The sequence below is a fragment of the Pseudomonas sp. ICBG1301 genome (assembly GCF_016918385.1).
Taxonomy (GTDB): domain Bacteria; phylum Pseudomonadota; class Gammaproteobacteria; order Pseudomonadales; family Pseudomonadaceae; genus Aquipseudomonas; species Aquipseudomonas palleroniana.
The window spans coordinates 402,077-456,768 of sequence record NZ_JAEKGB010000006.1 but is presented as its reverse complement, the minus strand read 5'-3'; the positions used below and the strand labels follow the sequence as shown (position 1 = coordinate 456,768).

Genomic DNA, 54,692 nt, shown 5'->3' with positions numbered 1-54,692 from the left:
CGCCGCAGCCGAGCCGGAGCTGGAGCCGCCCACGTCCGCGTCCGCACCATGCGGGTTGCGGGTTTGGCCGCCGCGGCTGCTGTAACCATCGGGGCCGCCACGGAAACCCGCCATTTCAGTCAGGTTGGTGGTCCCCAGAATCACCGCGCCCTGCTCGATCAGGCGCTGAACGATGGGTGCGCTCTTGCTGACGGGAGCCCCGACGAGTCCCCATGCCCCTGCACTGGCTTGCATGCCTTCAACTTCCACGGTGTCCTTGACCAGGATGGGAATGCCATGCAACGGCCCCCGCACCTTGCCGCTGGCGCGTTCGCGGTCCAGCTCGCGGGCCGCTTCCAGGGCCTTGGGGTTTAGCTCAATCACCGAGTTCAACGCAGGGTCCAGCGTGCGGATACGCGCTTGCAGGTAACCGACCAAATCTGCCGCAGTGAACGCCCCGAGCCTGCCCATTTGCTCGCCCAGTTGCTGAACCGTGGCGTACTCCGTTCCGGGCGGAACAGGGTTCGACGCCGTCTTGGACTTTTGCGCGGCTACAAACGGCGCAGCGTGACTGACAAACACATTCAGACCATGGCCAATTCCAAACATGAATCACCTCCAGGGAAGGGTAAGAAATAACAACGAACCAACGTTGATCCGTACGTCAGTCTAAAAACATCCCTCCTTCCCAGCAGCGAGACCCAGCCCGTTCACAGCGTGGGATTACTCAACATCAGCGGTAGTTTGCGCCCTGCCCGCCGCGAGGCAAGCGACCTTATTTTTGTAGCCCTGCACCAATGCCATCAGCGAATCCCGTGCCCGGCGCGAGCCGTAGAAGTACAGCGTGCCCCCACCTTCGAGTGGTGCCTCCAGGCGTGGATAGCCGCTCCCGCAAGCACCATGAAAGGCCGCGCTGCTGCCATCAGACACCAGGGCATCAAGACGATATGCCAACGTGAGGTCGTCGATTTCATTACGGGTATGCGCGCAAAACCTGGCCGTGTCATCCATGCGTTGTGCGGCCACCGGCACCAACTGCACAGCGGCCTGACGCAGGGTTTCCAGTGCACACAGGAAGGCGACACTGTGCTCAATCGGTTCGTGATCACTACTAAGGACATAGCGGTCGGCAAAGCCCACACGCCACCCCGCCAGTGATTGCGCGGTGGCGAACGAGCTGTTGTTCCGCACCAGCGGCACCGCCACCATCACCGGCGTCTCGGGCTCGACGCCACTCAAGGCGATCAGCGATAACGAAGGGTCACGTACGGGTTTGATGGAAAATCCCGGCGCGCTGTATCCGGGGATGAGCACACCGATTGGCGCATGGGGGTGGGAGTCGATATCGAAAGCAATACCGCGGGGGCTCGCACTGTCGGCAGGAGCGTTGGACGCTGTAGCGGGCGGTGCACAGGGTTCTGCGAACGCTGGCAACAGTTGCCCAGGCCGGCAAGGCGAAGCCTGCGGCCAGATTTTCCTACACTTGTCTTCCATCAGAATTACCCCCGAAGCATGATGTTTCGGGGATCATCGCACCCTCTTCCTGCCGCTGTCGCAGCGCTGAAACACGCTGAAAAATCCTTTTTCGGTTACCTCGGTGTTCAGCTCACGAGCGGCTCTTGCGTGCCTTGGGTTTCCACGTCCAGCCACCATGCATGCCCACGCTCCGGCTGGTTCAGATTGAACATCTGTCCCATCGCCGGCGTGGTGATCGACACACTGCGCTCCCACGCCAGGGCCATGATGCGATCGAAGGGCTCGTGCCACGCATGGAATGCCAGGTCAAAGGTGCCATTGTGGATGGGCAGCAGCCAACGGCCCTTGAGGTCGATATGCGCTTGCAGGGTTTGCTCCGGCTGCATGTGCACGTGGGGCCAGTCGACGTTGTAGGCGCCGGTTTCCATCAGCGTCAGGTCGAACGGACCGTACTGCTCGCCGATACGTTTGAAACCGTCGAAATAGCCGGTATCGCCGCTGAAAAAGATCCGCCGCGGGCCATCGATCATCACCCAGGAACACCACAGCGTCTGGTTGGCATCGAACAGGCCGCGCCCGGAAAAATGTTGCGCAGGGGTAGCGACAAAACGTATGCCCTCCACCTCGGTGCCCTGCCACCAATCCAACTGACGCACTTTGCTGGTGTCGACGCCCCATTTGATCAGGATGTCCCCCACGCCCAATGGCGCGAGAAAGTATCGCGTCTTGTCGGCCAGTTGCACGACCGCCTTGCGGTCAAGGTGATCGTAGTGATTGTGGGAAAGAATCACCGCCTCCAATGGCGGCAGCTCTTCGAGACTGATAGGTGGCTGGTGGAACCGCTTGGGGCCGGCCCAACTGAACGGTGAGGCGCGCTCGGCAAACACCGGGTCGGTTAGCCAGAACTTACCGCGCATTTTCAGCAGCACGGTGGAGTGCCCCAGGCGGAACACGCTGTGGTCCGGCGCGGCCAACAATTGCTCGCGGGTCAGCGGTTGCACCGGGATCGCGCCTACCGGGCGCGTGCTGCGCGGTTTGTTGAACAGCATGTTCCAGAAAATACGCAACGTCTTGCCAAAACCGCCGTGCTGTACCGGGGCCTCGTTGCTGAAGTGTCCCTGGTCCTGCTCGGCAGGTTTGAGCGCTGCCGGCGCCGGGTCGAGTCGGGTTGAGAGGGTGGCCATTGCAGAGTGACTCCTGGGGGTCCGCGCATAAATTACACTGCGCGGCAAACTTACACTGCACAGTGTAGTTTCTACATTGCAACAAATCTCGGAGCAAGTAAACTACCCAGTGTAATTTTCCTTTCAGAGCCGAATGCCATCCATGACTGCGACTGCACCTCAACGCCTCACTGACCGCAAACGCGACGCTATCGTAGCGGCGGCCATCGCCGAGTTCCGGGCAAATGGGTTCGAGGTCACCAGCATGGACAAGATCGCCGCCACCGCCGGTGTTTCCAAGCGTACGGTGTACAACCATTTCCCCAGCAAGGAAGAGTTGTTCGCAGAGATCCTCCACCAGCTCTGGGCCAGCACCGCCGCGCAACTGGATGTGATCTACACCAGCGACCGCCCGCTGCGCGAGCAATTGCGCGGGCTGCTGGAAGCGAAGATGAAGATGATGTCGGACACCAACTTTCTAGACCTGGCCCGCGTTGCCATCGCCGCCACCATCCATTCACCGGAACGTGCGCAAGACATGGTCAACCGTCTGAGCCAGCGTGAAGAAGGCTTTACCCAGTGGGTGCGAGCAGCGCGGGACGATGGCCGCCTGTCTTGCACCGACCCGGCCTTTGCCGCCCACCAGATCCAGAGCCTGCTCAAGGCCTTTGCCTTCTGGCCGCAGATCACCCTGGGCCAACCCACCCTCGACATCGCCGCCCAGGCCAATGTTATCGAGTCGGCAATCGACTTGTTCCTGGCGGGCTACGAAATACCTTCGGCCCACCTGCGCTGATACTTGCCCTGGAACGACACTTAAGGTCGCTTTTAATGTATTCGTACGCTTCTCGGCACAAATGGCCTGGAAGGACACTAATTATTCCCACACGAATCACTGACAATATTCACATCCCTAATCCGATCAGCGGTTTAAACCGCTGACACTTGCTGCCGTATCTGCAAAAACAGAGCTGACCCAAGACCTATGGAAAACAAACGAGGCAAAGGGCTTTCATTTGCCAGGCGTATCTACAAGCCAAGGATTATCGGCCTGGGTATCGGCAGCATCAGCGTGATCGGAGCGTTGTACCCCTTGTCGATGCCCGGCTGGGTGTGGGCCTTGCTGTTGTTCAACGGGTATGCCTGGGCACATGTGGCCTACCTGCTTTCTACCCGCTCGCCTTTCCCCTATCAGGCCGAGCAACGCAACATGCTCTATGACTCCCTGTTTGGTGGCTTCTGGGCCGCGGCCATCCAATTCACGCCGCTGGCAACCGTGACCATTCTGTCGATGATGACCATGAACAACGTCGCAGCGGGCGGCAAGCGATTGTTCCTGCGCGGGCTGGTGGCACAAGCAGGGGGTATCGGCATCGCGTGGTGGTGCTTTGGGATCACATTCAATCCCAATGTCAGCCCCGTCCAGGTCTACACCTGCCTGCCGATGCTGACGCTCTACCCGATGGCCATCGGCATGGTCTGCTATCAACTGGCAATCAAGCTGTCGGAGCACAAACGCACCCTCAGCGCCCTTAGCCGTATCGACAGCCTGACCGGCCTGCTCAACCACGGCTCGTGGAAAGACTTGCTGAACCTCAAGTTCCATAAGTGCCAGCAGCAACAAGGCCAGGCCACCATCGCATTGATCGATATCGACCACTTCAAGCAGATCAATGACACTCACGGCCATATCGTCGGCGATACCGTGCTGCGCCAACTGAGCCAATTATTGCGCCAGCACCTGCGGGAAAACGACTTCGCAGGGCGTTACGGCGGCGATGAATTCTGTGTGATTCTGCCGAAGATGCCCCTGCAGGAAGCGGTGCTCGTCATGGAACGCATGCGCGAAACCTTCAGTAACTATCGCAACCCGCAGATCCCCGAGTTGCGCATCAGCCTGAGCATCGGCCTGGCGGACTTCCAACCTGTTTTCAGTGATGCCGTCATGTGGCTCAACGCCGCCGACCGTGCCCTTTATGTGGCCAAGAAAACCGGACGCAACCGGGTCAAGGTCAGTGAATACGCGGTCGCCTGTTCCGCCTGAGTTGTCCTACAACTTCCCGTCTGAATCCTCTGTCGCAGCGCCAAAGCAATAGCATAATGCCGCCATTGGTCGGCTGCCCAATAATGGTCCTGCTCCAGGGGCGAACTTCTTGGCAAGCTGAGCACTCTGAATCCGCTGTTCCACTCCCGCTGTCAGCACAAGGAAGCTGACAATGAGCACGTCAACCGTGAGGCCCCGCGCCCTACGGGGTCAGGCGCATATACATGGATGCCTTCTCCTACGCATGCTTGCCCGAGCCCCCGACATGCTATTCAACGCCCATAAAAAAACCATCAGTACCCTGCAGCACACCAATGCCCAGCAAGCCAGCCTGCTGGACGCCATCGAGCGCTCCATGGCGGTGATCGAATTCGACCTGCAAGGTCGCGTGCTGCGGGCCAACGACAACTTCCTCAAGACCATGAATTACCGTGCAGAGCAGATCCTGGGCCAGCCCCATCGGATGTTTTGCACCCCGGCGTTCGCCCGCAGCGCCGAGTACAACCAGTTGTGGACGCACCTGCGTAATGGCCAATTCCAGTCCGGCACCTTTGAGCGGGTCGCCGGCGATGGGCAGTCGGTGTGGCTGGAGGCCAGCTATAACCCGGTACGCGATGAGTCCGGCAGCGTGATCAAAGTGGTGAAGTACGCCATGGACGTCACCCCGCGCCTGCAGGCCGAAAGCGAAGCCAATGCCAAGCTGCAAGCCATCGACCGTGCCATGGCGATGATCGAGTTCAACCTCGACGGCACCATCATTACCGCCAATGCGAACTTCCTGCAGCGCATGGGCTACACCCTGGCGCAGATCCAGGGCAAGCATCACCGCCTGTTCTGTAAACCGGAGTTGGCCAACAGCCCGGAATACAGTGCGTTCTGGAACCGTCTGAACCAGGGCGAACTGTTCAACGGCCAGTTCGAGCGCATCGATAAACACGGCCAGACCCTGTGGCTGGAGGCCAACTACAACCCGGTGTACGACGCCAGCGGACGCCTGTGCAAAGTGGTCAAGTTCGCCTCGGACGTGACCGCCCGGGTACTGCAACATGCCGCCGATGCGCAAAGCGCTGCACAGGCTTACCACCTGTCCCTGAACACACAGGACATGGCGGAAAAAGGCGCTGAAGTGATTCAGAAAACCGCCACGGGCATGCGTGAAATTGCCGTGGACATTGATGCCTCTTCGCAACTGATCGCCAAGCTCGGCGAGCGTTCGCAGCAGATCACCGCCATCGTCAATACTATTCGTGGCATTGCCGACCAGACCAACCTGCTGGCCCTCAACGCCGCCATCGAGGCCGCACGGGCCGGCGAGCAAGGCCGTGGTTTTGCCGTGGTGGCCGATGAAGTGCGGCAATTGGCGGCACGCACCAGCGGCTCGACGACGGAGATCTCCAGCATGATTGCGATGATCCAGGAAGAAACCCGCCAAGCCATCGACAGCATGGGCACGACCCGTGACCGCGCAGCCCAAGGCGTGGAGTTGGCCAACCAGGCCGGCACGGTAATCCTGCAGATTCGCGAAGGCACCGGCGAGGCGGTGCAGGCGGTCAGTGCGTTTGCCAATGAGCGGGGCCACAGCTGACTCGTTCTTCATGTGCCTGGCCGGGGGCTCGGTTTATAGTGCTGACTGTGTTCACGCCAAGGATTCGCCCCCGCCATGACCCCAGACAAACCAGAAGCCGCGCCGGTCGACCACCTGCGCTTTCACCGAGGCCACGCTCACCTCGCGCCGACCTTCGGCAACGATACCTTTGCCCTCAAGGCGGAAGCCTTTGCACGTTTCTTTGGCACGCCGACCTTCCTCGGCGCGCAAACCGCAATCGTGGTGTTGTGGGTCGCGCTGAACATGAGCGGCGTCACGCACTTCGACGTGTACCCGTTTATCCTGCTCAACCTGGCCTTCAGCCTGCAGTCAGCCTACGCCGCACCGCTGATCCTGCTGGCCCAGACACGCCAGGCGGCGCGAGACAAAGCCCAGTCCGACGCCGATGCGCAACACCGCGAAGCCCTGGCCATCGCCAATACCGAGCGCCAGGCCCAGGCCGCGCAGACCACCAGGCAGCTGCTGGAACTACTGGAGCAAAACACCCGGCTGACGGAAATGACCAAGCAACTGACCGAGCGTATCGAAACCCTGACGTGCGAAATGCATGAGCAGTTTGTGCGAAAAACCTAACGCCGCGGCCAGCGTACATGCCGTCCCAGCTCATCGAACAACGTCACCACCGAGCGCAGCGCCCGACAATCCGGGCGCGTCAGCAGCCATAGCGCGGTGTCACGCCCCTCCAATGCAGGGCTCAGGGGTTGCAGGCCATCGCCCAACAGAAAGTCCGGCAGCGCTGCAACGCCCAATCCCGTGCGCACCAGTTCGGTCACCGACAACATACTGTTGCAGCGGTAGCTGGGGCGTACGCCCGGCAAATACTCGCGGCGCCAGGTCACCGTGGGGTGATCCGGCAGAAAATCATCCGGTGCGATCCAGGCCAGGTCGGCCAACTCACGCCCCGCGTGCCGGCGCGCATACTCGGCGCTGGCACACACCTGATAGCGGACGGTGCCCAGGCAGCGCCCCACCAGATGCTCCGGCGGCGTCCTGGTCAGGCGTAGGGCGATATCCGCATCACGCCGACTGAGGTTGGCGAAATCATTGGAGGTGCTCAACTCCAGGGTCAGCGCCGGGTATTCGGGCATGAACTGCGCCAGGGCCGGCAACAGCAAGCCTTGCAACACCGAATCGGTACAGGTCAGGCGCACCGTGCCGCTGATCACTTCACCGCCCTGCTCCACACCGATACGCGCCGCCTCCAGGGCCTGCTCGGCACGTTCGGCCTGTTGCGCAAGATGGCTTGCCAGGCTGGTAGGCAAATAACCGCTGCGGCTTTTTTCAAACAATGTCTGGCCCAAGGCGGCTTCCAACCGGCGCACGGCTCGGAACACCGTGGACACATCCACCCGCAGCAATGTCGCCGCCCGCGCCAGAGTGCCACCGCGTACCAGCGCGAGAATCAGTGACAGGTCGGGATAGTCGATTGAATAGTGCGTCGCTGCATTGAGCATGTGGGCAAACGCCAATATTGATTGCGTGAACGCCAATCTATAGTGCGCCCCAGAACACCACAAGCCATAGGCCGTACCCGATGAAACCCAGCGCTCTGAACCTCGCCCTGATCGGCGACTACAACCCCGACGTGATTGCCCACCAGGCCATTCCGATCGCCTTGCAACAAGCGGCCGACACCTTGAAACTCAAGATTGACGTGCAGTGGCTGGATACCGACACCCTCACACCACACACAGCCCTGCACCGCTTCGATGGCTTCTGGTGCGTGCCCGCCAGCCCCTATCGCGACGCCGACGGCGCACTGCGGGCGATTCGATTTGCCCGCGAGCAAAAGCGCCCTTTCCTCGGCACTTGCGGCGGTTTTCAACACGCCGTGCTGGAATATGCGCGCCATGTGCTGGGCTGGACGGATGCCGAACATGGCGAACTGGCGCCCGATGCCAAGCGCGCCGTGATCGCCCCCCTGAGCTGCGCCCTGGTAGAGGCGACCGACAGCGTGCACCTGACGCCTTACACCCGCATTACCGAGGCCTACGGCGCCCTGGATATCGATGAAGGCTATCGCTGCCGCTATGGCATCAACCCCGAGTTCGCCAACGCGCTGCTTGAAGGCGACCTGATTGCCAGCGGCCATGACTCGAGAGGCGATCTGCGCGCTGTGGAGCTGCTGGACCATCCGTTTTTCGTCGCCACCCTGTTCCAGCCGGAGCGGGTAGCCCTCAAAGGCACCCCACCGCCACTGGCGATAGCGTTGCTGCAAGCTTGCCAAGGAGTGTCGCGATGATTGCCACTACCCCGTCCCCACCCTACTACGCGGTTATTTTCAGCTCCCTGCGCACCGAGGGTGATCAGGGCTACGGCCAGGCCGCTGCACGCATGCTGGAACTGGCACGTGAACAACCCGGGTTCCTCGGCGTGGAATCGGCACGCGAAGACGGCCTGGGCATCACCGTGTCCTACTGGAGCAGCGAGGCGGCCATCCTGGCCTGGAAGCAGCAGGCGGAACATTGTGCGGTGCGCGAACAAGGCCGCGCCACCTGGTACTCGGCGTTTCAAACGCGGGTGTGCAAGGTGGAGCGGGCCTACGGTTTTGTGCGCAATTAACTGACCAGACTGCGCAAGGCACTGATCGGCGGGATTTCCACCCGTCGCATATACACACGCAACGGCTCGGTGATGTTGAGGCGATCATCGATATTTTGATCCAGCAGCAACTGAATGCGCTCGCGGGACAAGGTCATGGTGTGGTCGACCGCGGGCAGCCAGACAAATTCGGCCGTCGGGATGATGCCGTCATCGGCTACGTCCATGCCAAAGGCATCTTCGCTGAAACGCACGATGTACTGGCCACTTTTGCGGTTGAGGCCGACAAAACCGTGGAGTTGGTCGGCGGCCTGGCAGATAAGCTCGGAGGTGATGCGCATGGTAAACCTCACTGAAAAGTCCCACTGGGACTGGAAAGATGGTTTACACGCGTGGCACAAAAATTCGTGCCCTCTGACGGGGCAGCTTGGGGCAAGAGTACTGCAAGACTGCACAAAAAAACCCAAAAATCGGCCCGTGCGCACGTTAATGTCGGTTTGGTGATAGCGCCATTCGCAATCAATTGTTAAAAAGGACGCCTTCTCAAAGTTACCTCCACGAAAGGACTTCGCATATGCCTGTCACGTTTTCCAACGGCCCGGTGCCCACCACTATCGGCAGTGCCTTGATGCTCGCACTGATGCTCGGCCTTGGCCCCGCACAGGCAGCCGAACCGATCAGCCCGGCTGAATTGGCGACAAGTGAAGGCATTCCGTACCCGGCGGTCATCGCCCACCGTGGCGCTTCCTACGACGCTCCTGAGTCCACCGCTGCCGCCTACAAGGTGGCACGCGATTTGGGCGCCGACTACCTGGAAATGGACCTGCAGCGCAGCAAGGACGGTGTCCTGTTCGCCTTGCACGACAACAACCTGCAACGCACCACCGACGTAGCCAGCAAATTCCCGGAACGCAAAGATGCCCCGGCCAACGAATTCACCTGGGCCGAACTGCGTACCCTGGATGCCGGCAGCTGGTTCAACGCCGCCTACCCGGACCGCGCCCGTCCAGGGTTCGTGGGCCTGAAAATCCAGAGCCTGGACGACATCATCAAGATCGCCGAAGGCAACCCCCAGCACAAACCCGGCCTGTACATCGAGACCAAGGAGCCCAAGCAGTTCCCGGGCATCGAAGCCGACCTGAAAAACAAGCTGCTGGATAAAGGCTGGTTGAGCTCCGCCGGCTCCAAGCTGGGCAAGAGCAACACCGGCGTCGGCCAGGGTAAAGGCCGCGTGGTGTTGCAGACGTTTGAAAAAGACAGCTTGAAAGAGCTGCAAAAAGAAATGCCCAACACCCCGAAAATCCTGCTGCTGTGGGTCGGTCCCGGCAGCATCGAGCCAAAATCCACGCAGACATTCGCCGAGTCCGGCGAGCCGACCAAGGCCGCCTACTACGCCAAGCAAGAGCCGAAAGACGCCGCCGAGTTCGAAAAATGGGTCGACGACGCCAAGAGCCTCGGCGCCATCGGCACCGGCCCTTCGGCCGAGCTGACCCACCATGGCGACCAGAGCTACACCGACCTGGTCAAGCCTGAAATGAACAAGCTGACCCACGACAAGGGCCTGCTGGTGCATGTCTACACCGTGGACGAACCGGTGGACTTCAAGAAAGTCATGGACGCCGGGGTTGATGGCATCTTCACCAACCGCGCCGCTGAACTGTTGAAGTTCTACAATCGCTTCCCGTCGTCGAACGTAAAGCAGTTGCTGGCCGATCACGGTTATTAAAAAGCCATGTGCATGGCGGATTGAACGAACGGCGCAATGGCTTGAACTAATTAAGGGTGAATTAAGTTGCACTGGATAACCTGAGCCCACTTAAACAGCTCACCCGAAAAAGGAAACACACGATGAAAAGTCTGACCGCCCTGTTCGCCGCCGCCGCCCTGACCCTGACTGCCGGCCTGGCCCAAGCCGATGTGCGCCCGGACCAGATTCCCAGCCTGCTCAAATCCGGCGACGTGATGGCGTTCGAGAAACTCAACGCCGCTGCCCTGGCCAAACACCCTGGCGCGACCATCACCGATACCGAGCTGGACCACAAAAACGGTGTGCTGGTGTATGAGGTGGATATCACCGATACCACCGGCAAGAAGTTTGAAGTCAAGCTCGATGCCAAGACCGGCACCGTGCTGGAAGACAAGCAAGACACCTGAGTCGAGCTAATAAAAACCGCGTCACCTACGGGTGACGCGGTTTTTTTATGGGCGTTTAAACGCCCGAGGCAAAACCTGTTTGCTACCCTGGCATGAAGTTACACCGACAGCAACGGATCGTAGCGTCACATTTTATGGCCCGGGCGCACCGCCTGGCGCCCTCGGGATAGAGACTGCAGCATGGAGCAAAGGATCGCCGACGTCGCGATGATCGGCCGAATCAGTGCCGTACCCGCGATGCTCAAAGTCATCTGCGACACGGCCGGCCTGCGTTTTGCCGCCGTCGCCCGGGTGACCGACGACAACTGGACCGCGTGCGCGGTGCTCGATCAACTGAACTACGGCATCGGCGTGGGCGGCGAGTTGGACCTGACCACCACGATCTGCTACGACATTCACCGTTCACATGATTGCGTCGTGATCGACAAGGCCAGCGAAGATCCGATCTACCGCAACCACCACACCCCACGTATCTACGTGTTTGAAAGCTATATTGCCGTGCCGGTATTCCGTACCGACGGCAGTTTCTTCGGCACGATCTGCGCACTCGACCCCAAGCCCGCGTCCCTGCGTGACAGCCCCCTCCAATCGATCATGGAGGGCTTTGCCCGGGTGCTCTCGTTGCAAATCGAAGCCGAAGAAAACCGGCCACGAACTGAAACCGACTCGCAGGAAGAACGCGGCACCGCCGAGCTGCGCGAGCAACTCATCGGCGCACTGGGGCACGACCTGCGCAATCCGCTGTTTGCCGTCAACTTCGGTGCCGAGCGGCTGCTGGACAAACACCCCAACCCGACGACCGACTCACTGGTGCGCCATATCCTCGCCAACGCGCAACGTGCGTCACAGCGGGTCGAAGATGTATTGGACTTCACCCGTAGCCGAATGGGCAGTGGCATTGCCCTGCGCCTCACCGACTGCGTGGATTTGCAGGAGGCTCTAGGCCAGGTGGTGGCCGAGGTGCAAAGCGCACACCCGCAACGGCTGATTCACGCCGACATCGGCGAACTGCACGGCGTGTACGGCGACCGCGAGCGCCTGGCGCAACTGCTCTGCAACCTGCTCGTCAACGCCCTCCATCACGGCAACCGGACCAGCCCGGTGTACGTCACGGCGAAGATCGAGCACGATCATTTGATAGTGGCGGTGAAAAACGCCGGTCAGATCAGTGAGCAAGCATTGCCGCGCCTGTTTCAGCCTTTCTCACGCCCGCTTCCCGGTACGTCCCAGACCGGTCTGGGCCTGGGGTTGTATATCGTCCAGCAGATTGCCGACGCCCATGGCGGTGAGCTGAACGTGACCACCCATGCACAGCACGGCACCCAATTCAGCTTCCACTTGCCCCTGCCCTGATCACAAAACTGTCAAATATCCTTGCAATGATTCGCCCACGCGAACCTGTGAAACGTCCTACAGGCGCTTTCTCTGCGAGCCTCCATGAACCACAGCATCGACCACGGCCATCAGGATTCCGATCTGTTTGGCCTGCTTTACGGTTTTCGTTTTCGACCCGGCGAAAAAGGCGAGCAGATCGATTCGGCCACCGCGCTTAAGGCCTTGCAGGAACCGTCCGATCCAGAGGAGTTCCTGTGGTTGCACTTGAACCTGGCCCACGCGGCCTGCCAGCGTTGGATGCAGGCGCATCTGGCATTGCCCGAGGAGTTTTTCGAGGCGCTGCACGAAGGCTCGCGCTCCACGCGTATCGAGCACGTCGACTCGGCGTTGCTGGCGGTGGTCAACGACGTGGTGTTCAACTTCAGCAGCATGGTTTCATCGGATATTTCCACGCTGTGGGTCTGCGCCCGCAGCCGTTTGCTGGTGAGCGCGCGCCTGCAACCGTTGCACTCGGTGGACAAACTGCGCTCGTCGGTCAAGGCCGGTGAACACTTCCGCTCCCCTCTGGAGTTGCTTGTGCATTTATTGCGCGATCAAGGCGAAGTGCTGACACAGATCGTGCGCAAGACCAGCCTCAGCGTCGACCAGATCGAAGACCAGTTGCTGTCCTCGCGCTTGTCCACCAACCGTGCCGAGCTGGGGGCCGCGCGCCGCGTGCTGGTGCGACTGCAACGCCTGCTGGCCTTGGAGCCGGGGTCGCTGCTGCGCCTGCTCAATCGCCCGCCGCAATGGCTGCAAAAGGAAGACGTGAAGGAGTTGCGTAAATCCACCGAGGAGTTCGCGCTGATCATCAACGACCTTACGGCCCTGGGTGAACGCATCAAGCTGTTGCAGGAAGAGATCGCGGCCAACCTCAACGAACAAAGCAACCGCACGCTGTTTACCCTCACTGTGGTGACGGTGCTGGCGCTGCCGATCAACATCATTGCCGGCTTTTTTGGCATGAACGTGGGCGGCGTGCCGCTCTCCACCGACCCGGAGGGGTTCTGGATCCTGGTGGCACTGGTGGCGACGTTTACCCTGATTGCCGGGCGCTGGGCGTTCAGAAAACGCAAAGACTATTGAGTGTGGGAAGGAGCAAGCCCTAATGCCAGTCAGTTAAGCGATAGAGCGGAAGACGGATAACGTGTGGCGAGGGAGCTTGCTCCCGCTGGACTGCGTAGCAGGCCCATTTTGGGGGCCGCTTCGCGGCCCATCGGGAGCAAGCCCCCTCCCACAATGACCGCGTTAAGCCTTAACTGACTGGCATTAGGGCTTGCTCCCTCCCACAGGATCAGGCGGTGTTTTGGGATCAGCGGTACGCTCAATGGCCGAAACACTGATTTGCGGCAGCATCTCTGTAACATTCAGCAATGATCATGAACGGCATCCTCCTCACACTGGATGCTCCGGCATGGCCACCCCTTCCCTGACTGCCTCCACCACCGCGTCACGCACAGACCCCAAACCCAGGCTGGACAAGAAACCTGGCCTGTTCACGGTGATCATTTTCTTCGCGGTACTGGCCATGGGCCTGTTGTTCACCGCCTACAGCCTGATGCACGACATGCATGAACTGGGCACGGTGGTCACCACCTGGACGCCCTTCCTGCTGCTGGGTGTGGCGTTGTTGATCGCCCTGGGCTTCGAGTTCGTCAACGGCTTTCACGACACCGCCAACGCCGTCGCCACGGTGATCTACACCAATTCACTGCCGCCGCATTTTGCGGTGGTCTGGTCGGGCTTCTTCAACTTCCTCGGCGTGCTGCTCTCCAGCGGTGCGGTGGCGTTCGGCATCATTGCGTTATTGCCGGTCGAGTTGATTTTGCAGGTCGGTTCGTCGGCCGGCTTCGCGATGATCTTCGCCCTGCTGATCGCGGCGATCCTGTGGAACCTCGGCACCTGGTGGCTGGGGTTGCCGGCGTCGTCCTCCCATACCTTGATCGGTTCGATCATCGGCGTCGGCGTGGCCAATGCCCTGATGCACGGGCGTGACGGCACCAGCGGTGTGGATTGGAGCCAGGCGATCAAGATCGGTTACGCATTATTGTTGTCGCCGCTGATCGGCTTCGCTTTTGCCGCGATGCTGCTCCTGGCCCTGCGCGCCTTTGTGAAAAACCGCTCGCTGTACAAGGCACCGAAGGGCGACACACCACCGCCTTGGTGGATTCGCGGCATGCTGATCGCCACCTGCACCGGGGTGTCCTTCGCCCACGGTTCCAACGACGGCCAGAAGGGCATGGGCTTGATCATGCTGATCCTGGTGGGCACGCTGCCGATGGCCTACGCGCTGAACCGCACCATGCCCGCCGAACAATCGCTGCAGTTCGCGGCGGTGGCCGAGGTGACCCAGGTGGCACTGGTGAAAAGTGCGCCGCAGGTCTTGCCGGGTGATCCACGCCCGATCCTTTCGACCTACGTACGCACCAAGGAAGCCACGCCGGAGCTGGTACCCGCCCTCGCCGCCCTCGCCGGCCAGATCGGCGACGAAGTTAAAGGCTACGGCTCCCTGGCCAAAGTGCCTGCCGAAGCCGTCGGCAACGTGCGTAACGACATGTACCTGACCAGCGAAACCATTCGCTTGATGGACAAAGGCAAGGTCGGCAATTTCGACGCCGATACCCAGAACAAACTGAAGTTGTTCAAAGAGCAGATCGACAACTCCACGCGCTTTATTCCACTGTGGGTGAAGATCGCCGTGGCCATCGCCCTGGGGTTGGGCACCATGGTCGGTTGGAAGCGCATTGTGGTGACGGTGGGCGAGAAGATCGGCAAGACCCACCTGACGTACGCCCAAGGCGCCTCGGCCGAAATGGTCGCGATGCTGACCATCGGCGCGGCGGATATGTACGGTTTGCCGGTGTCGACCACCCATGTGCTGTCCTCCGGTGTGGCCGGGACCATGGTGGCCAATGGCGGTGGGTTGCAGATGCGGACCATCCGTAATCTGGTGATGGCGTGGGTGCTGACGTTGCCGGCGGCAATCCTGCTGTCGGGCAGCCTCTACTGGCTGTTCACCCAACTGTTCTGACCACCCCAACCCCGACATGACAGAGGACTAAATGTGGGAGGGGGCTTGCTCCCGATGGCAGTGGATCAGTCACTCAATCATTGACTGACCCACCGCTATCGGGAGCAAGCCCCCTCCCACCAAGCCCCCTCCCACATAGTCCTCCGTGTTCTTCAGGTATTGAACAACCCACCCATTATTTTCAGGCGCTTTTTATAGACCCGCCGCGCCTCCAACGCCTCCTCCAAAGTCACCGCGATAAACCCCGCGCGCTGGTTCGGCTGCATCTGCCCGATCAGATCCAGGTCGGCGCTGATCACCGTGCCGATCATCGCGTAGCCGCCACCCGATACCGCATCCCGATGCAGCACAATCGGCTCCAGCCCGGCCGGCACCTGGATCGAGCCAATCGGGTAGCAACTGTCGACGATATTGGACGGATCCGACCCGGCACCAAACGGTTGCTCCCTGGGTTGAAAGCTCAACGCACTACCGCCCTTGAATCGGTAGCCGATACGGTCCGCCTCGGACCCGACTGTCCAGGGTTCGGCAAAAAAGCTGCTTTTCGCCGCGTCGGCCAGCCGCTCGTAATACAACCCCGGCACCACCCGTAACGTCACATCACCGCCGACCGACCGCCGCAGGGCCATCGGCAGACTATTGCCCGCCCGCCCCCGCCCACTGGCCTCGCCGATCGGCAGTTCATCGCCTTCCTGCAAACGTCGCCCGGCAAACCCACCGAGCCCGCCAAGGGTGTAGGTCGAGCGGCTGCCGAGCACCAGCGGCACATCAATGCCCCCGGCCACGGCCAGATAAGTACGTGCGCCCGCCTTGGGAAACTCAAAGCGCAACACCTGCCCGGCACGGACCTGGAACGCAGTGTCCTGATGCACCACTTCGCCATCCAGGCGCGGCGACATCAGCGCGCCGCTGAGCGCCACCAGCGCATCCTGTTGAAACTCAAGCTGCGGGCCGATCAACGTGCACTCCAGGCCCGCCGCACCGATCGGGTTGCCCACCAGGTGGTTGGCCGCACTCAACGCATACTGGTCCAGCGCACCCGACGGGGGGATGCCCAAGTGGTAATAACCTTCACGCCCCAGGTCCTGCACCGAGGTAGCCAGGCCGGGTTTGAGCACCTTGATCATGCCAGCGCCTCCTGCAAGGTTTTCGGGTAGCCGATGGGGTCGGCGAGAAATGCGTCGAGGGAAAATTCCACTGGGCGAATGCGCAGGTCGAAACGGCCGGCCTCGACCTCGGCGACGGCCAGGTCGTAGGCCTCGCGGTCCAGGGGCTTGAACTGCACGATGTCACCCGGCCGAAAGAACACCATGTGCTCCTTGAGATAGGCCAACTGCTGCGCCGGGTCATAGATGGGGGCCGGAGTCACGCCGAACATCTGGTAACCGCCGGCGCCGCGCACCGAGTAGATGCAGCCAAAGCATCCGCCATGGCCCAGGGTCAGCTTCGGCGTGTCGGTGCGTGGGCGCAGGTACTTGGGCACCTGCAATTGGCGCTCACGCTCGACCATCTGGAACATGAACGGTAACCCCGCGACAAACCCCACCATCGACACAAACCACGGTGCGCCACTGTGCGCGGCGATAAACGCGGCCACATCGGCCAGGCCATTGATGCGGGCGGCGTACTCCAGATCGGTGCTGCCGGGGTCTTGATGGCGGTCGCGAAAACGCATCAGGGTTTCATGGGTCCAGGGGTCGTTGTAGAGCACCGGGATTTCGATGATGCGCGTGTGCAAGGTGCGTTCGGCCACGGCCTGGGCTTCGGCGCTCTGCACCGCGTCAAGCAGCACATGGGGCGCGATGCGGTCAGGGTCGAAGCGGATCTGGAACGACGCATTGGCCAGGCACACATCCAGCACGCCTTCCAGGGCCAGGCGTTCAACGGCGCGGGTCACCGCCATGCCTTTGAAAAATGCCTGCAGGGACATGCTGTCGCTGACCTCGGCAAACAGGTGTTCATCACCGCCGAAGCTGTAGCGGATGGGGGACGTTTCAGCCATGTCTGTTCCTCTTGGAATCATTGTAGAAAGGCAGGCAAAAAATAATCGGGCGTTTTTTATTGTGGCGTTCTGACGATGATGCCCGCCTCGTCCAAGGCTTCACGGGTGGCTTCCACCAGCTCCAGGGCACCCGGGGTGTCGCTGTGCAGGCAGATCGAATCGAACTCGATAAACAGATCCTCACCTTCTACGGTACGCACCAGGTTGGTCTGACAGGCACGCAGGACGCGTGCCGCGACCGTTGCAGGATCGAGCGCACGCACCTGGCGGGTAAATACGATGGAGCCGCTCAAGTCGTATTCACGATCGGCATAAAACTCGCGCACCACCGGTTGCCCCAACTCCTTGGCCACTCGCCAGATCACCGAATTGGGCATGCAATACAACCGCAACGTCGGCTCGATGATTTGCAGGTTCTGCACCAGCAGCCGCGCCGCGGCTTCGTCGCGGGCCAGGTGCATATAAAGCGCGCCATGGGGCTTGATGTGTTGCAGGGTCAACCCTTGGGCGCGAGCCATTTCGCGCAAGGCGCCGAGTTGGTAGAGCATGTCATCCACCAGCTCCTGGGCCGGTGCGTTGATATGCCGGCGACCGAAACCCACCAGGTCGCGAAAACCCGGATGGGCACCGATGGCAACGCCCAGTTGCTTGGCACGCTCGACCGTACGGCGCATGGTGCCGGGGTCACCGGCGTGAAAGCCGGTGGCGATGTTCGCCGAGCTGATGTAGGCCATCAACTGCGCATCGACACCGTCGCCAATGGTCCAGGGGCCGAAGCTTTCGCCCATGTCCGAGTTTAAATCCACTGCCTGCATCGGGGTCGCTCCGCCAAAAGATGATGGCTGAAAGTAGGCTGTGCCTTGACCCCTTGGGAAGATCTATTATCAGATGGCTCATCTTCTGAAAAACAGATAGCTCACTGCATTGGAGTGGCAGATGTCCCTGACCTTGCGCCAAGTCCGCTACTTCGTGGCCACCGCCGAGATCGGCCAGATTTCCCAGGCGGCGATTCACCTGAACATCTCCCAGTCGGCCGTGACCACCGCAATCAAGGAACTGGAGGCCATGCTTGGCGTGCAGTTGTTTGTGCGCTCGGCCCAGGGCATGAACCTGACCGACGCCGGCCGGCATTTTCTCAACCGTGCCTACGTGATCCTGCGCAGTGTCGACGACGCGCTGAACAGCCCCTTGCCCGACTACCGCGCCAGCGGTGTGCTCCGCGTGGCCGCCAGCTACACAGTGCTGGGTTATTTCCTGCCCCACCACCTGCAACGCATGGAACATTGGCACCCGGACGTCAGCATCGAGGTCTTCGAGCAGGAGCGCCAGGCGATCGAACAGGGCCTGCTCGATGGCCAATTCGATATGGCCGTGGTGCTCACCGCCAACCTCACCCATGCCGATATCGTCTCTGAAACCCTGTTCAACTCGGAACGCCGCCTGTGGCTGCCCAGCCATCACCCGCTGTGTGAACGCAGTGCCGTGAGCCTGGCGGATGTCGCGCAGGAACCCTACATTCTGCTCACCGTCGACGAGGCCGAACACAGCGCCATGCGCTATTGGGAACAGGCCCGGCAAACGCCCAAGGTGCGGCTGCGCACCAGTTCGGTGGAGGCGGTGCGCAGCATGGTCGCCAACGGCAGCGGTGTGGCGATTCTGTCAGACCTGGTCCACCGGCCGTGGTCCCTGGAAGGCAAGCGCATCGAAACCCTGACCGTCACCGACCCGGTCACCCCCATGAGCGTGGGCCTGGCCTGGCACCGCGAGCGTGCCTTCACCCCGCCGATGCAGGCGTTCCGCGATTACTTCCACGACGCCTTCCTGGCACCGCAGCAATTATCGGCACGTCGTTAATATCGGGCTTGCAGAATGGCCGCCAGCCAATCCATGAACACCCGCACGCGCAACGGCAGATGGCGCTGGCCGGCGTACAGCAAGGACACGTCCAACGGCGGCGCCGGGTAATCCGGCAGCACCGCCACCAGTTCTCCACTGCTCAGTAACTCTTCAATACCGAGGCGCGGCACCTGGATGATGCCGAATCCGCCCAGGCACGCGGCCTGATACGCATCGGTGCTGTTGACGGTGACGCGCCCGGCCATCGCCACGCGCTCCACCTTGTGGCCCTGCTGATATTCGAACCCTGCCGAGCGTGCGCCCAAGGGTCTCACGTAGTGCACCAATTGATGCTCGGCCAGGTCAGCCAGGGTCGTGGGCATGCCATAACGTTGCAGGTAGGCGGGGCTGACGCAGTTGACCATCGGCATGCTGCACACGCGGCGTGTGACCACGGTTTGGTCGGGTTGCGCGCCGACGCGCAATACACAATCGAAACCTTCGGCAATCAGGTCGACCTGGCGGTCCGTACTGCTGATTTCCATCTCGATCAGTGGATGGCGCTCCAGGAATGCCGGCAGGTGCGGCAAGAGCATGTCCCGCGCCAGCACGTTGGGCAGGTCCACGCGGATACGCCCGGCCAGTTGCGTTTCATCCTGGCGGAACAAGCCTTCCAACTCCTCCATATGGGCCAGCAGGTCCTTGCTGCGTTCATACAAGACACGGCCGTCCTGGGTCGCCTGCACCTTGCGCGTGGTGCGTTGCAACAAACGTGCGCCGAGCAGTTCCTCGAGCGCCTGCACATGTTCGGAGACGGTGGAACGCGGCAGGCCGAGGCTGTCGCCGGCCTGAGTGAAACTCGACAGTTCAGTCACACGCACGAAGGTGCGCAGCAGCTCAAGTTTGTTCATGGGATTGTTCGCCTTATCCGGCCAGTGATTCCGGTATAGCGCTGTTTATCACGTTATGACCGGACAAATACACTTCCTCTCACTGATCACCTGAGAGGACATCACCATGACCCGTAAAATCGCACTGATTACCGGCGCCAGCCGCGGCCTGGGCAAAAGCGCCGCGCTGCACCTGGCCGCACAAGGCATCGACATCATCGGCACCTACCATAGCGCCACCGCCGAAGCCCAAGCGGTGGTCGAGCAGGTTCAAGCCTTGGGCGGCCGTGCCGTCATGCTGCAACTGGATGTCAGCCGCAGCGACAGGTTCGAGGGCTTCGTCGGCGAAATCACCAGCGTGCTCAAAGATGTTTTCGCACAGGATCACTTCGATTTTCTGATCAACAACGCCGGCATCGGCGCCCACGCCAGTTTTGCCGAGACCACCGAGGCACAGTTCGATCAGTTGGTGGCAATCCAATTCAAGGGGCCGTTCTTCCTGACCCAGAAACTGCTGCCGCTGATCCGCGATGGTGGCCGCATCATCAATATTTCCAGCGGCCTGGCGCGGTTCAGCCTGCCGGGGTATGCGGCGTATGCCGCCATGAAAGGCGCGATGGAAGTCCTCACCCGCTATCAAGCCAAGGAATTGGGCGGGCGTGGCATCAGCGTGAATGTCCTGGCGCCCGGCGCCATCGAAACCGATTTCGGCGGTGGCGCCGTGCGCGACAATCAGGCGCTGAATGCGATGGTCGCCCAAAACACCGCCCTGGGCCGCGCCGGCCTGCCGGACGATATCGGCGGGGCCATTGCCAGCTTGCTGGCCGATGGCAGCCACTGGATCACCGGCCAACGTATCGAAGCCTCGGGCGGCATGTTTCTGTAAGGTTCACACGCCGCTGCGTTGCACCCACTCGCCAAGCACCGTGCCCAGTTCGACCGTGCCTTGGCGAGGGGTGCCTTCGAATTCGATCCAGCCTTCGTTAAAGCCGTTGATCATCTGAATCCGCGGTAGCGGGTTGCGCATGCCTTGGCCGCTGAACAGTGCATGCCAGGTCGCCTGGGGAACCGCTTCTACGTCGACCGGTTTGCCGAGCACGCGGGCGAATTCGGCGGCCAGCTGGTACGGGGTGATGCGCTGCGGGCCTTCCAGTTCCACGATACGCGGGCTGGGTTCCAGCAGCAGTTCAGCCGCCACGCGTCCGACATCCGCCGTGGCAACCATCGGCACCGGTTTGTCCAAGGGTTGCAGGAAACTTGAGATCCGCCCTGCCACCGCCGCCTCGACATCCCACGATGCATTTTCCATGAACCAGCCGGGGCGCAAAAACGTCACCGGCAACTCCAGGCTGCCCACCGCTTCCTCCAGCAGGTGCAGTTGGTTGAGCAGGTTCGGTTGCGTGGCCTGGGCGCCGATGGTGGACAGGCATACCACCTTGCCAGGGCGTGCGCACGCCAGGGCCTGACGGATGTTTTCCACCACCCGGCGGGTTTCCGGAAAGCCCGGCGATGGGTCGAAATTCGACGGCAGCATGATGAACACGCCCGTCACCCCGGCGAAGGCTTCCGCCATGGCTTGCGGGTCATCCACCTCCGCCACGGCCACCTCACAGCCGCGCGCGGCCCAACTGACGCCCTTGTCGGCGCTGCGCACTACGGCGCGTACCGGCTGCCCAGCGGCGAGCAGTGTGCGGGCAACGGCTCCGCCGACTTTTCCAGTGATACCTGTGACTGCATACATCAGTGTTCTCCCCTGCAAAGGCGACTCGTGTCGCGATGGGGAAATTATCCTGCGCAACCGTAGGATTCTTCGATAGCATCAGTGTCATTGCATACCTGACGGAAAATCATCAATGAGCTTTGATCCGAGCCTGGCCGGTGGCATGGGCGTGTTGGCGGCGGTGGTCGACAGCGGCAGCTTCGCACGCGCTGCCGACAGCCTGGACATGACGGCCTCCGGTGTCAGCCGGGCGATTTCGCGCTTGGAGAAACGCCTGGGTATTCGCCTGTTCGACCGCACGACACGGTCGGTGCAATTGACCGATGAAGGGCGACGTTTCTATCAACACATCGCGCCTCTGCTGGCGGGCCTGGAAGAGGCGGCCAGTTCGGCGGCCGACAGCGCCCTGACCGTGCGCGGGCGCCTGCGGGTCAATATCGACCCGTATTTTTCGCGGCTGGTGCTGGGCCCAGTGCTGGGTGACTTCATGCGCCGCTACCCGCAATTGCAGTTGGACCTGCACACCCGCGACCAACTCGGCGACCTGGTGGCCGACGGTTTCGACCTGGCGATTCGCTTCGGCATCCCGCAATCCTCCTCGCTGATCGCCCGTCAGTTGATGGAGGTGCGGGTGCTCACCGTCGCCGCCCCCGCTTACCTTGAACAGTACGGCCGACCTGCCGTGCCCCAGGATCTGGAACACGGCCATATGTGCCTGGATTTTCGCGACTCACAAACCGGTCGCCCATTTGCCTGGGAATTCCACCGCCCCGGCGAGCGACTGACCGTACGTACCGATGGTCGCTTGGTGGTCAACGATGCCAGCACGTTATACAGCGTGTGCGAGCACGGCCACGCGGTGGCCCAGATGCTCGACCTGGGCTTGGCCCCGGCGCTCAAGGCCGGCAGTCTGGTGGAGCTGTTTCCCGACTGGCCTGACGAGCGTTTTCCGCTGTATGCCTACTATCCTTCGCGGCATTTGCCCGCCGCCAAGGTGCGGGCATTCCTGGACTTTGTCGGCTCGCTTACCTGTCTGTAGGCGCTCGCTTGTTGTGGCGAGCAAGCTTGCTTGCGCTGGGGTGCGAAGCGCCCCTGAAAGCGGGCGCCAGCTGCGCTGTCGTACGGGAGCAAGCTCCCTCGCCACAGCATGCTAGCTCCTACATGGGATAGCGTTTTTGTTGCGGATTTTTTCCCGAATGACGTCATACCCCCAGTGATACACATAGGTGTACGGCAGGAAGAACAGCAGTACGCCGATGTCGAGCATGAACGCCTGCATCAGGCTAATATTCAGCCACGCCGCGATCAAAGGCACCGCGACGATAATCAACCCGCCCTCAAACAACAGCGCGTGCAACACCCGCGTCCATGCGCCGCCGGCCAATTGCAGGCGAACCTTCAGGCGGTCGAACAGGCTGTTGAAAATGATGTTCCAGGTCAGCGCCAACAGGCTCAGCCCGAGGGTCACCGCGCCCATTTCCAGGGCCGGCCGGCCGGTGATCCACACCAGCAGCGGTGTGCAGATCAACAAGGCCAGGCCCTCAAAACCCAGGGCTTGACCGATACGTTCAGTAATCGACTTGGTAGGGTGCATAACCTGCGCTCCGTGAATGGCGATGGTTGCGATAATCCCGCATCGAACCGATACTTCATAACCAGTAACCATCGATAAAGGCGATAGTCATGGCCTCCAATGAAGTGCTGCAGGCGTTTGTGCAAGCGGCCACCCAAGGCTCGTTCTCCGCTGCGGCGCGCAAGCTGGGCAAGAGCCAGTCCACCGTCAGCGCGGCGGTCGCCAGTCTTGAGATTGATCTGGATGTGGTGCTGTTCGATCGCAGTAGCCGCAAGCCGACGCTCACGCCTGCCGGCCATGTGCTGCTGCAACGGGCCGAGCAGGTGCTGGAAGCCAGCAGTCGCCTGGAAATGGCCGCCAATCAACTGGCCCAGGGGTTGGAGCCCAAGCTGAGTATCGCCATGTCCGATACCTACCAGTCCGACCGTTTCGAGGTCGCCCTCAGCGCGTTTGAACAGCGCTACCCGGACCTTGAGCTGGAATGCCTGATCGCCGAATGCGAAGACCTGATCGCCTTGGTGCAAAGCGGCCGGGCCCAGATAGCGTTTATCGAGCACCAGGAGGTGTATCCGCCGGACCTGACCCGTGCACCCGTGGAAGAGAGCACGGAAATTGCCCTTTTCGTGTCACCGAAACATCCACTGGCCGGGCTCGACACGCTGACCGCACACGCCCTGCAACAACACCGCGAATTGCGCCTGGCAAGCATCATCAACCCGAATGAAACCCGTGCCAACGGCCGCGTCTGGTCGGCTCCCAGTTACCTGATGCTATTGGAGATGGCTCAATTGGGCTTCGGCTGGGCACCGATTCCGCGCTGGCTGGTGGAACGCTTTGGCGGCGGGCAATTGGTCGAGCTCAAGGCCCGCGGCTGGCCGCGTTCGGTGGCGGTGGATGCGCTATGGTCACGCCACCACCCGCCGGGCCCTGCCGGGAGTTGGTTGTTGGCCAAGATGTTGGAATGATATTTCCCACCCAATAAAAATGTGGGAGGGGGCTTGCTCCCGATAGCGGTGGGTCAGTCACCCAATACTGTGACTGACACCCTGCTATCGGGAGCAAGCCCCCTCCCACATTTGATGTTTATCGCGCAAGGGATTCGAGGTTGGCCAGGCGGTTTTCGAGGAAGCGTTTTTCGGGGATTTGCTGGGTCAGTGACAGGGCCGTTTCATAAGCCGAACGTGCTTCTTCCACCCGCCCCAACTGTCGGTAAAACTCCCCCCGCGCCGAATGCGCCAAGTGGTAATCCAGCAGCTCTCCACGCGCCAGAATCGTCTCGACCTGCTGTAGCCCCGCCCCCGGCCCCTCGCACATCGCCACCGCTACGGCGCGGTTCAACTCGATCACCGGCGACGGCACTTGCCGAAGCAATACATCGTAAAGCCCGACAATCTGCAACCAGTCGGTGTCCTCGGCGCTGGCCGCCTCGGCGTGCACCGCAGCAATCGCCGCTTGCAGGCAGTATGGCCCGAAACGCCCCGTGGTCAGTGCCTGTTCCACCAGCGCGCAGCCTTCAGCGATCAAGGAGGCGTCCCACAAACCGCGGTCCTGCTCCTGCAACAACACCAACTCACCCGCGGCCGAGGTGCGCGCCGCTCGGCGGGATTCATGCAACAGCATCAACGCCAGCAAGCCCATGACTTCCGGCTCCGGCAGCAACTGCGCGAGCAGGCGCGCCAGGCGGATGGCTTCGCGGGTCAGCTCTTCGCGGGTGAGATCGGCGCCCATGGACGCCGAATAGCCCTCGTTGAACACCAGATAAATCACCTGCAATACGCTGTCCAGACGTTCGGGCAACTCCGCCAAAGATGGCACCTGATAGGGGATTTTCGCTTCACGAATCTTGCCCTTGGCGCGCACGATACGCTGGGCGATGGCAGTGGGCGAAGCCAGAAAAGCGCGGGCAATTTCCTCGGTGGTGAGGTCGCAGATCTCACGCAACGTCAGCGCCGCCTGGGCATCGGCCGCCAACGCCGGGTGACAGCAGGTGAAGATCAGGCGCAGGCGGTCGTCTTCCACGTCTTTCTCATTCCACTCAACCGCTTCCAGCGCGTCAGCCTGCTCCTGCAGTAAGGGGGTAAACCGGGCCTGGCGGCGCAGGCGGTCGATGGCTTTGAAGCGGCCGGTGGACACCAGCCAGGCACGCGGATTGTCCGGCACACCGTCTTGTGGCCAACGCTGCACCGCGACAAAAAACGCTTCGTGCAGGGCCTCTTCGGCGAGGTCGAAATCACCGAGCAAGCGAATCAGCGTCGCGAGTACGCGCCGTGATTCGCTGCGGTAGATCGCCTCGATCGGCAGCGTCAATCGGTCATGCCCTGGGTCACCAGCGTCACCAGGCGGTCCAGGCTCTGGCCCCAGCCATCATGAAACCCCATGGCCTCGTGGGCCTGTTTGTCTTCAGCATTCCAGTGCATGGCGCGAGCGGTGTAGCGGGTTTTACCGTCGAGCTCTTCGAACGTGACCTCGGCGGTCATGAACGGCTTGCCTGAGGGAATCCAGCCAGGCAGGAAGGCATCGGTAAACACCAACCGGTTGGGCGCATCGATTTCCAGGAAAACACCCTGGGTTGGATATTCACTGCCATCCGGGGCACGCATGAGGGTGCGAAACAGGCCACCGACCCACAGGTTCATCTCGCACTCGGGGGTGGTCATGCCATGCGGTCCCCACCATTGTTGCAACAATTCAGGCGTGGTCCAGGCGCGGAAGACACGACTGCGCGGGGCGTCGATCACGCGGCTGATGGACAGTTCGAAGGGAGCTTGGGTACTCATCGCCAATCCTCTTGGGTTTTTATGATTATGCTGGTCAGAGTTTCAATTCACGCACGGGACGCACTTCCACACTGCCGACCCGCGCCGCCGGAATACCGCCGGCCACCTGGATTGCGTCGTTCAGGTCCCTGGCGTCGATCAGGTAGAACCCGGCCAATTGCTCCTTGGTTTCAGCAAACGGCCCATCGGTGATCGACAACTTGCCATTGCGCATGCGCACGGTAGTGGCGGTGGTCACCGACTCCAGAGGCTCGGCGGCAAGCATGCGGCCGCTGGCCTGCACGGACTGCGCGTAGGCGAAACACTCCGGGTCCTGGGGGCTGTCCGGCGAGCTGTGCAACACCTGTTCGTTGCTGTAGATCAGGCATAGGTATTTCATGTGCGTCTCCATTTGCGGACTCATGACTATAGTTCGGCTCAAGGTTTCAGCTCGAACAAGGCGACGCCGCTTTGCATATCGAAGGGCGCCGACCAATGCTCATGCACCACCTTCCATTGGCCATCGAGGCGCTGGTAACCGGCCGTCACCCGCATCCAGCACGCCTTCACCACGCCATCCGGCCCGGCACCGCCGCAATGCGCCAACCAATGGGCAAAGGCGCTATCCGCGGCTTCTACAATGCGCAGTTCATGAAACTCGAAAATACCCGGGCCGGGGCAGTGCTCCATGCACGCTTCCCAGTGGGCGCGATAGGCGGCCTTGCCCTTGAATTGCAACGCGGCAACGGCGTCGAATGAGACGATATCGTCGGCGTAAAAGCTGACAATTTTATCGATATCCCGGGCAAGCACAGCTTGCTTCCATTGATCGATCAGAGCGTGGATGGCAGTGCTCATAGTGATACTCCTTTTTTTTGTGGGGATAGGGGTAAACATCACGAAGGACACCATTAGTCGAATCAGCCCTGGCTCAATCGACAGCCCGCTGAAAAATAATTTAGCCGCCTGCAAACCCGTTAGAATTCGCGCCTCTCTGTAGTCTTTGGGATGCACCGCCAATGGAAACCCGACTCGTCCCCTATGAGACGTTGAGCCTTGTGCAAAAACAGCAACTCAACACCCTGCAAGTGCATCCCGAGCAGTTGGCATTTTCCGGCGATATCGACTGTGCGCTGAACAGCCTGCTGGTCAATCCCAACCCCGCAGCGATCAAAGGCTTCGCCCTGCTTGCCGACGACCGGCCTGTGGCCTTCATGCTGCTCAAACGCCCACCGTGCCTGCCTCATTGGGCTGATGAACACAGCGCCACGCTGCACGCCTTGCAAGTGGATCGCACACAGCAAGGACGCGGCTTCGGCAAGGCATGCCTGCACACGTTGCCGGCAGCGGCGATACGGGCCTGGCCGCAGATCAAGGGCTTGGAGTTGTCGGTGGACACGAACAATGTGGCGGCGATGGGGTTGTATCGGGCGGCTGGATGGGTGGATAGCGGGGAGGCCTACAAGGGCCGGGCTGACTATGAGCGCAGGTTGAGATGGACGTTCAGCCCGTCGATGTAACGTAAACCTGACTGTTTGACGGCCAGGTCATGTTTACGTGACATCGATTCACTGCCGTTTCAGGACTTGGTTTCAACCGGCAACCAGATCTCCACCGTCCCCGTGCCCTTGCGCACATCGAAATCCGCGCTATAGCGCTCGAAATCCGCCCCGGCCACCTTGAAGCCCGAGTGCGGCAACCACTCGAACATAATGCGCTCATAGGTCTGCTCAAGCGCTTGCACCGGGCCGTGGTGCGAGAATACGGCGTAGTGATGCGGGGGAATCTCCAGGGTTTCGAAGTTGCCCGGCGCGTCGCCCTTGCTCGGGACTTCCACCCCGGCCATGTAATCGAACTCGCCGTGGTGGGGGTTATGACATACCCCATAGGTCACACCGCCAACGCGCTTCTTGATGTCCTTGATGCAGCTATCAAACAGCTCCCACAACTTGGGGATATCCCCCACGGTAGCTTTTGAATAGCGCCCCTGCACACCCGCAATCACCAGCGCTTTACCGTCCTCCATGCGTGGCTCGAGCGGTTGTTTTATCTGCTGATCCATACGAACAGTCTCCTTCTTGTGAGGGAACAAGCCCGCATCGAGTATAGGGGTATATCCGCGCTGCACACCATGCAGAAAATTTTCCTACGCATCTGGACAACCGGCCATCATCGACCGTATTGTCTGCCCCGCAGGCCACCGCAGTGGCCGACGTCGCTCGGACGGTTCCGGGCGCTTACGTACCTCGAGGCAACAATGGCAGACCAAGGTTCGCCGCGCCGCTTTGCGCGCATAGATCGACTCCCCCCCTATGTTTTCAATATCACTGCCGAGCTGAAGATGGCTGCGCGTCGGCGCGGCGAAGACATCATCGACTTGAGCATGGGTAACCCCGACGGCCCCACGCCACCGCACATCGTGGAAAAACTGGTCACCGTCGCCCAGCGTGAAGACACCCACGGCTACTCCACCTCCAAAGGCATTCCACGCCTGCGCCGCGCCATTTCGCGCTGGTACAAGGACCGTTATGAAGTGGACATCGACCCCGAGTCGGAAGCCATTGTCACCATCGGTTCCAAAGAGGGCCTGGCGCACTTGATGCTGGCCACCCTGGACCAGGGCGATACCGTGCTGGTGCCCAACCCAAGCTACCCGATCCACATCTACGGTGCCGTGATTGCCGGCGCCCAGGTGCGCTCGGTGCCGCTGGTGCCCGGCGTGGATTTCTTCGCCGAACTGGAACGCGCGATTCGCGGCTCGATCCCCAAGCCGAAAATGATGATCCTGGGCTTTCCGTCCAACCCCACCGCGCAGTGCGTGGAGCTGGACTTCTTCGAACGCGTGATCGCCCTGGCCAAGCAGTACGACGTCCTGGTCATCCACGACCTGGCGTATGCCGACATCGTCTACGACGGCTGGAAAGCCCCGTCGATCATGCAGGTGCCGGGTGCCAAGGACATTGCGGTAGAGTTCTTCACCCTGTCCAAGAGCTACAACATGGCCGGCTGGCGCATTGGTTTCATGGTGGGTAACCCGGAACTGGTCAGCGCCCTGGCACGTATCAAGAGTTACCACGACTACGGCACCTTCACCCCGCTGCAAGTGGCGGCGATTGCCGCGCTCGAAGGGGACCAGCAGTGCGTGAAGGATATTGCCGAGCAGTACCGCCAACGCCGCAATGTGCTGGTCAAGGGCCTGCATGAGCTGGGTTGGATGGTGGAAAACCCGAAGGCATCGATGTACGTGTGGGCCAAGATTCCCGAGGCGTATGCCGCCATGGGCTCGCTGGAATTTGCCAAGAAACTGCTGCTGGAGGCGAAGGTATGCGTGTCGCCGGGGATCGGCTTTGGTGAGTATGGGGATGATCACGTGCGCTTTGCACTGATCGAGAACCAAGACCGGATTCGCCAGGCCGTACGCGGGATTCGCGGGATGTTCAGGGCGGATGGGCTAGCTCCCAAAACCGGCGCCTGACTCGGTCAAAATGTGGGAGGGGGCTTGCTCCCGATAGCAGTGGGCCAGTCACCAGATGCAGTGACTGGCACTCAGCAATCGGGAGCAAGCCCCCTCCCACATGTGCATTCGGTTTAACCCCAAGTTCTGGGGTTTAGACCACCAGCGACAACAGCATGATGAAGATCAACGCCACCACCGACAGGATGGTTTCCATCGCCGTCCAGGTCTTGAACGTTTCAGCCACGGTCATATTGAAGTACTGCTTCACCAGCCAAAACCCCGCATCGTTGACGTGAGACAAGATCAACGAACCCGCCCCCGTCGCCAACACCAACAGCTCACGGTTGACCCCTGGGATCATCCCGACCACCGGCACCACGATCCCGGCGCCAGTGATCGTCGCCACGGTTGCCGAACCGGTTGCCACGCGAATCACCGCCGCCACCAGCCACGCCAGCAGAATCGGGTTGATCTGCGCAGTCACCGCCATATGGCCGATCACGTCACCCACGCCGCTGGTGACCAGCATCTGCTTGAAACCACCACCAGCACCGATGATCAGGATGATCGCGGCGGTCGGAGCCAGGCTGGCGTCGAGCAGCTTGAGGATCTGCTTGGAACCGATGCCCTGGCGATGGCCGAAGGTGTACAGCGACAGCAGCAACGCCAGCAACAACGCCGTGATCGGGTGGCCGATCATGTCCATCCAGTTGCGAATGGCGTGGCCATCCGGCAGGGCGATGTCGGCGAAGGTTTTGAGCAGCATCAGGAACACCGGCAACAGCACGGTGATCAGCGTGACGCTGAAGCTGGGCAGCGACTTGTTGTCCGTCTCGCGGGCCAGTTGGTCGACCAACTCCTGGGACGGGTTGCCGGGGATGTACTTGGCGATGAACGTACCGAAGATCGGGCCGGCAATAATGGCCGTCGGCAATGCGACGATCAGGCCGTAGAGGATGGTCTTGCCGATGTCCGCGCCAAACACGCCGATGGCCAGCAACGGACCCGGGTGCGGTGGTACCAGGCCGTGCACCGCCGAGAGGCCGGCGAGCAACGGGATGCCGATCTTGATCAGTGAGACGCCGGTACGCCGGGCGACGATAAACACCAGCGGGATCAGCAACACAAAACCGATCTCGAAGAACAGCGGGATGCCCACCAGGAACGCGGCGAACATCATGGCCCACTGCACCTTCGCCTTGCCGAAGGCACGGATCAGGGTCTGGGCGATCTGATCGGCGCCACCGGATTCGGCCATCATCTTGCCGAGCATGGTGCCCAGCGCGAGGATGATGCCGACAAAGCCGAGCACCCCGCCGAAGCCGTCCTGGAACGCTTTGATGATCTTGTCCACGGGCATGCCCGAGGTCAGGCCGAGGAAACCTGCGGCGATGATCAACGCGATAAAGGGGTGAACTTTGAACCGGGTGATCAAGACGATCAGTCCGATAATGGTGACCACTGCATCTAGCAGCAGGTAGGACTCGTGGGACATGCCAAACATGGGGGGTCTCTCCTGTTTGTTGTTGTTATTAAAGCGGGTGTTGAATTTCCTGCCGGGGATAGCGCTATCTTTTCCGGCAAAAAATTAATGAGTAGGTTCAAAGCCGTGTTGCAGCCACCAGGCATGGGTCTGCCGGGCCAGGGCCTCGACGCTGTCTTCACTGGCGTTGAGCGCCAGGGTCAGCGGTTCGCCCTTCGGCGATTCAAGGGTGGCAAACTGGCTGTCGATCAGGCTGGCCGGCATGAAATGCCCGGGGCGATGGGACACACGGTCGGCGGCCACGGCCCGGGTCAGTTCCAGGAACACAAAACCCAGGCCCGGCGCGGCTTCGCGCAGGTGGTCGCGGTATTTCTTTTTAAGCGCCGAACAGGTGAGCACGGGGTGCTCGCCGGCCTTGAGTGCGCGGCGCAGTTCATCGCAGAGGATGTCGAGCCAACCGGCACGGTCGTCGTCGTTGAGAGGGTGGCCGGCGCTCATCTTTTCGATGTTGGCGGCGGGGTGAAAGCTGTCGCCTTCAATGGCGGTGGCGCCGTTCAGGCGGCACAGGGCCTCGCTGACGCTGGACTTGCCACAGCCGGAAACACCCATGATGACCAGGGCGGTAACAGGTTGACTCATGAAACACCTCAGGACGCAGATAGCGCTACCTTTGCACGCTGTAAGGCTAGTGCAAAAACAGGCTTTTCCCGCGCCGTCTTGTCTTTTTTTATGGAGTGACGCGTGCATCCTCTCCAGCGATTTGAACGGGATCAGGCAACCCTTCGTTCAAGCATTTGCAGCCTTTTGGAGACAGCGCTACCTTAGTGCCTCGATTTTTGTTTGGCAAGCCGCCTGATGACCTCCAAGAACGATAAAAAAATGCGTACCACGGGTCGCCCGACCCTCAATGAAGTCGCCCGCCTGGCCGGCGTCAGCCCGATTACCGCCTCGCGCGCGCTGCGCGGCATCAGCACCGTGGCCACCGAACTGGTGGAAAAAGTGCAACACGCCGCCAGTGAACTCAATTACGTCGTCAACCCCGCCGCCCGCGCCCTGGCCTCGGCGCAAAGCCATTCGGTGGTGGTGCTGGTGCCGTCGCTGTCCAACCTGTTGTTTATCGAAACCCTCGAAGCCATCCACCAGGTACTGCGGCCCAAGGGCTTTGAAGTACTGATCGGCAACTCCCATTATTCGCGCGATGAAGAAGAAAACCTGCTGCGCAACTACATGGCCTACCAGCCACGGGGCTTGCTGCTGACCGGCTTCGATCGGACTGAAAGCGCGCGACGAATGGTCGAGTCCAGCCAGGTGCCTTGCGTCTACATGATGGATCTGGACCCGCACGCCGGCGTGAACTGCGTGGGGTTTTCACAGTTGGCGGCCGGTGAAACGGCGGCCGCGCATTTGCTCTCCCGCGGGCGCAAGCGCCTGGCCTACATCGGCGCGCAACTGGACCAACGCACGTTACTGCGCGGCGAAGGCTTCCGCCGCGCACTGCAACAGGCGGGCCTGTACGACCCGGCGCTGGAGCTGCTGACACCACGCCCCTCCTCCGTGGGCCTGGGCGGCGAGCTGTTCTTGCAGATGCTGGCAAGCCATCCCGATGTGGACGCGATCTTCTTCGGCAACGACGACCTGGCCCAGGGCGCGCTGCTGGAGGCCCTGCGCCACGACATCAAGGTGCCGGAGCGCGTGGCGGTGCTGGGCTTCAACGACTTGCCGGCCTCATCCTTCATGGTGCCGCGCCTGAGCAGCATCAGCACCCCGCGTGAGGCGATTGGGCGACGTGCAGCGGAGCATTTGTTGAGCATCATGGCGGGCAACAAGATCGCCAAGCCGGTAGTGGATATGGGGTTTGAATTGCAGGTGCGGGAAAGCACGTAGGACGCCTGTAGGACACGGCCGACATTGCGCCAAGCGCCTTGCCCGGCTGCCTACGCTTAGGTCAGAATCCGCCGGCTTGTGCGCCTGGAAGGGGGTCTCTAAGGTTTGCCGGTCGCTGAATTTCTCGGTGACCGGGTTTAGTAGCCCATGTTCGGACTTCTCAGTGCACAAGCCTCAGCGAAATGTTTGATGGCGGCTGTGCGTAGGGCACCCTTGGGTGCGCCGGCTTTGGAGTCCACCGGTCTACTAACCTGCGTACAGCTGCCACCCTCGTTTAGTAGCGAAGAGGCGGTGGCCAATTCCTGGACTATCCAATGATCAAAGATATCGATACGCCGCCAACCACCCTCTTCACCCTCATCCCCGATGTCCCCACCGAAACCCTGCTGATCAACAGCTACGAAACCGTGTGCTCCGTCAGCACCTTGCTGCTTGACCTGTCCGATGACCTTGAAGGCAAACACCGCGATGTCGCCTTGGCCATCCACCAGCTCAGCGAACTGAGTGTGTTGCTGGTGGGCAAAGCCATGGACCAGCACACGCCCCGCTACTGACACGCCCTTTGTAGGAGCGAGCTTGTGTGGCGAGGGAGCTTGCTCCCGCTGGAGTGCGAAGCACTCCCAGACCGGTTGACGAAGTGTATCTGACACATATCGATCGCACGGTTTGGGGCCGCTTCGCAGCCCAGAGGGAGCAAGCTCCCTCGCCACGACAAGCTCGCTCCACAAGGCATTGCTTACAAATTGTTTCGTCGTGCTAGATTGACCCCTCTCCACTGCAAGGGAAGCACCATGGGACACTCACTGAAAATCCTCGGCCGCACGTCTTCCATCAACGTACGCAAAGTACTGTGGACCTGCCAGGAACTGGGCATCGACTATGTACGTGAGGACTGGGGTATTGGCTTCAAGCCCACTCAAGCCGCCGAGTTCCTCGCCCTCAACCCCAACGCCCAGGTACCGGTGCTGATCGATGACCACGGCGTGCTGTGGGAATCCAACACCATCTGCCGCTACCTCGTCGGCCTGTACCAACGTCATGACTTGCTGCCAGCCGAACCCGCCCCCCGCGCCAGGGTGGAGCAATGGATGGACTGGCAAGCCACCGAACTCAACCCCTCCTGGGGTTATGCGTTCCATGCCCTGGTGCGCAAGAACCCGGATTACCAAGACCCGCAACGCCTCAGCGCCGGCGTGCAGGCCTGGAATGACAAAATGGGGCTGCTGGAACAGCAACTGGCCAAAACCGGTGCCTACGTCGCCGGTGATGAATTCACCCTGGCCGATATCCTCGTCGGCCTCTCCGTGCATCGCTGGTGGAATGCGCCGCTGGAGCATCCGCCCTACCCTGCGGTCGCGGCCTACTACCAGCGGCTCAGCCAGCGCCCAGGCTTCCAGGCCTATGCGCTCGTCGGTCACAACTGATCAATCACGCCATGACGTCCGGAACCACGCCCATGCATTCACCTTCCGCCACCGACGGTATCGACCCGATCCGCGCCGCCCACATCAGCGCGCGCATCGACCGCCTGCCTGCCGTGGCCAGCATCTGGCGCCTGGTGGCGTTGCTGTCGATCGGTGGTTTTTTCGAGCTGTATGATTTGTTCCAGACCGCCTACATCAGCCCCGGCCTGATCAAGGACGGCCTGTTTGCCACCGGCAGCGGCGGCGTGTTCGGGTTCTCCGACCAGGCCGCGTTCGCCTCGGCAACCTTCCTCGGCCTGTTCCTCGGCGCCAGCCTGCTCAGCCCCATCGCAGACCGCTTCGGGCGACGGGCGATCTTCACCTTTGCATTGATCTGGTACACCGTCGCCACCGTGTTGATGGGCATCCAGACCTCGGCGCTGGGCATCATCTGCATGCGCTTTCTGGTGGGCATTGGCCTGGGCATCGAGCTGGTGACCATCGACGCCTACCTCTCGGAATTGGTGCCCAAACGCATGCGCAGTTCGGCGTTTGCCTTTGCGTTTTTTATCCAGTTCCTGTCAGTGCCGGCGGTGGCGTTGATGTCGTGGTGGCTGGTGCCCCAGGCGCCGTTCGGGGTGGCCGGTTGGCGCTGGGTGGTGCTGTCGAGTGCGGTGTTTGCACTGTTTATCTGGTGGTTGCGTAAACGCTTGCCGGAATCACCCCGCTGGCTCGCCCAGCAAGGTCGATTCGAGCAAGCCGATGCAATCATGGACAGCCTGGAGGCACGCTGCCGGAAAGACTACGGCAAACCGCTGGACCCACCCGAGCCCGAGGCGGTCAGCGTGCAAGGCAGCGGCCGTTTTGCCGATATCTGGCAACCGCCCTACCGCCGCCGCGCCTTGATGCTGATCGTGTTCCATGTGTTCCAGGCCATCGGCTTTTTCGGTTTCGGCAACTGGTTGCCGGCGCTGCTCTCGGGCCAGGGCGTCAGCGTGACCCACAGCCTGATGTACGCCTTCATCATCACCCTCGCCTACCCGCTGGGGCCGTTGCTGTTCGTGAAGTTTGCCAACCGATTTGAAAACAAATGGCAGATCGTCGGCTCGGCCCTGGGCGCGATGCTCTTCGGCAGCCTGTTCGCCCTGCAGACCACGGCGGTGGGGCTGGTGCTTTGCGGGGTGATGATCACCTTCTGCAATGCGTGGCTGAGCTTCAGCTATCACTCGTATCAAAGCGAGCTGTTCCCCACCAATATCCGCGCGCGCGCCGTGGGGTTCTGCTACTCCTTCAGCCGCTTGTCCACGGTGTTCAGCAGCCTGTTGATCGGGTTTATCCTCGAACACCTGGGCACACCGGGGGTGCTTGCGTTCATCGCCGGCAGCATGTTGATCGTGATGCTCACCATCGGTGGGTTCGGGCCGCGTACGCGTAACCTGGCGTTGGAGAATATTGCTCACTGACCAACACGCTGAGTGTTAGGAGCGATAGCGAACACGAAACGAACCTTTGATCGTCTGAGCGGGTTGACCGATTGAAGATCCCTCAAAATCGGCACGCAGAGCACCCGCTTCGGCGAGGAAACGCATCTGCCCTTCGTAATGGGTAGTTTTTATTCCCCCAGTAACGGCCTGCGAGAACATTAACCCGGCCTCTCCCGCTTTTTCGGGATTCTCGACCAGCGTGTAAAATTTTGATTGGTCGTACTCAAATGTGCTGAATACAGTCAGAGTCGGCAGCCCAGCCTTTGTAGTTCCCATGATTTGGTAGTAGCGGCCCGAATAGAAGTGTATCGCTTCGTCGGTGTGAAAGGGTTCGGGTTCGCCCGAAAGTTGAGCCCTCATATAAGGCTCAGCAATAGGGTCTCGTTTATCAGTCATTTCATTTCTCCTTGTCCCGGATAACAACACAGCTGATTCAACGGCAAGTCGAAGCAGTTGAATACTGTGAAATCCCACAGAGAAACGTTTCAGCCAAATGCGCCTTCCCATTGCCAGGCTGCGGCAACGAATGACCGCTGAACGGACGGATATTGCCTCCTGGATAAGGCTACGCCCCATAAAACCGGGCCCATCGTCCCCGGCACACTATTTGCTCCAGCTGTGCCACCGAACATTTCCACAGGTGAGCGATCATGCTGGTTAACAACAACGCCCAAGCCGTATCGACGATCCAACACATCAAGCGCCCCGACATGGACCCCGCCAACGCGGCCGCCAGCACGCTGTACAGCGGCGCCCTGCAGGCGGCGCAGCAAAGCGTGACGGTGCCGGCCGCGCAGAAGGACCTGGACAAGGCCAATGACCGAATCGATGAAGCCTTCGCCAAGACCCGCGTACAACTGCAGGCCACCACGGCAGCGACGAGCGCGACCTCTGACGTGCCGGCCACCGGCTCGACCGGCAAGACCGCCCGTGAGGACTTCAACGACTACATGAGCAAATCGCCGGCCGAACGCATCCGCGAACAGCTCCTCAAGGAGCAGGGTTTGACCGAAGAGGATGTGCAGAAGCTGCCGCAGGAAAAGCAGGACGCGATTTCCAAGGAAGTGGCTGAGCGCATCAAGCAACAGCAGGATCAACAGGTAGCGGCGAAAACCGCCGACCCACAGGTGCAGGCGGTGAAAGAAACCCTGGCTGCGATCTAAGCCGCACATCGTTGCGTGTAGAAGCGAGCTTGCTCGCGAAAAACCTCAACGATAACGCGGGGTTGCTGGATTGCAGGACGCGGCTCAATTAGCCAGCATGTTCAACAAAGCCTGCGCAGCAGCACCCGGCTCCCGGTTCGGCGGCCCCACCAGGCAGAACTCACGCTGTACCGGGGCCTTGAGCGGCATCACGCGCAACCCCTGGCGTTGAGCCGGCAGGGTCATTTCCGGGACCAGCGTGACACCAATCCCTTCGCGGACCAGGCTGAAGGCGCTGCTCCATTCGCGCACTTCCACGCGGGCATCGCGTAACGCCAACCCGGCCTCGGCGCTCAGGCTGCCGGCGTTGACGGTGCAGCCGCCGGTGGCGAGTACAAAGGGTTGTTCCAGCAACTCCTCCAATGTCACCACCGCTCCGGCCGGGCGCTGGGCCAGTGCATGCTGCGCGGGCACCACCGCTATCCAATGGTCGCGCCCCAACACCGTGGCCTTGCGCTCGGGCTTGGGGTTGAGCACCACGCCCAAGTCGATCAGCCCGGCGTCAAGCAAGGTATTGACCTCGTCATCCGTGACTTCCAGGGTGGTGACCTCGATGCCGGGATACAGCTGCTTGAAACGCTGCAACAACGGGCGGAGAAAGGTCTGCAGCACGATGGGGAAGCTGGCAATGCGCAATGCCTCACGCAACATGGGCCGGGCCTCATCGACGGTGCTGCGAATCGCCTGCAGCGCGCCCATCATGACGCGCGCCTGTTCGATCACACTCAGCCCCAGCGCGGTGGGCAGCGTCTTGCGCGGCTCACGGGTAAACAGTTGCGCGCCCAGCGTCGCCTCCATCCCGGCCATGGCCTGGCTGGCGGCGGACTGAGTCATGCCCACGCATTGGGCAGCGGCAGTGATGCTGCCATGGTCGGCGACAGCGACCAGCAAGCGCCAGTGCATCAGGTTCATCATGACAGTAGCTGTCCTTATGGCAGGGCTCTGAAGGTTTAATTTTACGCACGGTGCCATGCCCGTGAAACTGGCGCAAATCCCACGGAGCTGTCCCCGATGAAACTGTATTACGCCCCCAACGCCTGCTCGCTCGCCCCGCATATCGTATTGCGCGAATTGGCCCTGCCGTTCGAGTTGGTGCAGGTCGACAACAGGGCCAAGATCACTGCCGACGGCGAGGACTTCCTGCAGATCAACCCCAAGGGCTACGTGGCTGCGCTGCAACTGGAGAACGGCCAGGTACTGACCGAAGCCAGCGCGATCCTGCAATACCTGGCCGACCTGAAACCCACGGCCGGCCTGGCTCCTGCCAATGGCAGCTGGGAACGCGTGCGTTTGCAGGAATGGCTGAACTTTACCGCCAGCGAAATTCATGGCGGGCTGGGCGTGTTCTTCAACAGCGCCATCCCGAATGACGTGAAAGCGCTGTTCAAGGCCACGCTGCTCAAGCGCCTTGCGATTCTGGTGCACACCCTGGCGCGTCAGGATTACCTGCTGGGCACCCGATACTCGGTCGCCGATGCCTACCTGTTCGTGGTGCTGCGTTGGGCGGCCCTTCACACTATCGAGCTGGACCCGGTACTGCAGGCGTTCATGCAGCGTGTGGGTCAGCGCCCGGCGGTCGTTGCCGCACTGGCAATCGAAAATCCATAAGTCGAAATGAAGGCACTCAACACCCGCACATCTGCCGAGCCTGGGCGATCCTGGTCCAGATGGGCCACCTGGCTGCGCACGGTGTCATGGATCTGCCGAGTGCCCTGCCCCAGCCGCAATTCGCCGCGCAGATCCACCGCCTGTGCGGCAACGATCAGTTCGATACTGGCCAGCCACAACACCCGCTCCGTCAACTGGCGGGTCTTGTCCACGACGGCCAGGGCCTGCCCTGCGTAGTCCTCGACGCGATCCGCCACCGGCACACTCACTGCCGGCAGCGGGTTGGCCAAATGCCCGATCTGCGCCACCAACGCCGAACTGGTGCGCTGCAACGCCGCCATACCGACATGCCCCGGTCGAGCGATCAAGAATCGCAGCAGGTCGCTGGAGGCAGGCGACAGCAACTTGGCAATGCGTTCTGCGCTGCACGCCGCCGCTCGATTCAGTGCCAGGCCCAGGCTTTCGGCAGCCAGCGCCAGGTGTGTGCTGTCGAAGTTCGCGGTGGCCAATACCAGCGCCTCTTCGCTGATCAACGCCGGATTGTCGGCACCGCTGCGCAGTTCCAGTTCAATCAGTTCATGCAAGTGGTGCAACGCCTGCTGCGCCGCCCCTTGTACGATCGTGGCACAGCGAAAGCTCAAGGGGTCTTGCAGGCGGCGCGGGTTGCCCGCCAACTCACCGCCCGCCAGCAGTTGCAACAAGGCCGCCGACTGCTCGGTTTGCCCCGGTGCCGGCCGCAGGCGCGAGGCCCACGGCTGGAAGGGGCTGAGGTTGGCCCGGTAGCCTTCGCATGACAACGCCAGTGCGGCCAGCGAAGCCTCTAACGCCCGCTGCGCCTGCGCCACCAGTAACGCGCCCAAGCCGACACTGGCGGCATTGGCGGAGACCAGCGCCAAACCATCTTTACCGGTCAGGGGCACCGACAGCGCCAGGCTCAGGTGCGCCAGCGGCGCCAGGTCGCTCTCGCCCAGCGAGCCGATCAACGGCACATCCGGCTCGACACCGCTATTGAGCAACGTCAGTAAAGCCTGCGCCGCGCCCGGCGAAATACCTGAACGCCCCTGGGCCAACCCGGCCAGACGCGCCGCCATCATTGCACGCAATTCCTGGCGATTGGCAAGGCGCCCTACCCCCACCGCGCGTCCCAACGGAATGTTCGCCTGCACGGGGGCGACCAACGTATCCACCGCTGCGCCAAGGCCGGTGTTCACCCCATAAATCGGCGTGCCTTCAGCCGCCAGTTTCACCAGCAGACGGTGGCCTTCATCGATACGTTGACGGGCCTGCGCGGTGAAATCCGCCGCTGCATCCTCGCGGGCAATCGCCAGCAAATCCGCAAGTGACAGACCTTGGGGGTCGAGATGAATCATGCCCAACGCAACCGCTGGCCAATCCCCGACTGCCTGGCTTTTTCCAACAGCGCATGGCCCAGCGCGATATCACTGAGGCTCAGGCCACGGTGCCAGAACAGGATGGTTTCCTCGGGCGTTTCCCGGCCGTTTTTCAAGCCGGCCACGATCTGCCCCAGTTCGGCATAGAGGGTCTGGGCGCTGAGTTTGCCGGCGTCCACATGGGCACGCAGTGAACCAAACAGGCCGCCCTTACACTGGCCCCAATCGTCCACCACCAGCTTGCTCATGATGTCGGTGAGCGACAGTTCCACCGCGCTCATGGTGCCGTAGGGCACCACAAACGCGCCGGGCCTGATCCAGTCGGTGCGCAGCAACGGTTCGGGCTGATCCAGGCGGGACGCCTCGACCACGATATCGGCGCCACGCACAGTGGATTCCCAATCCTCGGTGACGATCACCGGTTTGCCCAGGTCCTGGCGCAGGCGTTCGGCAAAGGCTTCGCGGCTTTCACTGCGCCGCGAATGCACGCGGATTTCGTCGAAGTCGAACAGGTGGTCGAGCAGGCGCACATTCCAATAGGCGGTGCCACGCGCACCGATGTGCGCCAACACTTTGCTGTCGGGTCGGGCCAGGTACTTGGCGCCGATGGCTGTGAGGGCGCCGGTACGCATGTCGGTGATCGCCGAGGCATCGAGGATGGCCTTGGGAATCCCGGTAGCCGGGTCCAGCAGGTTGAGGATCGCCAGTTCGGAGGGCAGGCCCTTGCGATAGTTGTCGACAAAGTCCCCCACCACTTTGACGCCCGCGTAGCCGATATCGCCGCCCAGTACACCGCGCAATACGTTGAAGTGGCCGTTGATCTCGCCGCCGGGAATCAGGTGGGTACGTGGCTCAATCACCGCTTCGCCGCGGCCCTGGATCGCCAGGCTGGCTTCAATGGCGGTAAGGATTTCATCGTTGGTCAGGCCCAGTTCGTCGATATCGAGGCCGTTGAGAAAATCAATGTAGATCGGTTGCATGATCAGGGCGCCTTGAACACGGCTTGCTGCACATCGACCTTCTTCGGGATCAGGCCGTTGGCAAGGAACAGATCGGCAGTGCGTTGCTGGTTGCCAATGTCGACGGCTTGCAGCGGACGAATCGGCGCGGACGAGCGGTGTTCGAAGTAGCTTTTGACCACCGCCGGTTGCAGGCCCAAGGTCTTGGCCATCAACGCGATGCTCTGCTCGGGTTGGTCGAGGGACAGGCGCTGCGCCTTGGCCAGCGTCTTGATGATCGCCCCGATGGACTGCGGGTACTGCCTGGCAAACGGGCTACTGACCACGAAGAAACTGCCAGCAGGATTGAGGCCCTGACCGTCACCCAGCACGCGGGCGCTGCCGTCGATTACCGCAGCGGAATAGTACGGGTCCCACACCACCCACGCGTCGACCTTGCCCTGCTCGAACGCAGCACGCCCGTCCGATGGCGACAGGTACACCACATTCACATCCTTCCATTGCAAACCCGCACGCAGCAGGCTTTTGAGGAACAGGTTGTGGGCGCTGGAGCCTTTGAGCAGCGCCACACGCTTGCCCTTGAGCTGCGCCACGCTCTGCACGCTGCTGGCTTTGGGCACCAGCACCGCTTCGGTCTTGCCTTCGTTGGGCTCCACGGCAAAGTACTGCAAGTCGATACCGGCCGCCTGGGCGAAGATCGGCGGGATGTCGCCAATGTTTCCGATGTCCAGGCTGCCGCCGTTCAGCGCTTCGATCAAGGGAGGGCCGCCGAGGAATTCAATCCACTGCACCTGGGTGCCGGGCAGCGCCTCTTCGAAGAGTTTGTGTTCGCGGGCCAGCACCATGCTCACCGAGCTTTTCTGGTAACCGATGCGCAAGGTGGCGGGATCGGCCGCCGACACCTGGCCGGCCAGCAGGGAAAGAACCACCGCCGTGAAGACTTTAAGCATTAGAGTGCCTCCTTGATTTTGGTCGCCACATCCGCCGGAACCCATGGCTGCCAGACCTGCGGATAGTCCTTGAGGAATGCCTCAGCCACTTGGCGTGGCGGTGTGCGTTTCTCGCTCATTTCGCCGAGTACACCGTTGAGCAGGTCAATCGGCAGGTCGACCTTTTCAAACACGCTGACCAATTGCGGGTACTGCGCCTTGAACGGTGCCGAAACGCCGATTGCCAGGCGAGCCGGCATCGAGCGGGTGCCGATGGGGTTGGGGTTTTTCGCGTCGGACAGGGTTTTCCAGGCCTCGGCGTTGAAGGGCGGCTCTTCCAGCTTGACCAGCTTGAAACGGCCCAGCAGCGGCGTGGGCGACCAGTAATAGAACAACACCGGCTTACCACGACGGATCGATGACGCGACTTCGGCATCCAGCGCCGCACCGGAGCCGGTGCGGAAGTTGACGAAGCTGTCGGTGAGCTTGTAGGCCTTGAGCTTCTGGCTGTTGACGATCTCCGAGGTCCAGCCGGTGGGGCTGTTGAGGAATCGCCCACGGCTTGGGTCTTCGGGGTCGCGGAACACGTCCTTGTAACGCGGCAGGTCGGCCACCGATTTCAGGTCCGGCGCCAGGGGTTTGATGCCCCGCTCGGCATCGCCCTTGATCACGAACTCCGGTACCCACCAGCCTTCGGTGGCGCCTTTTACGGTGTCGCCGAGGCCGAATACTTTGCCTTCGCTTTCTGCCTTGACCCACGCCGGGCTGCGCCCGGCCCACTCCTCGCCGATCACCTGGATATCATCCTTGGCCAGGGCGGCTTCCAGGCTGACGGTGCTGCCCGGCAAGGTGTCGGTGGGCAAGCCGTAGCCTTTCTCGACGATCAGGCGCAGCACCTCGGTGATCAGGCTGCCGCTTTCCCAGGTGATGTCACCGAAGTGAATGGGTTTGACGGCCTCGGCGGCCATGGCCGGCTGCGATAAAACGGCCAGAGCCAGCAGCGAACCACCGAGCAGCGTTTTAAGTCTTTTCATGCACAACCTCGTGGTGAATCATTTTTCAGAACACAGAGAACCCAGTGTGGGATTGGGGATCGGTTAAAAGTCATAACTGAGCCGCGTGTAGTAGAACGCCCCTTCCGGCGCCGACGGCGACAGGTAGCTGTATTGCTGGCCAGGGGTCTGGCGCAGGCGGGTGTTGAAGTCATCGGGTTTGCTGTCGAACAGGTTGTTGGCGCCGACAGACACACGCAGTTGCTTGGTGAAGGCGTAGTTCACGTCCAGGTCGGTATTCCATTGCGCAGCGAAGGTCTGGTCGTATTGAGCGTTGGCTTCGCTGGCGGCGTATTTGCGGTACTCGCCGTAGCGGGTTTCGCTGAGGGCGATGGTCCACGCGCCGATACGGTGAGTCGCGCCCAACACCCACTTGTCTTGCGGGTAGCCGTGCTCCAGGAAACCACGGGCTTCACGGGTGAGAATGTCGAAACCGTTGGGGTTCTCGTGGACCTTCTCGATCGTGGTGCGTGACTGGGTGTAACCGGCCGACAGGCTCAGCGCGCCGTATTGCGCCAGGTCCAGGTTGTACTTGCCGACGATGTCCACACCGCGCGTGCGCGTGTTGGCCGCGTTGGTCATGAACTGCGCCCAGGTGTATTGGCCAAAGCCTGCCTGTTGCAGAATCTGCTCGGCCCGTGGGCCGGAAATCCCCCCGCTGTAGAGCAGACGGTCACGAATCGAGATCTGATAGGCGTCGATGGTCAGCGAGGCTTGTTCGATCGGACGCAGCACCAAGCCCAAGGAGTAGTTGGTGGACTTTTCGGGCTTGAGCGGCTCGGCGCCCAGGGCACGGGCGGCCGGGTTGTCGGCGGGCAGCATGCGCGTGAGGACCGGGTTGCCGTTGATGTCGACATTGGTGGTGGTGGTCCACGAGGTGCCGATCTGGCCCAGGGTCGGTGCGCGGAACGAGTTGTTCACCGTGGCGCGCAAGCCTACTTGCGGGGTGAAGTCATAACGCGCCGAAAGCTTGCCGGTGGTGGCCGAGCCGAAGTCCGAGTAGTGCTCGGTACGCCCGGCGATGCCTACCTGGAATTTGTCGGTGAGCTGATGCTCAAGACCGAAATACACGCCGCCCACATCACGTTTGTAGGTGCCGGCGTCGTCCGGTGTCAGGCCAGAGGCTTGTACCGCCCCCACCTGCACGCCGTTGATGCCGCCAAACGAGTAGGACTCATAGTCGCCCTCCTCCAGACGATATTGCTCATGACGGTAGGCAATACCTGCCGAGACTGTCAGAGGATGGCTCGACCAATTGACGTCCAGATCCTTGGCGTAATCCAGGCCGATATTGGTCTGGTCATTGACCAGCGTGGCCACGTCGAATTTGGTCGGGCTGTTCAGACCATAGCTGGGGTTGACGGTGTTGAAGGCCAATTCATCGTGTTTGTCGCGACCGTAGGTGGCACTGAGATCGAAGCGACCCAGGGTCTCGTCCTCAAAGCGGGTACCGACGGTGACTGCGCCGTCTTCGTAGCGATAGCGGTACTTGGGAATGGTGCCGTTGGGGTAGATGCCCGGCACGTTGTTCGGGTTATTGGCCAGCAATGGCGGCGTGTTGTTTACCGACTTGTCCTGGCCGAAAGTGGCGAAGCTGTAGAGGCGCCACTGGTCGTTCAGGCCAATCTCGGCGTTGGCCGCCAGGTTGAATTTATCGCGCCCGGCGCCGCCCCAGCGGGGGTCTTGCACCTGGCCGTTGGCGACATACTGATCGCCAATGTCGGTGGGTTTGTTGTTCAGGGTGTTGAAACTCAAGGTCAGGAAACCGTCCCCCGGCAAGCCCAGGCCGTACCAGCCGTCCGTGCTTTTGCTGAAACCGTCGCCCTGCGCATATTTGCCCAGCTGGGTGTTCACCTGGCCCCCGCTGTCACGTTCCTTGAGCACGATGTTGATCACGCCGGCCACCGCATCCGAACCATATTGAGCCGAGGCGCCATCACGCAGCACTTCGACATGGTCGATGCTGCTGATAGGGATCATGTCCAAGTCCACCGGCTGCGCACCAATGAACGGCACGCCACCGGAGATGTTCACCACAGCCGAGGCATGCCGGCGCTTGCCGTTGATCAGCACCAACGTCTGGTCCGGCGCCAGGCCGCGCAGGGACGCACCCTTGGGGTTCTGCCCACGGGTGGCGCTCTGGTTCTGCGGGAAGTTGAACGACGGCAGCAGTTGAAAGAGTGCCTGGTTGAGGCTGATGGCGCCGGTCTGCTTGAGTTCTTCGGCGTTGATCACGTCCACCGGGGCCGCGCTGGTGAGTGCGGTGGCGTCACTGCGGCGGGTGCCGATGGCGACCACGCGGTCCAGGGTCGGCGCCTGCGCTGCAGTGGTTTGCGCCTTGGCATTGCTGGTGGCGTTTTTGCTCGCGCCTTCCTTGATGATGAACGCACCGTCCGGGCTGACCTGGACTTGCAGGCCGGTGCCCTTGAGCGCGGCGTCCACCGCCTGTTGCGCCGACAGCGAACCGTCCACGCGGGCCGAAGAATAGTTGCCCAGTTGCGGCGTGAACGAGATCACCTGGCCGCTTTGGCGGCTGATGTTGAGCAGCACTTCATCCAGCGGGCCAGGTGCGATGTGGTAGACCTGACGCGCCTCTTCGGCGCTGGCGGTAAACGAGAAAAACAGACTGGCCAATGGCACCAGGGCAAAGGTTCTAAGCGGCACACGGTTGAACTGACTCACTTTGGCTCCCCCCAAGGAAACGCGAGAACGCTGCTCCCCGCAGCGCTTACGCCAGTGATGTGCAACGGCGTGGGGAAACCTTGCAGATCGTTTGGTTATGTCTTTAGAACCCACACTGCACCCCCTGTGGGAGGGGGCTTGCTCCCGATAACGGTGTATCAGTGCCAAGTGCATTGGCTGACACTCCGCAATCGGGAGCAAGCCCCCTCCCACATAGGCGCCATCACGCAGCACTGACGGTCACCCACAAACCGGTGCGGCGGGTGATATGGATCGGCAAGGTCTGCGCCAGGGTGTCGAGTATTTGCTGGGGGTTGTCCAGACGGTACAGGCCACTGACACGTAGACCCGCCACGGCGGGATCCAGGCGCAGCACGCCGTTGTGATAGGGGCGCAGTGCGTCGATGACGTCGGCCAGCGGGCGGTCACGCACTTGCAGGAAGCCATCGACCCAGGCGGTGGCTCCGGTGGAACTGGCCTGCACCGGTCCGAAGCCTGCGCGGTCGTAGCGCACCTCATGGCCGGCAGCGAGTTGCAGGCGCTCACCGTTCTGGCCGTCGATTTGTACCGCACCGTTCAGGGCGACGACTTGGCCCTGCCCTTCGCGCTCGCGCAGCACAAAGCGGTTGCCGTGGGCGCGCAGACGCGCCTGGTCGGTGTAGATCAGAAAGGGCCGAATGCGGTCGCTGGCGACCTTGGCCAGTAACTCGCCTTCGCGCAGGCGCACAAGCCGCCGTTGCGGGTCGAACTGGATATCCGCCGTACTTTGCGCATTGAGCAATAACTCGCTGCCATCCTCCAGCGTCACCGTGCGGCGCTCGCCGGTGCCGGTGCGGATATCCGCCGTGAGTTCCGTCAACGGCAAGCCCAGCGGCTTTGCCAACCACCCAGCGCCGAGCGCGACACCGGCGCCTGCCAGCGCAACCTGCAACACCTGGCGACGGCTGGACGGTGCCTCCAACGCCTGCTGCAACACCTGGCCACTCACCCCCTGCGCCAGGGGCACCTGGAATACGCCAAGGCGTGCTTCCAACTGTCGGCACAGCGCGTCGTGGCGCGGGTCGGCGGCACGCCATTGTGCGTAGCGCTGCCAGTCGCCCGCCGTAGCCTGGCCGGAACGCAGCAGCACGTGCCAGCGTGCGGCGCTGTCGATCAGTTCGTCGTTCATTCCAGGCACAGCCGCAGGCAACGGTTGAAGGCACGGGTCATGTAGTCGCTGACCGAGCGCTGGGAAATCCCCAGCTCGGCGGCGATTTCCGGGTAGGTCAGGCCATTGAGCTGGGACAGCAGGAAGGTCGCCTTGACCTTGGCCGGCAAGCCGTCGAGCAACTGGTCAATGGCTTGCAGCGCCTCAAGCATTTGCGCCAGCTCTTGTGCAGACGGTGCAGTTGAAGCTTCGTCGTTATCGAGTGCACTGAGGTAGGCACGCTCCAGATCACGGCGGCGCCACAACTGATACACCAGGCGCTGGGCAATGGTGGTGAGCAAGGCGCGAGGCTGGCGGATGGGTACCACACCCGGCGCACTCAGGAGCTGGACAAAAGTATCGGCGGCGATGTCTTCGGCATGTGCGCGGGAATCGAGGTGACGGTGCAAGCGGCCGCACAGCCAGGCGTAATGACTGCGGAATAACCCGCCCACGTAATCGCTGTGAGAAGTGTCGGCGCCGGACATAGTGGCTCCATCTGAGTAGGTTGCACGTTATGTCCGGTGTTCCGGTGAAACGATCCTAGCAAGGCTGCTTATTCTTTAATAATACTTAAAAAGTATTTTTATATAACTTTATTTTAGGTCCGCATAGCCATTGGCAATGGCCTGTCGCTGGTAGTCCAGCAGCACCCTGTAGTCGTCCTCGCTGGCCGCAAGCACTTCCTGCACGCCCAGGATTTCAGCGACCTGCGGCAAATCTTCCAGCGCCTGATTCATCGCCAGGCGTATTGCCGTGACCTGTGCATCCTGCAAGCCCCGCGCGCCGATATACGGCAGGGTCGGGCTCGGCGCGCTGTGCGCGACGATACGTAGCCCTGCCACTTCCTGCGGTGAGAATCGAGCCAGGTAGTCGTAGGTGACACTGTCGATGGCGGCAAGGTCGGCGCGGTCTTCCAGTAGCCAGCGCAGGCTCTCGCGGTGGGCACCACTGATGTCGACAGTGGCGAAGAAACGCCCATCGCGTTGCAACGGTGCCAGGCGCTCACGCAGCAGGTTCATGCCGCTGTTGGAGTCATGGCCGTTGATCACGCCACGGCTGTTGTAGAAATCCGCCAGGGTGTGGCGAGGGTTATCATCGCGGGTCAGTAGCAGGCTGCAATGTTCGCCGCCACTGCTGTGGGGCAGCTCATAGCGGGGGCGGCCGATCACTCGGACCTGGCCACGCAGTTGGGTCATCAACGGATAGCCGCAGGTTTGCGCCATCAGCAACTGGGGCGCGAGCCATACGCCAGGCAAGTCAAGGTGGTCGGCGTTGACACGACGCAGCGCCAGGTGCTCGAAAATGCGCGTCAGCCACTGGTCATTGGCCTGCTGGATCGCCTCGGGCGCGACATACATCCGCAGCTCGGCATAGTGCTCACTCATCGTCATCTCTCACGCAAAAGGGTGCCGGGGGCTATCGATGGCCTTGAGGCCATGGCGGCTGATCAACTCACCGTAGCCTTGCACCAGGAAACCACCGCTGCGGGCCACCCATTGATCACGCCGCGCACGGTAGACCGTGGGCAGCAAGTACCAGGGCAGTTTCGGCAAGTCGTGATGCACCAGGTGCAGGTTGTTGTTGAGGAACAGCCAGGTCCACGGCCAGGACGCTTCGTTTAGGACGGTGCGCTGCTCCGGTTGCGGATGCGGGCGGTGTTCATAGTAGGAACGGATCGATGCCAGGGACAAGGCCGGCACACTGACCAGTAACAGGTAGTGCCACACCGACAGCGCGCTGTAGTGGGCGATAAAACTCAGCATCAGCACGGTAACGCCGCCGTGGGCCAGCCACATGGGCCAGACCTGGGGCAGGCGTTGGAACTCGTGACGGGCCAGCCGGCCAATCGCCAAGGGCGCCGCCAGCAGAAAGCGGCCGAGCACGGTCTTGGTCAGCCAATGCACGCCACGTTCCAATAGCACACTGTTGTCCCATTGCCGCTGGGTGAGGTAGCGGCTTTCCGGGTCGATGCCGGGCAAGGTCAGGTCTTCATCGTTGTGGTGCAGCAGATGGCTGTCGCGATACAGCGTATAGGGATACCACACGGCGAACGGCGCATAGCCGAGAATTTTATTGAACAACGGCGATCGGGTGGGGTGGCCATGAAGCAGTTCATGTTGCACCGATAGCCACAGCGTCACGAGCGGAATCAGCAGCAGCGTACTCAACCACCGGCCCAGCCAGTGGCTGCCGAACATCACAGCGAACCATCCAGCGTACACGCCGATCAACAACAGCCAGGTCGGCCATTCGGTTCTGAGGGTGAAGGTGCTGGCCAGGGCTTCGATTTCCCGGCGTTGGGTCGGATCAAGGTAATGGGCCATAGGCAGCTCGGAGCAGGTGTTTCCTGCTCTGTGCAATGAGCCGCAAAAATCTTGCAGATCATTGGGTGCTGAGCTTAGAAGCAAACGCATCAAGCGCTACAATCGCCGCCCTCGCCCTCTCACTGGTTTGAACATGCTTATCCAATTGCTCGCAGAACCTATGTGGCCGCTGCTGAACAAGTTTTATCGCAGCCACGATTCGTCGATGAAGGCGCTCAAGGGCGGGCGTCTATGGGTGGCGCGGGACAGCGAAATCGTTGCCGGTTTATGCCTGACGCCGGTGGTCGGCGGGCACTGGCTGACCGGCGTGTTCGTAGACCCGGCGTACCGTGGGCAGGGGTTGGCCGCCACACTGATTCTCGAAGCGGTGGCAGCGTGCGAAGGCACCGTGTGGTTGCTGTGTCATCCGGACCTGGAAGGCCTGTACCAACGCATGGGCTTCACCCAGGACACACTGCTGCCGCAATCCCTCAGCGAACGGTTGGTGCGCTACAAGCGCAACAAGCCGATGATCGCGATGGGCTTGGATCGTGGGTAATGCGTGATCCGTGCGTGCCGGGTCTTGCGTCAGGCCGTCAGTCGTCGGCGGCGGGGTCCATATCGGGAAACATCACCTCGATAAAGCCGAATTTGCTGAAATCGGTAATCCGCGACGGGTACAAACGGCCGATCAGGTGGTCGCATTCGTGCTGCACCACCCGCGCGTGGAACCCATCGGCAAACCGCACAATCGGCTCGCCCTTGGGGTCGAAACCCTCGTAGCGAATCTGTTGGTAACGGTTCACCGCGCCCCGCAACCCTGGCACCGACAGGCAGCCCTCATAACCCTCTTCCAGCACCGGGCTGAGCGGCGTGATCAACGGGTTGATCAGGATGGTCTGCGGTACCGGCGGCGCGTCCGGGTAGCGTTCACTGGCCTCGAAACCAAAGATCACCAGTTGCAGGTCGACGCCAATCTGCGGCGCGGCAAGGCCGACACCGCCGACGTGTTCCATGGTCTGGAACATGTCGTCGATCAGTTGCCACAGCTCGGGGCTGTCGAACATTTCCGGTGGCACCGGTGGCGCGATACGCAGCAGGCGCTCGTCGCCCATTTTCAGGATTTCACGGATCATCGATCAGACTTCGTCGGTAGTGGGTTTGGAATGGTCCCGGCCCAGGCCTGAGACGTGGCGTTTTTCATCCGTGCCGGCGGGTTCGTCGAACTGCTTTTCGCCAGGGTCCTTGCCTTCGGCCGACATGTGCTCGATCACCGCATTCATCTCCGCCCCCAGCAACAGCACGGCGGCAGAAATGTAGAAGTACAGGAGCAGCACGATAATCGCACCGATACTGCCGTACATGGCGTTGTAGTCGGCGAAGGTTTTCACGTAATAGCCGAAGCCCAGGGAAGCGACGATCCAGACCACCACGGCCAGCACCGAGCCCGGTGTGATGAAGCGGAATTTCTGCTGTACATCGGGCATCACGTAGTACATGAGGGCCACGGCGAACATCAGCAGGATCACGATCACCGGCCAACGCAGGATGGTCCACAGGGTGACCACGAACTCTTCCATGCCGATCTGCCCGGCGAGCCATTCCATCACTTGCGGGCCCAGTACCATCAACGCGGCAGCGGCGAGGAGCATGCCGGCGATACCGATGGTGTAGAAAACCGACAGGGGAAAACGCTTCCAGATCGGCCGGCCTTCGACGACATCGTAGGCGGCGTTCATCGCGCTCATCATCAGGCGCACACCGGCGGAGGCGGTCCACAAGGCGATCACGATACCCACCGAGAGCAAGCCACCCTTGGATTGCTGCAACTGGTCGATCACCGGGTTGACCTGCTCCAGCGCCTGCGGCGGCAACACCAGTTCCGACTGCAGGCGCAGCCAACTGAAAAAGTCCGGCAGGTGCAGGAAACCGATCAGGGCGATCAGGAACAGCAGGAAGGGGAACAACGAAAACAGCATCTGGTAGGCCAGTGCCGAGGCGTAGGTGGGCATTTCGTCATCGACGAATTCCGTGACGGTGCGCACCAGCACTTTGTGGAGCTTGAGACCGTTCAGTACCGGAAAAATCATAGCGTCTCCTTTCGCCGCAAAAGGTTGAGTTCGTGGGCGACTCAGGGGCCGTTTTCTACATCAAGGTAGCCCATTTGGCGACCTTGAAACAATTTCGAAACTTTAACCGCAGCACATGACACAAAAACGGCCATCCGTGGATGGCCGTCGGGCTGCGTAAATCCAGCCAGCGATTGCGCACTACTTGGTCGCTTTTTTCACCGCATCCTTGGTATCACCGATTGCCTTTTCGACCTGGCCTTTCTTTTCCTGCACGACGCCTTCGGCGCGCAGTTTGTCGTTGCCAGTGACCTTGCCGACGCCTTGCTTGATGTTGCCGACGAGCTCGTCTTTCAAACCTTTTGCCTTGTCCGATGTACTGCTCATGGTATCTCTCCGAAGAACAATCAGGTGTTTTGGGCATTGCAAGAAGATGGACCCGAAGCGGTACGGCAGAGTTTCAATTATTTTTTCAGTGCGCATTTCATCGAAAGCGGCAGGTTTGGCTTTATGTTTTGCGGCCAACCCCTGAGAATGCCCGGCACATTCAGGCTATAACGCTGAATAACAGATCCCGTAGGAAGGTTATGAAACTCAATAAAGCACAGGCCATCGCCCGCCGGAACACCGAACTGGGCGGTGCCGTACTCGGCGTCAACAATTGCCATTTCACCGATCTGGACCGCAAGCGCAATATCTGGTGGTTCGACCTGCCGGTAGGCCGCATTGCCGTGGGCCAGTACGAGTGGATACACCTGCTGATGCACAACGCCGAGAGCGACCAGTTGCTGCACCTGAAGGTGCCGACGGTATTCCTGCGCGAAAATCTCGAAGGGCTGGTGGTGCGCAACGCCGGCAAGCGCAAGCCGGAGATCACCCTTGAGCTGAGCGCCGACAAGGATTCGTTCCTCAAGGACGTACGCCCGGCGGGTGCGGGGTTGAGTTTCGCGCAGTTCGCCCTGTAGACACCGGATTAAAATGCGTGGGGCTTGCTCCCGATAGCAGTGTGTAAGTCAGCACATCAGGTACTGAGCCACCGCTATCGGGAGCAAGCCCCCTTCCACCTTACTTCTTCAAGCCGAGCTTCTTCAGCTCTTCGTCGCGCAATTCACGGCGCAGGATCTTGCCCACGTTGGTGGTCGGCAACGCATCGCGGAACTCGACGGCCTTGGGCACCTTGTAGCCGGTGACGTTGGCGCGCATATGCTCCATCACCTGGTCCTTGGTCAGGGTGGCCCCTGGCTTGACCACGATGAAGATCTTGATGTGTTCCCCGGACTTCTCGTCCGGCACGCCGATGGCCGCGCATTGCAGCACGCCCGGCAAGGCTGCCAGCACGTCTTCCAGTTCATTGGGGTAGACGTTGAAACCGGAGACCAGAATCATGTCCTTCTTGCGGTCCACAATGCGCATGTAGCCGTCCGGCTGGATGATCGCGATGTCACCGGTCTTCAGCCAGCCTTCGCTGTCGAGGATCTCGGCGGTGGCGTCTTCGCGCTGCCAGTACCCCTTCATCACCTGCGGGCCTTTGATGCACAGCTCGCCGGTTTCGCCCAGCGGCAACTCGGCGCCGTCGTCGGCGATGACTTTGCATACCGTCGACGGTACCGGAATACCGATGGTCCCGATCTGAATGCTCTGGCTCGGGTTGACCGTGGCCACCGGGCTGGTTTCGGTCATGCCATAGCCTTCGCAGATGTTGCAGCCGGTGACGGCCTTCCAACGTTCGGCGGCGGCGAGCTGCAAGGCCATGCCGCCCGACAGGGTGACTTTGAGTGCAGAGAAGTCCAGCTTGCGGAAGCCTTCGTTATTGCACAGCGCCACGAACAGGGTATTCAGCCCGACAAAACCGCTGAACTTCCACTTCGACAGTTCCTTGACCATCGCTGGCAGGTCGCGTGGGTTGCTGATCAGGATGTTGTGGTTGCCGATCAACATCATCGCCATGCAATGAAAGGTGAACGCGTAGATGTGGTACAGCGGCAGCGGCGTGATCAGGATCTCGCAACCCTCGTTGAGGTTGGAGCCCATCAGCGCCTTGCACTGCAGCATGTTGGCGACCAGGTTACGATGGGTCAGCATCGCGCCCTTGGCCACGCCGGTGGTGCCGCCGGTGTACTGCAGAACGGCCACATCGCCACTGGCCGGGCTGACGTCGTTGACCGGTTGCCCCTGCCCCTTGGCCAGCACATCGTTGAACTTGATCGCCTTGGGCAAGTGATAGGCCGGGACCATTTTCTTCACGTACTTGATGACGCTGTTGATCAGCAGGCGCTTGAACGGCGACAACAGGTCAGCGACTTCAGTGACGATCACGTGCTTGACGGAGGTCTTGGGTACGACCTTTTCCGCCAGGTGCGCCATGTTGGCCAGGCAGACCAGGGCCTTGGCCCCGGAATCATTGAATTGGTGTTCCATTTCCCGTGCGGTGTACAGCGGGTTGGTGTTGACCACGATCAGGCCGGCGCGGATGGCGCCGAATACCGCGACCGGGTATTGCAGGACGTTGGGCAGTTGCACGGCGATTCGGTCGCCAGGCTTCAAGTCGGTGTGCTGTTGCAGGTAGGCGGCAAAGGCGCCGGACAATTCGTACAGTTCACCGTAGGTGATCGTCTTGCCCAGGTTGCTGAAAGCCGGTTTGTTGGCGAAGCGCTGGCAGGACTGTTTCAGTACCGCCTGAATATTCTGATACTCGTCTGGATTGATTTGTGCAGCAATCCCGGCGGGGTACTTATCCTTCCAAAAGTCTTCGTTCATGGAAGCCCACTCCTCAGCGACGCGAATTCATCATCGCATTTGATGCGATTATTATTGGTGTATGTTTTTTTAGGTGAGTCTGGCGCTTTCAAGCAGGCCGAGAAGTCACAAAGCGCGCCGAGAGTAGCAGCTTTGCCAAGGGCCGCCTAGAGCCAAAAGAGAGCCCTACAGTCATAAACACGACTGTCCTACAATATTTGGTCACACTTAAAACATTGACCGCACGTACCAGAGAAACGCTCTGGAATAGGCTTTTCAGGGCAAAAAAACAATGTGGGAGAGGGCTTGCTCCCGATAGCGGTGTCCCAGTCGATACATCGGGTGACTGATACACCGCTATCGGGAGCAAGCCCCCTCCCACATAGAGCTCATGTCAAATCAGGCGATATCGCGAAGCTCGCGCCGCAAGATCTTGCCCACCGGCGTCATCGGCAACGAGTCGCGCAGCACGATGTGCTTGGGCACCTTGTACCCCGTGAAGTTGTCCTTGCAGTACGCCTTCAGCTCTTCAAGGCTAACCCCCTGGGCACGTGCCACCACGAACAGTTTCACGGCCTCCCCGGTACGCTCATCCGGCACGCCGATCACCGCACAGTTGGCCACCGCAGGGTGCGCCATTACCACGTCTTCGATCTCGTTGGGGTAGACGTTGAAACCCGAGACGATAATCAGGTCTTTCTTGCGGTCGACAATGC

The 54,692-nt window shown here is 61.2% G+C and carries 59 protein-coding genes and 1 pseudogene (2 of these 60 running past the window's edge); 26 read left to right on the top strand and 34 right to left on the bottom strand.

Annotated elements, in window-relative coordinates:
- The 3 genes from JBE38_RS17460 to JBE38_RS17450 form a co-directional block, all read right to left on the bottom strand.
- A protein-coding gene (locus JBE38_RS17460) for an amidase family protein (protein ID WP_205344747.1) crosses the window boundary here: on the bottom strand, positions 1-588 show its beginning. It extends 930 nt beyond the left edge of the window; only the first 588 of its 1,518 coding nucleotides appear in the window; it begins with the start codon at positions 586-588; its stop codon lies beyond the left edge, outside the window.
- A 114-nt stretch (positions 589-702) separates the two neighbouring features.
- The gene (locus tag JBE38_RS17455; protein ID WP_240202528.1) at positions 703-1,293 is read right to left on the bottom strand and encodes a hypothetical protein; all 591 of its coding nucleotides are present in this window, start codon (positions 1,291-1,293) and stop codon (positions 703-705) included.
- Positions 1,294-1,580: 287 nt separating this feature from the next.
- Complete coding sequence (locus JBE38_RS17450; protein ID WP_205344746.1) at positions 1,581-2,639, bottom strand: MBL fold metallo-hydrolase; 1,059 nt, start codon at positions 2,637-2,639, stop codon at positions 1,581-1,583.
- A 142-nt stretch (positions 2,640-2,781) separates the two neighbouring features.
- On the opposite strand from JBE38_RS17450, the gene JBE38_RS17445 reads away from it, so the two are divergent.
- The 5 genes and pseudogenes from JBE38_RS17445 (at position 2,782) to JBE38_RS17430 (ending at position 6,841) form a co-directional block, all read left to right on the top strand.
- Positions 2,782-3,414 (top strand): TetR/AcrR family transcriptional regulator, encoded by a 633-nt coding sequence (locus JBE38_RS17445; protein WP_205344745.1) that lies wholly within the window; start codon positions 2,782-2,784, stop codon positions 3,412-3,414.
- Between the two features lie 189 nt (positions 3,415-3,603).
- Positions 3,604-4,662 (top strand): diguanylate cyclase, encoded by a 1,059-nt coding sequence (locus JBE38_RS17440; RefSeq protein WP_198760713.1) that lies wholly within the window; start codon positions 3,604-3,606, stop codon positions 4,660-4,662.
- 172 nt (positions 4,663-4,834) lie between these two features.
- Positions 4,835-5,641 (top strand): annotated as a pseudogene (locus JBE38_RS28060) (PAS domain-containing protein); the annotation flags it as partial.
- A gap of 126 nt (positions 5,642-5,767) precedes the next feature.
- Entirely contained in the window at positions 5,768-6,247 is a 480-nt protein-coding gene (locus JBE38_RS28055) for a methyl-accepting chemotaxis protein (protein ID WP_411985861.1), read from the top strand.
- A gap of 75 nt (positions 6,248-6,322) precedes the next feature.
- A complete protein-coding gene (locus tag JBE38_RS17430) occupies positions 6,323-6,841 on the top strand; it encodes a DUF1003 domain-containing protein (protein ID WP_060757230.1) in 519 nt (172 codons plus the stop codon).
- Here JBE38_RS17430 and JBE38_RS17425 read toward each other — a convergent pair.
- The gene (locus tag JBE38_RS17425; protein ID WP_161549321.1) at positions 6,838-7,722 is read right to left on the bottom strand and encodes a LysR family transcriptional regulator; all 885 of its coding nucleotides are present in this window, start codon (positions 7,720-7,722) and stop codon (positions 6,838-6,840) included. The two genes, JBE38_RS17430 and JBE38_RS17425, sit on opposite strands and share 4 nt — an antisense overlap.
- 80 nt (positions 7,723-7,802) lie before the next feature.
- On the opposite strand from JBE38_RS17425, the gene JBE38_RS17420 reads away from it, so the two are divergent.
- Positions 7,803-8,510 (top strand): CTP synthase C-terminal region-related (seleno)protein, encoded by a 708-nt coding sequence (locus JBE38_RS17420; protein WP_205344744.1) that lies wholly within the window; start codon positions 7,803-7,805, stop codon positions 8,508-8,510.
- A complete protein-coding gene (locus JBE38_RS17415) occupies positions 8,507-8,830 on the top strand; it encodes an antibiotic biosynthesis monooxygenase family protein (protein ID WP_198760709.1) in 324 nt (107 codons plus the stop codon). Before JBE38_RS17420 ends, JBE38_RS17415 begins: the two co-directional genes overlap by 4 nt.
- Here JBE38_RS17415 and JBE38_RS17410 read toward each other — a convergent pair.
- On the bottom strand, positions 8,827-9,150 hold the full coding sequence (locus tag JBE38_RS17410) for a DUF2025 family protein (RefSeq protein ID WP_060757226.1): 324 nt from the start codon (positions 9,148-9,150) through the stop codon (positions 8,827-8,829). The genes JBE38_RS17415 and JBE38_RS17410 overlap by 4 nt on opposite strands.
- 233 nt (positions 9,151-9,383) lie before the next feature.
- Here JBE38_RS17410 and JBE38_RS17405 point away from each other — a divergent pair, with 233 nt between their 5' ends.
- The 5 genes from JBE38_RS17405 (at position 9,384) to JBE38_RS17385 (ending at position 15,368) form a co-directional block, all read left to right on the top strand.
- Complete coding sequence (locus JBE38_RS17405) at positions 9,384-10,535, top strand: glycerophosphodiester phosphodiesterase (protein WP_104994622.1); 1,152 nt, start codon at positions 9,384-9,386, stop codon at positions 10,533-10,535.
- A gap of 122 nt (positions 10,536-10,657) precedes the next feature.
- Positions 10,658-10,963, top strand: a complete 306-nt coding sequence (locus tag JBE38_RS17400) for a PepSY domain-containing protein (protein WP_104994623.1) — start codon at positions 10,658-10,660, stop codon at positions 10,961-10,963.
- Between the two features lie 180 nt (positions 10,964-11,143).
- Positions 11,144-12,316 carry a sensor histidine kinase gene (locus tag JBE38_RS17395; protein WP_205344743.1) on the top strand — a complete coding sequence of 391 codons (1,173 nt, stop codon included), beginning with the start codon at positions 11,144-11,146 and terminating at the stop codon, positions 12,314-12,316.
- A gap of 84 nt (positions 12,317-12,400) precedes the next feature.
- Positions 12,401-13,423: a transporter gene (locus tag JBE38_RS17390; protein WP_205344742.1), complete on the top strand. Its 1,023-nt coding sequence runs from the start codon at positions 12,401-12,403 to the stop codon at positions 13,421-13,423.
- 328 nt (positions 13,424-13,751) lie between these two features.
- Entirely contained in the window at positions 13,752-15,368 is a 1,617-nt protein-coding gene (locus JBE38_RS17385) for an inorganic phosphate transporter (RefSeq protein ID WP_205344741.1), read from the top strand.
- A 152-nt stretch (positions 15,369-15,520) separates the two neighbouring features.
- On the opposite strand, the gene JBE38_RS17380 is transcribed toward JBE38_RS17385, so the two are convergent.
- From JBE38_RS17380 to JBE38_RS17370, 3 genes are read right to left on the bottom strand one after another with little or no spacing between them, the layout of a single operon-like run.
- A complete protein-coding gene (locus JBE38_RS17380; protein ID WP_060757220.1) occupies positions 15,521-16,495 on the bottom strand; it encodes a 5-oxoprolinase subunit C family protein in 975 nt (324 codons plus the stop codon).
- Positions 16,492-17,370 carry a 5-oxoprolinase subunit B family protein gene (locus JBE38_RS17375; RefSeq protein ID WP_060757219.1) on the bottom strand — a complete coding sequence of 293 codons (879 nt, stop codon included), beginning with the start codon at positions 17,368-17,370 and terminating at the stop codon, positions 16,492-16,494. The genes JBE38_RS17380 and JBE38_RS17375 overlap by 4 nt, the downstream gene beginning before the upstream one ends.
- 56 nt (positions 17,371-17,426) lie before the next feature.
- On the bottom strand, positions 17,427-18,185 hold the full coding sequence (locus tag JBE38_RS17370) for a 5-oxoprolinase subunit PxpA (protein ID WP_060757218.1): 759 nt from the start codon (positions 18,183-18,185) through the stop codon (positions 17,427-17,429).
- A gap of 121 nt (positions 18,186-18,306) precedes the next feature.
- Here JBE38_RS17370 and JBE38_RS17365 point away from each other — a divergent pair, with 121 nt between their 5' ends.
- Complete coding sequence (locus tag JBE38_RS17365; protein WP_060757217.1) at positions 18,307-19,224, top strand: LysR family transcriptional regulator; 918 nt, start codon at positions 18,307-18,309, stop codon at positions 19,222-19,224.
- Here JBE38_RS17365 and JBE38_RS17360 read toward each other — a convergent pair.
- On the bottom strand, positions 19,221-20,117 hold the full coding sequence (locus tag JBE38_RS17360; protein WP_205344740.1) for a LysR family transcriptional regulator: 897 nt from the start codon (positions 20,115-20,117) through the stop codon (positions 19,221-19,223). The genes JBE38_RS17365 and JBE38_RS17360 overlap by 4 nt on opposite strands.
- Before the next feature lie 106 nt (positions 20,118-20,223).
- On the opposite strand from JBE38_RS17360, the gene JBE38_RS17355 reads away from it, so the two are divergent.
- Positions 20,224-20,982, top strand: a complete 759-nt coding sequence (locus tag JBE38_RS17355) for an SDR family NAD(P)-dependent oxidoreductase (protein WP_060757215.1) — start codon at positions 20,224-20,226, stop codon at positions 20,980-20,982.
- Positions 20,983-20,985: 3 nt separating this feature from the next.
- Here the strand turns inward: JBE38_RS17355 and JBE38_RS17350 are convergent, their stop codons facing one another.
- Positions 20,986-21,837, bottom strand: coding sequence for an NmrA family NAD(P)-binding protein (locus tag JBE38_RS17350; protein ID WP_161549333.1), 852 nt, complete (start codon positions 21,835-21,837; stop codon positions 20,986-20,988).
- A 112-nt stretch (positions 21,838-21,949) separates the two neighbouring features.
- On the opposite strand from JBE38_RS17350, the gene JBE38_RS17345 reads away from it, so the two are divergent.
- On the top strand, positions 21,950-22,855 hold the full coding sequence (locus tag JBE38_RS17345; RefSeq protein ID WP_060757213.1) for a LysR family transcriptional regulator: 906 nt from the start codon (positions 21,950-21,952) through the stop codon (positions 22,853-22,855).
- 111 nt (positions 22,856-22,966) lie between these two features.
- On the opposite strand, the gene JBE38_RS17340 is transcribed toward JBE38_RS17345, so the two are convergent.
- A complete protein-coding gene (locus JBE38_RS17340) occupies positions 22,967-23,410 on the bottom strand; it encodes a multidrug/biocide efflux PACE transporter (protein WP_060757212.1) in 444 nt (147 codons plus the stop codon).
- 89 nt (positions 23,411-23,499) lie between these two features.
- Here JBE38_RS17340 and JBE38_RS17335 point away from each other — a divergent pair, with 89 nt between their 5' ends.
- Positions 23,500-24,354: a LysR family transcriptional regulator gene (locus JBE38_RS17335; protein ID WP_060757211.1), complete on the top strand. Its 855-nt coding sequence runs from the start codon at positions 23,500-23,502 to the stop codon at positions 24,352-24,354.
- 118 nt (positions 24,355-24,472) lie between these two features.
- Here JBE38_RS17335 and JBE38_RS17330 read toward each other — a convergent pair whose 3' ends face one another.
- The 4 genes from JBE38_RS17330 to JBE38_RS17315 are packed head-to-tail and all read right to left on the bottom strand — an operon-like array spanning position 24,473 to position 27,003.
- Positions 24,473-25,696, bottom strand: coding sequence for an RNA polymerase sigma factor (locus JBE38_RS17330; protein WP_205344739.1), 1,224 nt, complete (start codon positions 25,694-25,696; stop codon positions 24,473-24,475).
- On the bottom strand, positions 25,693-26,166 hold the full coding sequence (locus JBE38_RS17325; protein WP_205344738.1) for an SRPBCC family protein: 474 nt from the start codon (positions 26,164-26,166) through the stop codon (positions 25,693-25,695). The genes JBE38_RS17330 and JBE38_RS17325 overlap by 4 nt, the downstream gene beginning before the upstream one ends.
- A gap of 34 nt (positions 26,167-26,200) precedes the next feature.
- A complete protein-coding gene (locus tag JBE38_RS17320) occupies positions 26,201-26,545 on the bottom strand; it encodes a YciI family protein (RefSeq protein WP_060754082.1) in 345 nt (114 codons plus the stop codon).
- Between the two features lie 38 nt (positions 26,546-26,583).
- Complete coding sequence (locus tag JBE38_RS17315) at positions 26,584-27,003, bottom strand: YybH family protein (protein WP_126870954.1); 420 nt, start codon at positions 27,001-27,003, stop codon at positions 26,584-26,586.
- Between the two features lie 161 nt (positions 27,004-27,164).
- Here JBE38_RS17315 and JBE38_RS17310 point away from each other — a divergent pair, with 161 nt between their 5' ends.
- Positions 27,165-27,665, top strand: a complete 501-nt coding sequence (locus JBE38_RS17310; protein ID WP_205344737.1) for a GNAT family N-acetyltransferase — start codon at positions 27,165-27,167, stop codon at positions 27,663-27,665.
- 59 nt (positions 27,666-27,724) lie between these two features.
- Here JBE38_RS17310 and JBE38_RS17305 read toward each other — a convergent pair whose 3' ends face one another.
- Complete coding sequence (locus tag JBE38_RS17305) at positions 27,725-28,207, bottom strand: GyrI-like domain-containing protein (RefSeq protein ID WP_090368994.1); 483 nt, start codon at positions 28,205-28,207, stop codon at positions 27,725-27,727.
- A gap of 195 nt (positions 28,208-28,402) precedes the next feature.
- Here JBE38_RS17305 and alaC point away from each other — a divergent pair, with 195 nt between their 5' ends.
- Positions 28,403-29,620: an alanine transaminase gene (alaC, locus tag JBE38_RS17300; protein WP_104994636.1), complete on the top strand. Its 1,218-nt coding sequence runs from the start codon at positions 28,403-28,405 to the stop codon at positions 29,618-29,620.
- A gap of 133 nt (positions 29,621-29,753) precedes the next feature.
- On the opposite strand, the gene JBE38_RS17295 is transcribed toward alaC, so the two are convergent.
- Positions 29,754-31,106, bottom strand: a complete 1,353-nt coding sequence (locus JBE38_RS17295) for a GntP family permease (RefSeq protein WP_060754087.1) — start codon at positions 31,104-31,106, stop codon at positions 29,754-29,756.
- Positions 31,107-31,190: 84 nt separating this feature from the next.
- Positions 31,191-31,724 carry a gluconokinase gene (locus JBE38_RS17290; protein WP_060754088.1) on the bottom strand — a complete coding sequence of 178 codons (534 nt, stop codon included), beginning with the start codon at positions 31,722-31,724 and terminating at the stop codon, positions 31,191-31,193.
- A gap of 213 nt (positions 31,725-31,937) precedes the next feature.
- Between JBE38_RS17290 and JBE38_RS17285 the strand changes: the two genes are divergently transcribed.
- From JBE38_RS17285 to JBE38_RS17270, 4 genes are all read left to right on the top strand, one after another.
- Positions 31,938-32,969: a LacI family DNA-binding transcriptional regulator gene (locus JBE38_RS17285; RefSeq protein WP_205344763.1), complete on the top strand. Its 1,032-nt coding sequence runs from the start codon at positions 31,938-31,940 to the stop codon at positions 32,967-32,969.
- A gap of 314 nt (positions 32,970-33,283) precedes the next feature.
- On the top strand, positions 33,284-33,523 hold the full coding sequence (locus JBE38_RS17280; RefSeq protein WP_126870576.1) for a DUF6124 family protein: 240 nt from the start codon (positions 33,284-33,286) through the stop codon (positions 33,521-33,523).
- Positions 33,524-33,760: 237 nt separating this feature from the next.
- Entirely contained in the window at positions 33,761-34,393 is a 633-nt protein-coding gene (locus JBE38_RS17275) for a glutathione S-transferase family protein (RefSeq protein WP_205344736.1), read from the top strand.
- Between the two features lie 32 nt (positions 34,394-34,425).
- Positions 34,426-35,835, top strand: a complete 1,410-nt coding sequence (locus tag JBE38_RS17270; RefSeq protein ID WP_205344735.1) for an MFS transporter — start codon at positions 34,426-34,428, stop codon at positions 35,833-35,835.
- Between the two features lie 15 nt (positions 35,836-35,850).
- Here JBE38_RS17270 and JBE38_RS17265 read toward each other — a convergent pair whose 3' ends face one another.
- Entirely contained in the window at positions 35,851-36,252 is a 402-nt protein-coding gene (locus JBE38_RS17265) for a hypothetical protein (RefSeq protein ID WP_205344734.1), read from the bottom strand.
- 254 nt (positions 36,253-36,506) lie between these two features.
- On the opposite strand from JBE38_RS17265, the gene JBE38_RS17260 reads away from it, so the two are divergent.
- Positions 36,507-37,019, top strand: coding sequence for a hypothetical protein (locus tag JBE38_RS17260; RefSeq protein WP_205344733.1), 513 nt, complete (start codon positions 36,507-36,509; stop codon positions 37,017-37,019).
- An 84-nt stretch (positions 37,020-37,103) separates the two neighbouring features.
- Here JBE38_RS17260 and JBE38_RS17255 read toward each other — a convergent pair whose 3' ends face one another.
- On the bottom strand, positions 37,104-37,973 hold the full coding sequence (locus tag JBE38_RS17255; RefSeq protein ID WP_205344732.1) for a LysR family transcriptional regulator: 870 nt from the start codon (positions 37,971-37,973) through the stop codon (positions 37,104-37,106).
- Between the two features lie 96 nt (positions 37,974-38,069).
- On the opposite strand from JBE38_RS17255, the gene gstA reads away from it, so the two are divergent.
- Complete coding sequence (gene gstA, locus JBE38_RS17250; RefSeq protein WP_205344731.1) at positions 38,070-38,666, top strand: glutathione transferase GstA; 597 nt, start codon at positions 38,070-38,072, stop codon at positions 38,664-38,666.
- Here gstA and JBE38_RS17245 read toward each other — a convergent pair.
- The 9 genes from JBE38_RS17245 to JBE38_RS17205 form a co-directional block, all read right to left on the bottom strand.
- Positions 38,621-40,036 carry an aromatic amino acid lyase gene (locus JBE38_RS17245; RefSeq protein ID WP_205344730.1) on the bottom strand — a complete coding sequence of 472 codons (1,416 nt, stop codon included), beginning with the start codon at positions 40,034-40,036 and terminating at the stop codon, positions 38,621-38,623. The genes gstA and JBE38_RS17245 overlap by 46 nt on opposite strands.
- Entirely contained in the window at positions 40,033-41,037 is a 1,005-nt protein-coding gene (locus tag JBE38_RS17240; RefSeq protein ID WP_205344729.1) for an ornithine cyclodeaminase family protein, read from the bottom strand. The genes JBE38_RS17245 and JBE38_RS17240 overlap by 4 nt, the downstream gene beginning before the upstream one ends.
- Positions 41,038-41,039: 2 nt before the next feature.
- Positions 41,040-41,966: an aliphatic sulfonate ABC transporter substrate-binding protein gene (locus tag JBE38_RS17235; protein WP_060754097.1), complete on the bottom strand. Its 927-nt coding sequence runs from the start codon at positions 41,964-41,966 to the stop codon at positions 41,040-41,042.
- On the bottom strand, positions 41,966-42,979 hold the full coding sequence (locus JBE38_RS17230; protein WP_205344728.1) for an ABC transporter substrate-binding protein: 1,014 nt from the start codon (positions 42,977-42,979) through the stop codon (positions 41,966-41,968). Before JBE38_RS17230 ends, JBE38_RS17235 begins: the two co-directional genes overlap by 1 nt.
- Positions 42,980-43,042: 63 nt before the next feature.
- Complete coding sequence (locus JBE38_RS17225) at positions 43,043-45,679, bottom strand: TonB-dependent receptor (RefSeq protein WP_104994645.1); 2,637 nt, start codon at positions 45,677-45,679, stop codon at positions 43,043-43,045.
- 223 nt (positions 45,680-45,902) lie between these two features.
- The gene (locus JBE38_RS17220) at positions 45,903-46,847 is read right to left on the bottom strand and encodes a FecR domain-containing protein (RefSeq protein ID WP_205344727.1); all 945 of its coding nucleotides are present in this window, start codon (positions 46,845-46,847) and stop codon (positions 45,903-45,905) included.
- Positions 46,844-47,353, bottom strand: a complete 510-nt coding sequence (locus tag JBE38_RS17215) for a sigma-70 family RNA polymerase sigma factor (RefSeq protein ID WP_060754101.1) — start codon at positions 47,351-47,353, stop codon at positions 46,844-46,846. The genes JBE38_RS17220 and JBE38_RS17215 overlap by 4 nt, the downstream gene beginning before the upstream one ends.
- A gap of 108 nt (positions 47,354-47,461) precedes the next feature.
- Complete coding sequence (locus JBE38_RS17210; protein WP_205344726.1) at positions 47,462-48,253, bottom strand: phosphate/phosphite/phosphonate ABC transporter substrate-binding protein; 792 nt, start codon at positions 48,251-48,253, stop codon at positions 47,462-47,464.
- Between the two features lie 9 nt (positions 48,254-48,262).
- The gene (locus JBE38_RS17205; protein WP_205344725.1) at positions 48,263-49,192 is read right to left on the bottom strand and encodes a fatty acid desaturase; all 930 of its coding nucleotides are present in this window, start codon (positions 49,190-49,192) and stop codon (positions 48,263-48,265) included.
- 133 nt (positions 49,193-49,325) lie between these two features.
- Between JBE38_RS17205 and JBE38_RS17200 the strand changes: the two genes are divergently transcribed.
- The gene (locus tag JBE38_RS17200; protein ID WP_205344724.1) at positions 49,326-49,730 is read left to right on the top strand and encodes a GNAT family N-acetyltransferase; all 405 of its coding nucleotides are present in this window, start codon (positions 49,326-49,328) and stop codon (positions 49,728-49,730) included.
- A 37-nt stretch (positions 49,731-49,767) separates the two neighbouring features.
- On the opposite strand, the gene def is transcribed toward JBE38_RS17200, so the two are convergent.
- The 3 genes from def to JBE38_RS17185 all read right to left on the bottom strand — a co-directional run bounded on the left by def (position 49,768) and on the right by JBE38_RS17185 (position 51,627).
- Positions 49,768-50,307: a peptide deformylase gene (gene def, locus JBE38_RS17195; protein WP_060754105.1), complete on the bottom strand. Its 540-nt coding sequence runs from the start codon at positions 50,305-50,307 to the stop codon at positions 49,768-49,770.
- 3 nt (positions 50,308-50,310) lie between these two features.
- Entirely contained in the window at positions 50,311-51,261 is a 951-nt protein-coding gene (locus tag JBE38_RS17190) for a YihY/virulence factor BrkB family protein (RefSeq protein WP_060754106.1), read from the bottom strand.
- A gap of 180 nt (positions 51,262-51,441) precedes the next feature.
- Positions 51,442-51,627 (bottom strand): CsbD family protein, encoded by a 186-nt coding sequence (locus tag JBE38_RS17185; RefSeq protein ID WP_090368958.1) that lies wholly within the window; start codon positions 51,625-51,627, stop codon positions 51,442-51,444.
- A gap of 200 nt (positions 51,628-51,827) precedes the next feature.
- Between JBE38_RS17185 and JBE38_RS17180 the strand changes: the two genes are divergently transcribed.
- Positions 51,828-52,205 carry a hypothetical protein gene (locus tag JBE38_RS17180; RefSeq protein WP_161549354.1) on the top strand — a complete coding sequence of 126 codons (378 nt, stop codon included), beginning with the start codon at positions 51,828-51,830 and terminating at the stop codon, positions 52,203-52,205.
- A gap of 100 nt (positions 52,206-52,305) precedes the next feature.
- On the opposite strand, the gene fadD1 is transcribed toward JBE38_RS17180, so the two are convergent.
- Together fadD1 and fadD2 are read right to left on the bottom strand one after the other, a co-directional pair.
- A complete protein-coding gene (fadD1, locus tag JBE38_RS17175; RefSeq protein WP_090368953.1) occupies positions 52,306-53,997 on the bottom strand; it encodes a long-chain-fatty-acid--CoA ligase FadD1 in 1,692 nt (563 codons plus the stop codon).
- A 378-nt stretch (positions 53,998-54,375) separates the two neighbouring features.
- Positions 54,376-54,692: the 3' end of a long-chain-fatty-acid--CoA ligase gene (gene fadD2, locus JBE38_RS17170; protein WP_205344723.1), read on the bottom strand. 1,372 nt of this gene lie beyond the right edge of the window; only the last 317 of its 1,689 coding nucleotides appear in the window; the start codon falls outside the window, past its right edge; it ends in the stop codon at positions 54,376-54,378.

Excerpts from the sequence above, each read along its gene's own strand:
- JBE38_RS17355 (WP_060757215.1), top strand. The coding sequence starts at position 20,224 with ATGACCCGTAAAATCGCACTGATTACCGGCGCCAGCCGCGGCCTGGGC.
- JBE38_RS17440 (WP_198760713.1), top strand. The coding sequence starts at position 3,604 with ATGGAAAACAAACGAGGCAAAGGGCTTTCATTTGCCAGGCGTATCTAC.
- JBE38_RS17375 (WP_060757219.1), bottom strand. The coding sequence starts at position 17,370 with ATGGCTGAAACGTCCCCCATCCGCTACAGCTTCGGCGGTGATGAACAC.
- JBE38_RS17420 (WP_205344744.1), top strand. The coding sequence starts at position 7,803 with ATGAAACCCAGCGCTCTGAACCTCGCCCTGATCGGCGACTACAACCCC.
- JBE38_RS17220 (WP_205344727.1), bottom strand. The coding sequence starts at position 46,847 with ATGAACGACGAACTGATCGACAGCGCCGCACGCTGGCACGTGCTGCTG.
- JBE38_RS17360 (WP_205344740.1), bottom strand. The coding sequence starts at position 20,117 with ATGAACAAACTTGAGCTGCTGCGCACCTTCGTGCGTGTGACTGAACTG.
- JBE38_RS17185 (WP_090368958.1), bottom strand. The coding sequence starts at position 51,627 with ATGAGCAGTACATCGGACAAGGCAAAAGGTTTGAAAGACGAGCTCGTC.
- JBE38_RS17320 (WP_060754082.1), bottom strand. The coding sequence starts at position 26,545 with ATGAAATACCTATGCCTGATCTACAGCAACGAACAGGTGTTGCACAGC.
- JBE38_RS17280 (WP_126870576.1), top strand. The coding sequence starts at position 33,284 with ATGATCAAAGATATCGATACGCCGCCAACCACCCTCTTCACCCTCATC.
- JBE38_RS17410 (WP_060757226.1), bottom strand. The coding sequence starts at position 9,150 with ATGCGCATCACCTCCGAGCTTATCTGCCAGGCCGCCGACCAACTCCAC.
- JBE38_RS17325 (WP_205344738.1), bottom strand. The coding sequence starts at position 26,166 with ATGAGTACCCAAGCTCCCTTCGAACTGTCCATCAGCCGCGTGATCGAC.
- JBE38_RS17365 (WP_060757217.1), top strand. The coding sequence starts at position 18,307 with ATGTCCCTGACCTTGCGCCAAGTCCGCTACTTCGTGGCCACCGCCGAG.
- JBE38_RS17370 (WP_060757218.1), bottom strand. The coding sequence starts at position 18,185 with ATGCAGGCAGTGGATTTAAACTCGGACATGGGCGAAAGCTTCGGCCCC.
- JBE38_RS17430 (WP_060757230.1), top strand. The coding sequence starts at position 6,323 with ATGACCCCAGACAAACCAGAAGCCGCGCCGGTCGACCACCTGCGCTTT.
- JBE38_RS17450 (WP_205344746.1), bottom strand. The coding sequence starts at position 2,639 with ATGGCCACCCTCTCAACCCGACTCGACCCGGCGCCGGCAGCGCTCAAA.
- JBE38_RS17305 (WP_090368994.1), bottom strand. The coding sequence starts at position 28,207 with ATGGATCAGCAGATAAAACAACCGCTCGAGCCACGCATGGAGGACGGT.
- JBE38_RS17180 (WP_161549354.1), top strand. The coding sequence starts at position 51,828 with ATGAAACTCAATAAAGCACAGGCCATCGCCCGCCGGAACACCGAACTG.
- JBE38_RS28055 (WP_411985861.1), top strand. The coding sequence starts at position 5,768 with ATGGCGGAAAAAGGCGCTGAAGTGATTCAGAAAACCGCCACGGGCATG.
- JBE38_RS17425 (WP_161549321.1), bottom strand. The coding sequence starts at position 7,722 with ATGCTCAATGCAGCGACGCACTATTCAATCGACTATCCCGACCTGTCA.
- JBE38_RS17380 (WP_060757220.1), bottom strand. The coding sequence starts at position 16,495 with ATGATCAAGGTGCTCAAACCCGGCCTGGCTACCTCGGTGCAGGACCTG.
- fadD1 (WP_090368953.1), bottom strand. The coding sequence starts at position 53,997 with ATGAACGAAGACTTTTGGAAGGATAAGTACCCCGCCGGGATTGCTGCA.
- JBE38_RS17260 (WP_205344733.1), top strand. The coding sequence starts at position 36,507 with ATGCTGGTTAACAACAACGCCCAAGCCGTATCGACGATCCAACACATC.
- JBE38_RS17230 (WP_205344728.1), bottom strand. The coding sequence starts at position 42,979 with ATGAAAAGACTTAAAACGCTGCTCGGTGGTTCGCTGCTGGCTCTGGCC.
- alaC (WP_104994636.1), top strand. The coding sequence starts at position 28,403 with ATGGCAGACCAAGGTTCGCCGCGCCGCTTTGCGCGCATAGATCGACTC.
- JBE38_RS17255 (WP_205344732.1), bottom strand. The coding sequence starts at position 37,973 with ATGATGAACCTGATGCACTGGCGCTTGCTGGTCGCTGTCGCCGACCAT.
- JBE38_RS17290 (WP_060754088.1), bottom strand. The coding sequence starts at position 31,724 with ATGAGTCAACCTGTTACCGCCCTGGTCATCATGGGTGTTTCCGGCTGT.
- JBE38_RS17215 (WP_060754101.1), bottom strand. The coding sequence starts at position 47,353 with ATGTCCGGCGCCGACACTTCTCACAGCGATTACGTGGGCGGGTTATTC.
- JBE38_RS17400 (WP_104994623.1), top strand. The coding sequence starts at position 10,658 with ATGAAAAGTCTGACCGCCCTGTTCGCCGCCGCCGCCCTGACCCTGACT.
- gstA (WP_205344731.1), top strand. The coding sequence starts at position 38,070 with ATGAAACTGTATTACGCCCCCAACGCCTGCTCGCTCGCCCCGCATATC.
- JBE38_RS17385 (WP_205344741.1), top strand. The coding sequence starts at position 13,752 with ATGGCCACCCCTTCCCTGACTGCCTCCACCACCGCGTCACGCACAGAC.
- JBE38_RS17205 (WP_205344725.1), bottom strand. The coding sequence starts at position 49,192 with ATGGCCCATTACCTTGATCCGACCCAACGCCGGGAAATCGAAGCCCTG.
- JBE38_RS17200 (WP_205344724.1), top strand. The coding sequence starts at position 49,326 with ATGCTTATCCAATTGCTCGCAGAACCTATGTGGCCGCTGCTGAACAAG.
- JBE38_RS17295 (WP_060754087.1), bottom strand. The coding sequence starts at position 31,106 with ATGTTTGGCATGTCCCACGAGTCCTACCTGCTGCTAGATGCAGTGGTC.
- JBE38_RS17235 (WP_060754097.1), bottom strand. The coding sequence starts at position 41,966 with ATGCTTAAAGTCTTCACGGCGGTGGTTCTTTCCCTGCTGGCCGGCCAG.
- JBE38_RS17335 (WP_060757211.1), top strand. The coding sequence starts at position 23,500 with ATGGCCTCCAATGAAGTGCTGCAGGCGTTTGTGCAAGCGGCCACCCAA.
- JBE38_RS17415 (WP_198760709.1), top strand. The coding sequence starts at position 8,507 with ATGATTGCCACTACCCCGTCCCCACCCTACTACGCGGTTATTTTCAGC.
- def (WP_060754105.1), bottom strand. The coding sequence starts at position 50,307 with ATGATCCGTGAAATCCTGAAAATGGGCGACGAGCGCCTGCTGCGTATC.
- JBE38_RS17345 (WP_060757213.1), top strand. The coding sequence starts at position 21,950 with ATGAGCTTTGATCCGAGCCTGGCCGGTGGCATGGGCGTGTTGGCGGCG.
- JBE38_RS17405 (WP_104994622.1), top strand. The coding sequence starts at position 9,384 with ATGCCTGTCACGTTTTCCAACGGCCCGGTGCCCACCACTATCGGCAGT.
- JBE38_RS17275 (WP_205344736.1), top strand. The coding sequence starts at position 33,761 with ATGGGACACTCACTGAAAATCCTCGGCCGCACGTCTTCCATCAACGTA.
- JBE38_RS17310 (WP_205344737.1), top strand. The coding sequence starts at position 27,165 with ATGGAAACCCGACTCGTCCCCTATGAGACGTTGAGCCTTGTGCAAAAA.
- JBE38_RS17240 (WP_205344729.1), bottom strand. The coding sequence starts at position 41,037 with ATGCAACCGATCTACATTGATTTTCTCAACGGCCTCGATATCGACGAA.
- JBE38_RS17245 (WP_205344730.1), bottom strand. The coding sequence starts at position 40,036 with ATGATTCATCTCGACCCCCAAGGTCTGTCACTTGCGGATTTGCTGGCG.
- JBE38_RS17270 (WP_205344735.1), top strand. The coding sequence starts at position 34,426 with ATGCATTCACCTTCCGCCACCGACGGTATCGACCCGATCCGCGCCGCC.
- JBE38_RS17390 (WP_205344742.1), top strand. The coding sequence starts at position 12,401 with ATGAACCACAGCATCGACCACGGCCATCAGGATTCCGATCTGTTTGGC.
- JBE38_RS17265 (WP_205344734.1), bottom strand. The coding sequence starts at position 36,252 with ATGACTGATAAACGAGACCCTATTGCTGAGCCTTATATGAGGGCTCAA.
- JBE38_RS17315 (WP_126870954.1), bottom strand. The coding sequence starts at position 27,003 with ATGAGCACTGCCATCCACGCTCTGATCGATCAATGGAAGCAAGCTGTG.
- JBE38_RS17340 (WP_060757212.1), bottom strand. The coding sequence starts at position 23,410 with ATGCACCCTACCAAGTCGATTACTGAACGTATCGGTCAAGCCCTGGGT.
- JBE38_RS17210 (WP_205344726.1), bottom strand. The coding sequence starts at position 48,253 with ATGAGTGAGCACTATGCCGAGCTGCGGATGTATGTCGCGCCCGAGGCG.
- JBE38_RS17350 (WP_161549333.1), bottom strand. The coding sequence starts at position 21,837 with ATGTATGCAGTCACAGGTATCACTGGAAAAGTCGGCGGAGCCGTTGCC.
- JBE38_RS17395 (WP_205344743.1), top strand. The coding sequence starts at position 11,144 with ATGGAGCAAAGGATCGCCGACGTCGCGATGATCGGCCGAATCAGTGCC.
- JBE38_RS17445 (WP_205344745.1), top strand. The coding sequence starts at position 2,782 with ATGACTGCGACTGCACCTCAACGCCTCACTGACCGCAAACGCGACGCT.
- JBE38_RS17190 (WP_060754106.1), bottom strand. The coding sequence starts at position 51,261 with ATGATTTTTCCGGTACTGAACGGTCTCAAGCTCCACAAAGTGCTGGTG.